Annotated in this window: 53 protein-coding genes, 1 tRNA gene and 2 pseudogenes (1 of these 56 running past the window's edge); 38 read left to right on the top strand and 18 right to left on the bottom strand. The window is 60.8% G+C overall.

The window, feature by feature from the left end; all coding sequences use genetic code 11:
* The 4 genes in view from LPA37_RS11090 to LPA37_RS11075 are tightly spaced (at most 36 nt apart) and all read left to right on the top strand, a layout consistent with a single transcriptional unit that may run on beyond the window.
* Positions 1-22: the end of a carbohydrate ABC transporter permease gene (locus LPA37_RS11090; protein WP_229012563.1), read on the top strand. Its footprint begins 887 nt before the window's first position; 22 of the gene's 909 nt are visible here — the last part of the coding sequence; its start codon lies beyond the left edge, outside the window; the stop codon is at positions 20-22.
* Entirely contained in the window at positions 22-924 is a 903-nt protein-coding gene (locus tag LPA37_RS11085) for a carbohydrate ABC transporter permease (RefSeq protein WP_229012562.1), read from the top strand. Before LPA37_RS11090 ends, LPA37_RS11085 begins: the two co-directional genes overlap by 1 nt.
* A gap of 3 nt (positions 925-927) precedes the next feature.
* Positions 928-2010 (top strand): ABC transporter ATP-binding protein, encoded by a 1083-nt coding sequence (locus LPA37_RS11080; protein ID WP_229012561.1) that lies wholly within the window; start codon positions 928-930, stop codon positions 2008-2010.
* A 36-nt stretch (positions 2011-2046) separates the two neighbouring features.
* Positions 2047-3060: a LacI family DNA-binding transcriptional regulator gene (locus tag LPA37_RS11075; protein WP_229012560.1), complete on the top strand. Its 1014-nt coding sequence runs from the start codon at positions 2047-2049 to the stop codon at positions 3058-3060.
* 29 nt (positions 3061-3089) lie between these two features.
* Here LPA37_RS11075 and LPA37_RS11070 read toward each other — a convergent pair whose 3' ends face one another.
* On the bottom strand, positions 3090-4391 hold the full coding sequence (locus tag LPA37_RS11070; protein WP_228974840.1) for an L-fuconate dehydratase: 1302 nt from the start codon (positions 4389-4391) through the stop codon (positions 3090-3092).
* Between the two features lie 150 nt (positions 4392-4541).
* Here LPA37_RS11070 and LPA37_RS11065 point away from each other — a divergent pair, with 150 nt between their 5' ends.
* The 5 genes from LPA37_RS11065 (at position 4542) to LPA37_RS11045 (ending at position 10214) form a co-directional block, all read left to right on the top strand.
* Positions 4542-5270: a GntR family transcriptional regulator gene (locus LPA37_RS11065; RefSeq protein ID WP_228974838.1), complete on the top strand. Its 729-nt coding sequence runs from the start codon at positions 4542-4544 to the stop codon at positions 5268-5270.
* Positions 5271-5408: 138 nt separating this feature from the next.
* Positions 5409-6890, top strand: coding sequence for an ABC transporter substrate-binding protein (locus LPA37_RS11060; protein ID WP_228974836.1), 1482 nt, complete (start codon positions 5409-5411; stop codon positions 6888-6890).
* Positions 6891-6931: 41 nt separating this feature from the next.
* Positions 6932-8086 carry a carbohydrate ABC transporter permease gene (locus tag LPA37_RS11055; RefSeq protein WP_229012559.1) on the top strand — a complete coding sequence of 385 codons (1155 nt, stop codon included), beginning with the start codon at positions 6932-6934 and terminating at the stop codon, positions 8084-8086.
* Positions 8083-9114 (top strand): carbohydrate ABC transporter permease, encoded by a 1032-nt coding sequence (locus LPA37_RS11050; protein ID WP_228974832.1) that lies wholly within the window; start codon positions 8083-8085, stop codon positions 9112-9114. The genes LPA37_RS11055 and LPA37_RS11050 overlap by 4 nt, the downstream gene beginning before the upstream one ends.
* Positions 9111-10214 carry an ABC transporter ATP-binding protein gene (locus LPA37_RS11045; protein ID WP_228974830.1) on the top strand — a complete coding sequence of 368 codons (1104 nt, stop codon included), beginning with the start codon at positions 9111-9113 and terminating at the stop codon, positions 10212-10214. Before LPA37_RS11050 ends, LPA37_RS11045 begins: the two co-directional genes overlap by 4 nt.
* 47 nt (positions 10215-10261) lie before the next feature.
* Here LPA37_RS11045 and LPA37_RS11040 read toward each other — a convergent pair whose 3' ends face one another.
* Positions 10262-11071 (bottom strand): SDR family oxidoreductase, encoded by an 810-nt coding sequence (locus LPA37_RS11040; protein ID WP_228974828.1) that lies wholly within the window; start codon positions 11069-11071, stop codon positions 10262-10264.
* Positions 11072-11232: 161 nt separating this feature from the next.
* Here LPA37_RS11040 and LPA37_RS11035 point away from each other — a divergent pair, with 161 nt between their 5' ends.
* From LPA37_RS11035 to LPA37_RS11015, 5 genes are all read left to right on the top strand, one after another.
* Complete coding sequence (locus tag LPA37_RS11035) at positions 11233-12282, top strand: LacI family DNA-binding transcriptional regulator (protein ID WP_228974826.1); 1050 nt, start codon at positions 11233-11235, stop codon at positions 12280-12282.
* 297 nt (positions 12283-12579) lie between these two features.
* Positions 12580-13434 (top strand): phytanoyl-CoA dioxygenase family protein, encoded by an 855-nt coding sequence (locus tag LPA37_RS11030; RefSeq protein WP_228974824.1) that lies wholly within the window; start codon positions 12580-12582, stop codon positions 13432-13434.
* 47 nt (positions 13435-13481) lie between these two features.
* Complete coding sequence (locus LPA37_RS27890) at positions 13482-13760, top strand: LuxR C-terminal-related transcriptional regulator (RefSeq protein ID WP_407672511.1); 279 nt, start codon at positions 13482-13484, stop codon at positions 13758-13760.
* A 162-nt stretch (positions 13761-13922) separates the two neighbouring features.
* A complete protein-coding gene (locus LPA37_RS11020; RefSeq protein WP_229012558.1) occupies positions 13923-16103 on the top strand; it encodes a TonB-dependent siderophore receptor in 2181 nt (726 codons plus the stop codon).
* Positions 16104-16278: 175 nt separating this feature from the next.
* Positions 16279-16704, top strand: coding sequence for a hypothetical protein (locus LPA37_RS11015; RefSeq protein ID WP_228974822.1), 426 nt, complete (start codon positions 16279-16281; stop codon positions 16702-16704).
* Positions 16705-16740: 36 nt separating this feature from the next.
* Here LPA37_RS11015 and LPA37_RS11010 read toward each other — a convergent pair whose 3' ends face one another.
* Positions 16741-17541: an IclR family transcriptional regulator gene (locus tag LPA37_RS11010; RefSeq protein ID WP_228974820.1), complete on the bottom strand. Its 801-nt coding sequence runs from the start codon at positions 17539-17541 to the stop codon at positions 16741-16743.
* Positions 17542-17781: 240 nt separating this feature from the next.
* Here LPA37_RS11010 and LPA37_RS11005 point away from each other — a divergent pair, with 240 nt between their 5' ends.
* From LPA37_RS11005 to LPA37_RS10985, 6 genes and pseudogenes are all read left to right on the top strand, one after another.
* Complete coding sequence (locus LPA37_RS11005; RefSeq protein ID WP_228974819.1) at positions 17782-19149, top strand: MFS transporter; 1368 nt, start codon at positions 17782-17784, stop codon at positions 19147-19149.
* Positions 19150-19165: 16 nt separating this feature from the next.
* Positions 19166-19639, top strand: coding sequence for a type II 3-dehydroquinate dehydratase (locus tag LPA37_RS11000; RefSeq protein ID WP_228974817.1), 474 nt, complete (start codon positions 19166-19168; stop codon positions 19637-19639).
* 118 nt (positions 19640-19757) lie between these two features.
* A pseudogene (locus LPA37_RS27805) lies at positions 19758-19931 on the top strand (transcriptional regulator); the annotation flags it as partial.
* 135 nt (positions 19932-20066) lie between these two features.
* The gene (locus LPA37_RS10995) at positions 20067-20453 is read left to right on the top strand and encodes a thioredoxin family protein (protein WP_229012557.1); all 387 of its coding nucleotides are present in this window, start codon (positions 20067-20069) and stop codon (positions 20451-20453) included.
* Positions 20453-21181 (top strand): cytochrome c biogenesis CcdA family protein, encoded by a 729-nt coding sequence (locus LPA37_RS10990; RefSeq protein ID WP_228974812.1) that lies wholly within the window; start codon positions 20453-20455, stop codon positions 21179-21181. Before LPA37_RS10995 ends, LPA37_RS10990 begins: the two co-directional genes overlap by 1 nt.
* 164 nt (positions 21182-21345) lie before the next feature.
* The gene (locus LPA37_RS10985; protein WP_229012556.1) at positions 21346-21810 is read left to right on the top strand and encodes a hypothetical protein; all 465 of its coding nucleotides are present in this window, start codon (positions 21346-21348) and stop codon (positions 21808-21810) included.
* Between the two features lie 108 nt (positions 21811-21918).
* Here the strand turns inward: LPA37_RS10985 and LPA37_RS10980 are convergent, their stop codons facing one another.
* A complete protein-coding gene (locus LPA37_RS10980; RefSeq protein ID WP_228974802.1) occupies positions 21919-22257 on the bottom strand; it encodes a hypothetical protein in 339 nt (112 codons plus the stop codon).
* Positions 22258-22448: 191 nt separating this feature from the next.
* Positions 22449-22703 (bottom strand): annotated as a pseudogene (locus LPA37_RS27885) (glutathione transferase); the annotation flags it as partial.
* Positions 22704-23141: 438 nt separating this feature from the next.
* Here LPA37_RS27885 and LPA37_RS10975 point away from each other — a divergent pair.
* The 6 genes from LPA37_RS10975 to LPA37_RS10950 all read left to right on the top strand — a co-directional run bounded on the left by LPA37_RS10975 (position 23142) and on the right by LPA37_RS10950 (position 28213).
* A complete protein-coding gene (locus tag LPA37_RS10975) occupies positions 23142-23651 on the top strand; it encodes an Rrf2 family transcriptional regulator (RefSeq protein ID WP_228974800.1) in 510 nt (169 codons plus the stop codon).
* Positions 23652-23792: 141 nt separating this feature from the next.
* Positions 23793-24182 carry a SirB2 family protein gene (locus LPA37_RS10970; protein WP_228974798.1) on the top strand — a complete coding sequence of 130 codons (390 nt, stop codon included), beginning with the start codon at positions 23793-23795 and terminating at the stop codon, positions 24180-24182.
* Positions 24183-24608: 426 nt separating this feature from the next.
* Positions 24609-25676, top strand: a complete 1068-nt coding sequence (locus LPA37_RS10965; protein WP_228974795.1) for a fatty acid desaturase — start codon at positions 24609-24611, stop codon at positions 25674-25676.
* 64 nt (positions 25677-25740) lie between these two features.
* Positions 25741-26094, top strand: coding sequence for a non-heme iron oxygenase ferredoxin subunit (locus LPA37_RS10960; RefSeq protein WP_228974794.1), 354 nt, complete (start codon positions 25741-25743; stop codon positions 26092-26094).
* Positions 26091-27344, top strand: a complete 1254-nt coding sequence (locus LPA37_RS10955) for an NAD(P)/FAD-dependent oxidoreductase (protein WP_229012555.1) — start codon at positions 26091-26093, stop codon at positions 27342-27344. Before LPA37_RS10960 ends, LPA37_RS10955 begins: the two co-directional genes overlap by 4 nt.
* Entirely contained in the window at positions 27341-28213 is an 873-nt protein-coding gene (locus LPA37_RS10950; protein ID WP_228974790.1) for a sugar phosphate isomerase/epimerase family protein, read from the top strand. The genes LPA37_RS10955 and LPA37_RS10950 overlap by 4 nt, the downstream gene beginning before the upstream one ends.
* A 24-nt stretch (positions 28214-28237) precedes the next feature.
* Here LPA37_RS10950 and LPA37_RS10945 read toward each other — a convergent pair whose 3' ends face one another.
* Positions 28238-28459, bottom strand: coding sequence for a hypothetical protein (locus LPA37_RS10945; protein WP_228974789.1), 222 nt, complete (start codon positions 28457-28459; stop codon positions 28238-28240).
* A gap of 409 nt (positions 28460-28868) precedes the next feature.
* Here LPA37_RS10945 and LPA37_RS10940 point away from each other — a divergent pair, with 409 nt between their 5' ends.
* The 5 genes from LPA37_RS10940 to LPA37_RS10920 all read left to right on the top strand — a co-directional run bounded on the left by LPA37_RS10940 (position 28869) and on the right by LPA37_RS10920 (position 36797).
* A complete protein-coding gene (locus LPA37_RS10940) occupies positions 28869-31277 on the top strand; it encodes a DNA-binding protein (protein WP_229012554.1) in 2409 nt (802 codons plus the stop codon).
* 8 nt (positions 31278-31285) lie between these two features.
* The gene (locus LPA37_RS10935) at positions 31286-31927 is read left to right on the top strand and encodes a DsbA family oxidoreductase (RefSeq protein WP_228974787.1); all 642 of its coding nucleotides are present in this window, start codon (positions 31286-31288) and stop codon (positions 31925-31927) included.
* 356 nt (positions 31928-32283) lie between these two features.
* On the top strand, positions 32284-33078 hold the full coding sequence (locus tag LPA37_RS10930; RefSeq protein WP_229012553.1) for a substrate-binding periplasmic protein: 795 nt from the start codon (positions 32284-32286) through the stop codon (positions 33076-33078).
* The gene (locus LPA37_RS10925; protein ID WP_229012552.1) at positions 33075-36236 is read left to right on the top strand and encodes a bifunctional diguanylate cyclase/phosphodiesterase; all 3162 of its coding nucleotides are present in this window, start codon (positions 33075-33077) and stop codon (positions 36234-36236) included. The genes LPA37_RS10930 and LPA37_RS10925 overlap by 4 nt, the downstream gene beginning before the upstream one ends.
* Positions 36237-36365: 129 nt before the next feature.
* Positions 36366-36797 (top strand): MarR family winged helix-turn-helix transcriptional regulator, encoded by a 432-nt coding sequence (locus LPA37_RS10920; protein ID WP_228974781.1) that lies wholly within the window; start codon positions 36366-36368, stop codon positions 36795-36797.
* 3 nt (positions 36798-36800) lie between these two features.
* On the opposite strand, the gene LPA37_RS10915 is transcribed toward LPA37_RS10920, so the two are convergent.
* The 4 genes from LPA37_RS10915 to LPA37_RS10900 all read right to left on the bottom strand — a co-directional run bounded on the left by LPA37_RS10915 (position 36801) and on the right by LPA37_RS10900 (position 39884).
* Positions 36801-37205 carry a BspC domain-containing protein gene (locus LPA37_RS10915; RefSeq protein ID WP_228974779.1) on the bottom strand — a complete coding sequence of 135 codons (405 nt, stop codon included), beginning with the start codon at positions 37203-37205 and terminating at the stop codon, positions 36801-36803.
* A gap of 807 nt (positions 37206-38012) precedes the next feature.
* Positions 38013-38342, bottom strand: coding sequence for a DUF1840 domain-containing protein (locus LPA37_RS10910; protein WP_228974776.1), 330 nt, complete (start codon positions 38340-38342; stop codon positions 38013-38015).
* 302 nt (positions 38343-38644) lie between these two features.
* Entirely contained in the window at positions 38645-39265 is a 621-nt protein-coding gene (gene petA / locus LPA37_RS10905; RefSeq protein WP_229012551.1) for a ubiquinol-cytochrome c reductase iron-sulfur subunit, read from the bottom strand.
* A 205-nt stretch (positions 39266-39470) separates the two neighbouring features.
* Entirely contained in the window at positions 39471-39884 is a 414-nt protein-coding gene (locus LPA37_RS10900; RefSeq protein ID WP_229012550.1) for a hypothetical protein, read from the bottom strand.
* 265 nt (positions 39885-40149) lie between these two features.
* Between LPA37_RS10900 and LPA37_RS10895 the strand changes: the two genes are divergently transcribed.
* Positions 40150-41751, top strand: a complete 1602-nt coding sequence (locus LPA37_RS10895) for an APC family permease (protein ID WP_229012549.1) — start codon at positions 40150-40152, stop codon at positions 41749-41751.
* Between the two features lie 211 nt (positions 41752-41962).
* On the opposite strand, the gene pal is transcribed toward LPA37_RS10895, so the two are convergent.
* From pal to trxB, 6 genes are all read right to left on the bottom strand, one after another.
* Positions 41963-42466 carry a peptidoglycan-associated lipoprotein Pal gene (pal, locus tag LPA37_RS10890; RefSeq protein ID WP_228974769.1) on the bottom strand — a complete coding sequence of 168 codons (504 nt, stop codon included), beginning with the start codon at positions 42464-42466 and terminating at the stop codon, positions 41963-41965.
* A gap of 699 nt (positions 42467-43165) precedes the next feature.
* Complete coding sequence (locus LPA37_RS10885; RefSeq protein ID WP_228974767.1) at positions 43166-43513, bottom strand: cupredoxin domain-containing protein; 348 nt, start codon at positions 43511-43513, stop codon at positions 43166-43168.
* A gap of 34 nt (positions 43514-43547) precedes the next feature.
* A complete protein-coding gene (locus tag LPA37_RS10880; protein ID WP_228974764.1) occupies positions 43548-44492 on the bottom strand; it encodes a metallophosphoesterase family protein in 945 nt (314 codons plus the stop codon).
* Between the two features lie 290 nt (positions 44493-44782).
* A complete protein-coding gene (locus LPA37_RS10875) occupies positions 44783-45403 on the bottom strand; it encodes a trimeric intracellular cation channel family protein (RefSeq protein WP_228974762.1) in 621 nt (206 codons plus the stop codon).
* Between the two features lie 13 nt (positions 45404-45416).
* Positions 45417-46202 carry a Smr/MutS family protein gene (locus tag LPA37_RS10870; RefSeq protein ID WP_228974760.1) on the bottom strand — a complete coding sequence of 262 codons (786 nt, stop codon included), beginning with the start codon at positions 46200-46202 and terminating at the stop codon, positions 45417-45419.
* Between the two features lie 155 nt (positions 46203-46357).
* Positions 46358-47359 carry a thioredoxin-disulfide reductase gene (gene trxB, locus LPA37_RS10865; RefSeq protein WP_228974757.1) on the bottom strand — a complete coding sequence of 334 codons (1002 nt, stop codon included), beginning with the start codon at positions 47357-47359 and terminating at the stop codon, positions 46358-46360.
* Positions 47360-47695: 336 nt separating this feature from the next.
* On the opposite strand from trxB, the gene LPA37_RS10860 reads away from it, so the two are divergent.
* Together LPA37_RS10860 and lolA are read left to right on the top strand one after the other, a co-directional pair.
* Positions 47696-50011 (top strand): DNA translocase FtsK, encoded by a 2316-nt coding sequence (locus LPA37_RS10860; RefSeq protein ID WP_229012548.1) that lies wholly within the window; start codon positions 47696-47698, stop codon positions 50009-50011.
* A gap of 129 nt (positions 50012-50140) precedes the next feature.
* On the top strand, positions 50141-50866 hold the full coding sequence (lolA, locus tag LPA37_RS10855) for an outer membrane lipoprotein chaperone LolA (protein WP_228974752.1): 726 nt from the start codon (positions 50141-50143) through the stop codon (positions 50864-50866).
* Here the strand turns inward: lolA and LPA37_RS10850 are convergent.
* Positions 50863-51801 (bottom strand): LysR family transcriptional regulator, encoded by a 939-nt coding sequence (locus LPA37_RS10850; protein ID WP_228974751.1) that lies wholly within the window; start codon positions 51799-51801, stop codon positions 50863-50865. The two genes, lolA and LPA37_RS10850, sit on opposite strands and share 4 nt — an antisense overlap.
* 208 nt (positions 51802-52009) lie before the next feature.
* Here LPA37_RS10850 and speB point away from each other — a divergent pair, with 208 nt between their 5' ends.
* A complete protein-coding gene (speB, locus tag LPA37_RS10845; RefSeq protein ID WP_228974749.1) occupies positions 52010-53008 on the top strand; it encodes an agmatinase in 999 nt (332 codons plus the stop codon).
* A 38-nt stretch (positions 53009-53046) separates the two neighbouring features.
* Here speB and cytX read toward each other — a convergent pair whose 3' ends face one another.
* Entirely contained in the window at positions 53047-54363 is a 1317-nt protein-coding gene (gene cytX, locus LPA37_RS10840; protein ID WP_228974747.1) for a putative hydroxymethylpyrimidine transporter CytX, read from the bottom strand.
* Positions 54364-54606: 243 nt separating this feature from the next.
* Between cytX and LPA37_RS10835 the strand changes: the two genes are divergently transcribed.
* From LPA37_RS10835 to LPA37_RS10825, 3 genes are all read left to right on the top strand, one after another.
* A complete protein-coding gene (locus LPA37_RS10835; RefSeq protein WP_229012547.1) occupies positions 54607-55920 on the top strand; it encodes a replication-associated recombination protein A in 1314 nt (437 codons plus the stop codon).
* Between the two features lie 90 nt (positions 55921-56010).
* Positions 56011-57309, top strand: a complete 1299-nt coding sequence (gene serS / locus LPA37_RS10830) for a serine--tRNA ligase (RefSeq protein ID WP_229012546.1) — start codon at positions 56011-56013, stop codon at positions 57307-57309.
* A 142-nt stretch (positions 57310-57451) separates the two neighbouring features.
* A tRNA-Ser gene (locus LPA37_RS10825) sits at positions 57452-57542 on the top strand.
* Positions 57543-57671 lie beyond the last annotated feature (129 nt).

The raw sequence follows: 57671 nt of genomic DNA, 5'->3' as shown, positions 1-57671 counted from the left end.
CGCCTTGCGCAAGGACGTTTGATGAACGTGTCCCATCCCACGCTTCCTGCTGCTCCCGCTGTCAGGCGGCGCTCACGCTTTACGCCGGCGCGCGTGGGTGTCTACGCGTTCCTGCTGAGCGCCGCGCTGTTTTTCCTGTTGCCGCTTTACGTGATGCTCGTGACGTCGGTCAAGCCGATGTCGGAGATCCGTCTTGGCCACCTGCTCGCCTTGCCGGTTCATTTCACGCTGGAACCGTGGAGCACCGCATGGCAGTCCGCGTGTACGGGTCTCGATTGCAACGGCATCCGGGTCGGTTTCTGGAACTCGGTGCGCATCGTCGTGCCAGGTACGATCCTGTCGATTTTCGTCGGCGCGGTGAACGGATATGCGCTGTCGTTCTGGCGTCCGCGTGGCGCGGGCGTGCTGTTTGCGATCCTGCTGGTCGGCGCGTTCATTCCCGTGCAGGTGATGGTGTATCCACTGGTGCGCGTGCTGGCAAGCGTTCATCTCTTCAGTTCATTGCCGGGCATCGTCCTGATTCATACGATCTTCGGCATGCCCGTGATGACCCTGCTGTTCCGCAACTACTATGCGTCGATTCCGCTCGAGCTCTTCAAGGCGGCGCGCATCGACGGCGGCGGTTTCTGGCGCATCTTCCTGCAACTGATGCTGCCGATGTCGGTGCCGATCATCGTCGTCGCGATCATCATGCAGGTCACCGGCATCTGGAACGACTTCATTCTCGGTCTCGTATTCGCCGGCACGAAGAACCTGCCGATGACCGTGCAGCTGAACAACATCATCAATACGACAACCGGCGAGCGGCTCTACAACGTCAACATGGCCGCGACGATACTCACGTCGATGGTGCCGCTCGCGATTTACTTTATCTCCGGCCGCTGGTTCGTTCGCGGTATTGCTTCCGGTGCAGTCAAGGGCTAACGCATGTCCAACGTATCGAATGTGTCGATCCGCAAACTGAAGATCCAGCTAGGCGCGAATACCGTGATCGAAGCGCTTGATCTGGAGGTCGAGCCGGGTGAATTTCTGGTGTTGCTCGGGCCGTCGGGTTGCGGGAAATCGACGCTGCTGCATAGCATCGCGGGCCTGATCGACGTGACCGGCGGCAGCATCGAAATCGGCGGACAGGACATGACGTGGGCCGATCCGAAAGACCGCCGCATCGCGCTCGTGTTCCAGTCGTACGCGTTGTATCCAACGATGAACGTCGAGCGCAATCTCTCGTTTGCGCTGCGCATCAACGGCACGCCGAAAAACGAAATCGCGCGCCGTGTCGGGCGCGCCGCGGAAATGCTGCAGCTCGGGCCGCTGCTCAAGCGCCGTCCGGCACAGCTTTCGGGTGGGCAGCGCCAGCGCGTTGCAATCGGCCGCGCGATCGTGCGCGAGGCGGACGTGTTTCTGTTTGACGAACCGCTGTCGAATCTCGATGCGAAGCTGCGCACGGAATTGCGGCGTGAGCTGAAACATCTGCACAGGCAGCTCGGCGCGACGATGATCTACGTGACGCACGATCAGGTTGAAGCAATGACGCTCGCGACCCGCATGGCGGTGATGCGCGGCGGCGTGATCCAGCAGATCGGCACACCCGCGCAGATCTACGCGAAACCGGACAACCTGTTTGTCGCGACGTTTCTCGGCTCGCCGCCGATGAACCTGCTAAAGGGTGAGCTTGAGCGCCGCGAGAACGGTGTGTGGTTCCGTCATTCGCATCTGGAACTGGACGTGTCGCACTATCCGTTCAAGGCAATGCCGGAGGCGAATACGCCGTGCGTGCTCGGCATTCGTCCCGAAGACGTGAGGCCAGGGCAAGGCGCGGTGCACGAGGCAAGCGTTTCGCTCGTCGAGCCGATGGGCAATCATCGGGTCGTCTGGCTCGATTATCATGGCAACCAGATCGCTTCCATCGCGCAGGACAAGACATCGTTCGTGGTGGACGAAGCCGCGGGCTTCACGCTCGACGGCGAACATATTTCGCTGTTTGACGAAGCAGGCGGTTCACGTCTATAGCGGGCGCATCAATACATATCGACCAGTGGAGCACGCGTGGCAACCTTGAAAGACGTCGCGATACTAGCCGGGGTCGGCATGTCGACGGCATCGCGGGCAATCTCGGGCAACGGTCCGGTTTCGGCCGATGCGCTCGCACGCGTGCAGGCTGCGATCGAGCAGCTGAATTTCCGGCCTTCATCAATTGGCCGCGCAATGGCGACGCAGTCGCTCGGCATGATCGGACTGTTCGTGCCGACGTTCTTTGGGTCTTACTACGGCACGATTCTGAAGCAGACCGACACCGAACTGCGTGCGGTGCGTCGTCACGTCGTGGTGGCGACAGGGTGCGGCGACTCCTCGCCCCGCGAGCGTGCGATCGAAGCCGTGCAGTTTCTGATCGGGCGCGACTGCGACGGCGTCGTGGTGATCAGCCACGATCTGCACGACGAAGACATCGCGAAGCTGCACAACATGCATCCGCGCATGGTGTTCCTCAATCGCGCATCCGGACAACTGCCGGAAGCGTCGTTCTGCGCCAATCATCATCTGGGTGGCGCGCTTGCGGCACGTACGCTCGTTGAGCACGGACACCGCGATATCGCCGTGATTTCCGGTCCGTTTTCCGCGTCGGACAATCACGCGCGGATCGAAGGTTTCTTCGACGAACTCGCGCGGCACGGCATTGCGCGTTCCTCTGTCGCGCTGGTCGAATCGGACTTTTCGCTGGAAGGCGGTTATGCCGGTGTGCAGACACTGCTCGAATCGAAGCGGCGTTTCACCGCGCTCTTTTGCGCCAACGATACGATGGCTGTCAGCGCCCTGGCCCGCCTTCAGCAGGCGGGCATATCGGTGCCTCATGACGTATCGGTGATTGGCTACGACGACGATTATTCCGCGGCCTATACCGCGCCAGGACTCACATCGGTTCATATCCCCACGCAAGAGCTGACGCAGAATGCGGTGCGCTGGCTCGTCAACGAATGCTACGGCACGTCGTGGGAAATCTTCCGCGACTTTCCAGTGACCGTGACAATGCGCGCTTCGGTTGCACCACCGCGGCGCACCTGAAGTGGTCTATCGGGATCAGGGATCGGGGTTCAGGCACGCCACGCGGCGCCATCGGGAAAGTGATAGTCGTCGAGCGAAGCCGCATGCATCTCGATGCTGTACCCGGGCATACGCGGCGGCATATAGCGTCCGTTGCGAATCACGACCGGCTCGATAAAGTGCTCATGCAGATGGTCGACGTATTCGAGCACGCGATTCTCAAGCGATGCCGACACGCAGATGTAGTCGAACAGCGAAATATGCTGGACGTACTCGCATAATCCGACGCCGCCCGCGTGCGGGCACACGGGTACACCGAATTTCGCCGCCATCAGAAGCACGACGAGCACTTCGTTCAGGCCGCCCAGACGACAGCTGTCGATCTGGCAGAAGTCGATCGCATGCGCCTGCAGCAGTTGCTTGAACATCACCCGGTTGTGACAATGCTCGCCAGTCGCCACGCCGATCGTCGGTGCCAGGCGTTGCCGGATCGCCGCGTGACCCAGAATGTCGTCCGGGCTTGTCGGCTCTTCGATCCACCACGGATCGAACTCCGCCAGACGCCGCATGTTCGCAATGGCTTCGTCGACTTCCCAAACCTGATTGGCGTCCATCATCAGCTTGCGATCGATGCCGATCTCTTCACGCAGGATGCGTGCACGCCGCACGTCTTCGTCAAGATTGCCGCCTACCTTCTGCTTGAAATGCGTCCAGCCCGCGGCTACGCCTTCGCGCGCAAGACGCCGGATCTTGTCGTCGTCGTAGCCAAGCCAGCCTGCCGATGTCGTGTAAGCCGGGTAGCCCTGCGCGAGCATTTCCTTTTCGCGCGCTGCCTTGCCCGCAGCGTTACGACGCAGGATGGCAAGCGCTTCGTATGGCGTGAGCGCATCCGTCACGTAGCGAAAGTCGAGACACTTCACGAGCGCTTCAGGGCTCATATCCACGAGCAGCTTCCATACCGGCTTGCCTTCGGTCTTCGCCCAGAGATCCCACACGGCATTGACGACGGCGGCTGTCGCGAGATGGATCACACCTTTTTCCGGGCCGATCCAGCGGAGCTGGCTATCGGAGGTGATCTCGCGCCAGAAGCCACCCATGTCGGCGGCGATGTCTTCGATCTGCCGGCCGACGACAAGCGACGCCAGCGCATTGACCGCCGCCACGCAGATCTCGTTACCGCGCCCAATCGTAAACGTCAGGCCGTGCCCGGCAAGACGGGCTGGCGAACCGGTTTCGAGGATGACGTATGTGGCGGAATAGTCCGGCGCGGCGTTCATCGCGTCAGAGCCGTCGAGCGAGCGCGACGTGGGAAAGCGGATGTCCCGCACGGACAGATTGGTGATTCTGGTCATTCGGGCACCCTCCCGGCGGCGACGAAATCGAGAGCCCCTGGCCGGCGATCCAGTAACGCTAAAGAAGCGCGACCCAGGCGTTAGCACTCGTTGACAGTGTTAGATCCACCTTCTAGCATGCTAGCATGTTAGTCGTAAAACAGGCGTCCCGTGGGTCTTTTGAACGATGAAGCGAGTGCCGCGCAAGACCCGTATGGTGCATTGCAAAAACTGCAGGGTGCCGAACGGGGCAGCCTTACCGACGCAGTCGAAGCCGCGCTGCGCGAAGCGATCGTCACGCTCGCGCTGGAGCCGGGCATGATGATCGACAAGCTGGCCGTATGCGATCGCATGGGCGTGTCGCGCTTTCCCGTTTCCTCGGCGCTCGCGAGGCTCGCTGGAGCCGGGCTCGTTGAAGTTTTGCCGCAGCGCGGCACGCGTGTGATGCCGATCGTGATTCACGATATTCGTCAGCATCTGTTTATCCGCAGCGCGCTTGAAGTGGAAACCGTGCGTGGCGTTGCCATGCATTGCAGCGAAGGCACGCTCAACGCGCTGGCCGCCAATCTTGAGAAACAGCGCGAGGCCGTTGCTTGCGACCTGCGCCACGAATTCCATCTGCTCGATCTCGGTTTTCACGAGATCCTGCTCGATGCCATTGATTTGCCGCGTGTGAAAGAAATCGTCGCTGTGTCACGCAGCGCGCTCGATCGCGCGCGTCAGCTTCTCGCGAGTCCGGAGCGCCACGTTCATACGCTCGAAGAGCACGAGCGCATTTTCGCGGCCATCGAGGATCGCGATCCGGAAGCGGCGGGGCACGCGATGCACAGCCATCTGGATGAAGTCGTTGCCGAATTGCGGCGATTTGCCAGCGAACGGCCAGACCTGTTCGAGGAGTGACAGGTACAGACACGTTTGCCGGGCCCTCGTCGGAACATTCGAGCCGCCATCAGCGCGGCGTTCCGCATCTGCAGTTCGACGGAGCATGACCCAATGTAGTCAGGGCGCGTAGTCAACTCAGTATGGAGGAGACAGGAAATGAAATTCATAAAAGCCTCAAGCGTGGCCGTCGCTTTCGCCGCCGCGTGGTTCTTTACGGGCGCACAGGCCACTGCCGCTGAAGATTTTCATGGCGTAACGGTCAACGTCATGACGTTCGTCGGTCCCCAGATCGCCGAGCCGTTGCAGCGTCGTGCGCCTGAGTTCGAAAAGCTGACCGGTGCGAAGATCAACATTCTGACGGTGCCGTTCTCCGATCTGTACCAGAAGCTGCTCACCGACTGGGCGTCGGGCACGAACTCCGTCGACGCAGCTGTCTTCGCACCGCAATGGATGGTCGATTACACGAAGGGCGGCTTTCTTGAGGATCTGTCGTCACGTGTCGCGCACGATCCGGCGCTAAAAGAAGACGACGTCATGCCGTTCTTCCGCGATTTCTCGCAGCGCTATAACGGCAAGACCTATCTGGTCGCGCTCGACGGCGACTTCCAGATGGTCTACTACCGTACCGATATCCTGAAGGCGCTTGGCAAGCAGCCGCCAAAAACGTGGGACGACTATCTCGACATCGCCAAAGCCGCAAACGGCAAGACGTTTGGCGGCGACGGCAAGCCGGTAGCGGGTTCGTGCATTTCCAAGAAGCGCAACGCGCAGGCGTACTGGGCGATCATCTCGATCGCCGGCGGCTATCTGCAATCGAAGGGCACGGCACAAGGCGCATTCTTCGATCCGACGAACTTCAAGCCGTTGATCAACAACGACGCGTTCAAGGCCGCGCTCAACGTGCTCAAGGCATCGACGCAGTACGGTCCGCCTAACGAAATCAACCTCGACGTCGGCGATACTCGCAGCGCGTTCATTTCCGGGCACTGCGCGCTGACGCTCGACTGGGGCGATGTCGGCGTGCTGGCGATCGATCCGAAGCAGTCGAAGGTCATCGACAAGGTCGGCGCGGTCATTCTGCCGGGTTCGACGAAAGTGCTGGATCGCGCAACGGGAAAGCTGGTTGCATGCGACAAGAGCCGTTGCCCGTATGCGGTGGATGGCGTGAATCACGCTCCGTTCGCGGCGTTCGGCGGCTGGTCGGGCGGGATCAACGCCAAGGCTAATCCGAAGGTGAAGGATGCGGCTTACGCGTTCCTGTCGTTCATGAGCGAGCCCGCGCAATCGAACGTCGACGTGACCATTGGTGCGACCGGCTTCAATCCGTACCGGCGTTCGCAATTCACGGATATGTCGATCTGGAAGAAGAGCGGGATGAGCGACACAGCGGCCGCGTCGTATCTCGGTGCGATCAAGGCGAGCCTGCAAAGCCCGAACATGATCATCGACCTGCGCATTCCGCAAAACCAGCGCTATGAGCAGGTGGTGCTCGATACCGCCATCGCGCGTTTTCTTGCCGGCGAACTCGATGCGGATGCCACGATGAAAGCCATCGAAACCGGCTGGGATGAAATCACCGACGATCTCGGCAAGGACAAGCAACTGGCTGCGTATCGGGCGTCGATCGGCGCGAAGTAGCGCGGACCTTCGCTCGAGCCGGCGTGACACGAAAAGGGTTTATGCAATCTTCGTCGCACGTTTCGTCATCCGCGTCGTCGCATCACGCGACGCGGAGATCGTCCTTCACCAGCTGGCTCGACCGGCAGGCGCCGTACGTGTTTGTCCTGCCGACCGTGCTGCTGATTCTCGCGTTCTCGATTTTTCCGCTCGTGACGTCGGCGTATCTGTCGTTACTGCGGTTTTCGCTTGGCGAAGGCGGATACGAACTGCAGTTCGTCGGGATGCGCAACTACGTGCGGCTCTTTAGCGGCAGCCAGCAGTTTCATTTCGTCGGCGTGTTTCGACCTGCGGGAATGATCAGCATCGCGGTGATGGCGGTCACCGCCGTGGCGATCGCGTGGTGGCTCGTGCGATACGTCATGAGCACGCGTCGCTCCGTGATCGGCGGCATTGGCCGGCTGATCGCGGCAGCGGCGCTACTCGCCGTCGTCTGGCTCGCGGCGAATACTGTCGGTAACGGCGGCGAGCTCGGCAGCCTGATGGTGACGCTCTTTTACGTCGTGGTGGGCGTCGCGCTGCAGTTCCTGCTGGGCCTGGGGTTAGCCTTTCTTTGCACATTGCCGCTAAGGGGCGGCCGCTTCTTTCGCATTCTGTTCTTTATTCCACTGATGGTGACGCCCGTTGGCATCGCCTACATGTTCCGCATGATGGCCGACACCGCAGTGGGCCCGCTTGCGCCCCTATGGGCGTGGCTCGGTCTTGGCCAGATCGCGTGGGCAGCCAGTTCGTGGCTCGCCCGCTGTGTCGTGATTATCGGCGACACCTGGCAGTGGGTGCCGTTCATGTTTCTCGTGATGCTCGCCGCACTCGAAGGCACGTCGCGCGACCAGATCGAAGCGGCGCAACTCGACGGCGCATCCGGATGGCGGATCTTTCGCGACGTGACGTGGCCGTCGATCGCGCCGGTCGCGGCGAGCGCCGTGCTGATCCGGCTGATCGAAGCGTTCAAGATCGTCGATCTGCCTAACGTGCTGACGAACGGCGGCCCGGGTATCGCAACCGAATCGATGACCCTGCACGCGTTCATCGAATGGCGCACGTTAAATCTCGGCGGTGCTTCCGCGGTAGCCTACATGCTGTTCTTCGTATCGACGATTGCATGCGTGTCGTTCTTTCAGCTCGTCGTGCGACGGGCAAGAGGAGCGCAGACATGATCCGGCGTCTCTTCGTTCATTCGCGGCTTGGCGAGCTTCCCGCCGGTGTGCGCTTCATTGCGTATCTGCTGCTTGGCGCGTGGACTGTTGTCGTGCTGTTCCCGCTTTACTGGATGGCGATCACGTCGTTCAAGTTACCGATCGACGTATCCAACGGCCCCGCGTACCTGCCTTTTGTCGATTTCAAGCCGAGTCTCGATGCGTGGCATTACATCTTTGTCGACCTGGGGCCGGACACGTATCGTCCGTACGTGAATTCGCTCGTGATCGCGACGTGTTCAACGGCGGCTTCGGTGTTCCTGGGCTCGATGGCCGCGTACGCACTGGCCCGTATCGAATACCGGCCGCCTGTCGCGGCGGTCGGCGTTGGCGTGCTCATACTGGCGGTGATCGTGGGCGTCACCGGCTGGGCCGGAGTGGATCTGAGCGTTGCCGTGACAGCGGGCCTCGCGCTTTTCTTCCTGCTGTTGCGCCCGATTATCCGTCGTGCGCGGCGCCGGTTCGGCAATGACGACATCCTGTTCTGGATCATCTCGCAACGTATCCTGCCGCCTGTCGTCACCGTGATCCCGATCTACCTGATGTTCAAGAGCGTCGGTCTGCTCGACACACGGCTCGCGCTGATCATCACCTATGCGACGGCGAACGTGCCGATCGTGGTGTGGCTCATGTTCGATTTCTTCGCCGCGGTGCCGAAGGAAGTCGAGGAGAGCGCGCAGATCGACGGCGCGACGCGCTTTGCGATCCTGTTTGGCATCGTGATGCCGCTGGTCGCGCCGGGTATCGTCGCGACCGCGCTGCTCGTCCTGATCCTGTCGTGGAACGAGTATCTCTTTGCACTTTTTCTCAGCACGGCGAATGCGCAGACCTTGCCGCTTCTGGTCGCGGCACAGAATGCGACGCGCGGGCCGCAGTGGTGGAACATGTCCGTGCTGATCCTGATCATGATCTTCCCGGTGATGGTGCTCACGCTCACGTTACAGCGCTTTATCGTCAAAGGTATTCTCGTGGGAGCGGTTAAAGGATGAACGACGCACACACGGCTACGGACCTCGCGGCGCTCGCCCCACAATCGAAGAGCGTCTCGCTGCGTAACGTCAGCAAGGACTTTGGCGGTACGCGGGTGCTCCATGATCTTTCGCTGGACGTGCGTGCCGGCGAATTTCTCGTGCTGCTCGGTGAATCCGGCTGCGGCAAGACGACGGCGCTGCGCATCATCGCCGGACTGGAATCGGCCACCGAAGGCACGGTGCACGTCGGCGAAAAAGACGTGACCCAGCAGTTGCCGCGCGACCGCGACCTGGCGATGGTGTTTCAGTCATATGCACTGTATCCGCACAAGACGGTGTTCGAGAACATCGCTTACCCGCTGATCGTTCGCAAGCGCGCGAAAGCGGAAGTCGATGCGGCGGTGCGCGAGGTCGCGGCAAGCGTTCATCTCGAGGAATTCCTTCAGCGCTATCCCCGCCAGCTTTCGGGTGGACAGCGTCAGCGGGTGGCGCTGGCGCGGGCCATCGTGCGACGCCCGGCGGCGTTTCTGATGGACGAGCCGTTGTCGAATCTCGACGCCAAGCTGCGCGGACATATGCGCGCGGAACTCAAGCATATGCAGCACGAACTCGATATCACGACGCTATACGTCACGCACGACCAGATCGAAGCGATGACGCTGGCGCATCGCGTCGCGCTGATCGACAAGGGCGTATTGCAGCAACTCGACACGCCCGCGCGTATTTATTCGGATCCCGCCAATCTGTTCGTGGCGGGGTTCATCGGTTCACCGCCAATGAACTTTTTGCGCGGCACGCTGGCGAACCAGCGCTTCGAAACCGACGGACTTGCCGTGCCCGCGAACGTGAATCATCAGGGCGCCGCGACGTTAGGCGTGAGGCCCGAAGAATGCGCACTGGTTGGCCCCGGAGAAGGCGAGGGCCGTGGGCGCATCTATCTGGTCGAACTCATTGGCGATCATTCGCTGGTGACGCTGAACGTCGGCGAGCAACAGGTGGTCGTCAAGGTGTCGAACATGTTTGCCGGTGAAATCGGCACTGAGGTGGGCCTTAAGCTTAATCGCGAGAGAGTGCATTTCTTTGACCAGCAACTGGGGCAGCGGATACGGTCGGGGTAGTTCGCGTGGTCGAACTACCCCATCGGATCACCTGATAACGTGACCTGCTAGAGCGCCTTGACCGGATGGGGCGTGTCGTCAAAGCCGCCCCACACCGACTGGTCGTAGTTCACCATCGAACCCGTCATCAAACCCGACTCCGCACTTGCGAGGAATGCCACTGCGCGCGCGGCTTCGGCAGGATCGATGAGGCGGCCGAAGGGTTGCGCGGCATTGGCTTCGGCGAGCCAGTCATCCGATGCGCCGTGATACGTGCGCTGGATCTGGTCTTCGCCGTCAGTCGCCATCCAGCCGAGATTCAGGCCGTTCACGCGGATATGGTTGCGCAGCAGCGCATACGCCGTGTTCCGCGTGAGCGTGGCAAGTGCGCCTTTCGAAGCGCAGTAAGCCGCGATGAACGGTTGCCCCGCCAGGGCGGACATCGAGCAGATATTCACGATCGTGCCTTCCGTCTTCTCGCGACGCATGATTTTTACGGCTTCCTGCATGAGAAAGAACGGCGCGCGGACGTTGGTCGCGAAGATGCTGTCGAAGCGTTCCGGCGTTGTGTCGAGTATCGTGCCGCGATCGGTCATCGCCGCGGCGTTGACGAGCACGTCGACCCGTCCGAAGTGTCGATCCGCGCTTGCGATCACGGCCTGACAGTCCTCGACGCGTGACAGGTCGGCTTGCACGAAGCGCACTTCCGCGCTGCCCGCCTCGCTGAGTTCGGCGGCCTTTGCCTCGCCCTTTTCCCTCGCGCGCCCGCAGATCACGATGCCTCGCGCGCCACGCTCCACGAACAACGCCGCGATTGCCGCGCCGAGTCCCTGTGATCCGCCAGTGACGACGACCACCTTCGAGTCGAACTGTCCCATCCTGTGTCTCTCCATCAAGGTTTGATCCATGCAGCACCGTCACTTTCCGGACCGGTGTCTGCTCGAGGGTCATGGCTATGCGCGGCTTGATGTGCCGCAGTGGTGATGCGATGATCGCGTCATCGTCGACGACTGATCCTGCCGGGCTTTACGATCCATTCATGACTAACCGCAAGTCCAGCACTACTCGCCGCAAAACGAACATGGCCGATATCGCGAAGGCCGCGGGCGTTAGCGAGGCGACCGTCGATCGCGTGCTGAACGGTCGTGGTGGCGTATCGCGTGAGAAAGAAGCGGTGGTGCTCGAATGGGCGCGCAAGCTCAGAATCGATCGCGCGCTCGATTCCGTTTCGGTACGCTGGCTGCGCATCGCCATTCTTTTGCAGCAGCCGGTCGCGCAGTACTACGTGTCGCTCAAGCAGGGTTTCGAGGTGGCGCAAAAGACGTTCGAGGCGCAACGTGTGATCTGCGCGGTGACGTACTTCGAGAGTCTTGAGCCTGCATGTGTCGTCGAGACGATCCGGCGCGCGACGCAAAAAGCCGATGCACTCGTGATCGTGGCTTACGAGCATCCCGACATCACGACCGCCTTGCGGCAACTGAGCCGCTCGATGCCGGTCGTCACGCTTGCAAGCGATCTGCCTGGCACCGGGCGGCTTGCTTACGTCGGTATCGACAATCGTTGCGCGGGACGCGTGGCCGGCGAACTCATGGGACGCTTTCTTGGCGATGCGGGCGGCAAGGTGCTCGTACTCACGGGCATGCATGATTTCCTCGGCCATGAAGAACGTGAAAGCGGCTTTCGTTCAGTGCTGCGGCGCCGGTTCCCGAACTGCGACATCGTCGAAACGGTAGAGAGCCGCGAGCAATCGGTCGTGACCGAACGATTGACGCGCGACGCCTTCCGGCGTTATCCCGACCTGCGCGGGATCTACAACATTTCCGTCGGCGACGAGGGCGTCGGCGCCGCGCTCCTCGCACTGGATCGTGTCCGCTCGACGATGTTCATCGGCCACGAGCTTAATGAAACGTCACGGCGCCTGCTGATCGAAGGCACGCTGGACGCCGTGCTCGACCAGAATCCCGCAGGCGAAGCGATGCGCTCGATCGAAATCGTCCTGCGGCACTATCACCGTGATCCGGGTGTCGCGTTTCCTCAACAGATTCCCGTGACCGTGCTGCTGCGTGAAAATCTTCCGCCTGGCGACTGACGGCCGGAAGTTGAAGTTTCATTCTGCTTGAGCCTGACGTCGCCAGCGGTGGCTCGGGGCGGCAAGGATGCTCGCCGCGATAACGATAACGATAGTTGAAGCCTCCCAGACCTTCACTCCGAAAAATGATGGCTTGCCATCAAAATGAAAGTCCTGCCGCGCCAGATAAGGCTTTCGAAATGGAAAATAAATTCCATGAAAATATCGTGTGCAATTATTCTTGCAATCTGACCATCTCGTCTCTTATGCTTGTTCATGACGCAGCCGCGAGCGCTGCGCATGGAGAAGGAGACGGTCGTGAACAGTGTCGATAGCGGTGTTGCCACAGCGGATGGGATTGTCGAAGCGTTGATGCATGGCCCGGGCGCGATCCGCATTCGCGGGCTCTTTAGCGAGGCGCAGATTGCCGAGGCGCGGCGTGTGGTGATGGCGCATTCAGAAGATCGTGCGCAGACCGTCACGCACTTTCAGGGGCAGGCGGCAGAGGAGCAGCGCCTGCATCTGCAACGACGCGTATGGAATCTGCTTGCCAAGGGCGACGTGTTTTCGCAGATGTCGGAGCAGCCGCTGATCGTCGATGCGATGCGGCGTTTTCTGGGTTCGGATTTCATCATGGGTTCGATAGCGGCGAATCGAATCCTGCCGGATGGCCCCGGCCAGGAACCGCATATCGACTACCCGTACTGGGATTTCCACGCGCCGGAATCGTTTCCGCTCGCGATTAATACATCGTTTCCGCTTAACGCGCAGGTGACGATTCCGCTCGATCCGTTCACGGCGCAAACAGGCGCGACCGCGTTCGTGCCGCACACGCAGCACGAACTGCGCTATCCGACCGAAGCCGACCGGTTCTTCGAGCGCTGTGAGCGCATGGAAGCGGAGCCGGGCGATGCCATCGTGTTCTTTGGCGCGACGTGGCACTGTGCGATGCCCAATCGTAGCGTGCAGGATCGTAGCGCGGTGTTGATTCAATACCTGCCGAAATTCGTCAAGCCGATGGAAGATCTCAGGGCGATGGCAGGCGAAGCGTTCGTCAAGCATGCCAGTCCGACGATGCGTCAGCTGCTTGGCATGCACTATCCGTATCCGCAGAATCTGGAAGAGATTGCCGTCGCGACCAATGCAGAAGGGCGCAGGAATGCGATGCGGTAGACGGATTGCGACGTCGACCTGCTGCGCGATCGGCGAGGCGCTGGAGCATGCCGCGCAGATGCGCGCAGCGCGGTGTGAATTGCGCACTGAGCCAGCGCCTTGAGCGTCTTACGCCGCGTGAGCGTGAAGTAATGGCGCTGGTCGTAACGGGGTATCTCAACAAGCAGGTCGCAAGCGAACCCGCCACGGTCGAAAAACGGTCAAGACACGTCGCGCACGCGATACACCGCTGGAATTCGTCCAGTCCTTCAGCACAAATCTCCCCACAAGCCGGAATCAGGTGTCAGGGTGATCTCGCGAAACCCCAAAAACCCATCCGAACCTGACAGAAACCTTCTCTGAATATTTAGGTTGTTAATGCGAATCATTTGCATTAACATTCGGCTTTCGTCGATTAACCTTCCGCTTGACTACTCCGTGCCCGAGTGATGCCTTGCCGCGCAAAGTCGCGTCGCACGGGCGTTTCACTCTGCCCGGTCAAAAACAATATGCAGAACCAGACCATCGTTCGCCGTCCTGTGTTGGGGCGTAATTCCAGCCGCAATCCGTCATCGCTTCTCAGTGCCGCGCTGCTGGCCAGCGTGGGCCTGACGCTTTCCACCCTGTCGACGTCCGGGTGGGCGCAGGCTGCCGCAACCGGCGACGCCGCGCTGCCGACGGTGAGCGTGACAGCATCGCGCGACACGACGGTCGCGGCTGCGGACTCCGTCAGCGCGGGCGCGCTGGGTTCGCGCAAGCAGGTCGATACGCCGTTTTCGACGCACGTCGTGACGAGCGAGGAAGCGCAGGATCTGATGGCGAACACGGCTAACGATCTCTTCAAATACGATCCGGCCGTGTCGGCCATATCGGATAACGCGATCAGCGAAAACTCGATGCTCACCGTGCGCGGCCTGCCGATCGATACGCTTAACGGCATCAAGGTCGACGGTCAGAGCTTCCCTTCGTGGGACACCGATCTCGCACTGGATCAGTTCGAGCGCGTGGAACTGCTCAAGGGTCTTTCCGGGTTCATGTACGGCTTCGGCTCGCCGGGCGGTATCGTCAACTACGTGCTCAAGCGTCCGACGGACGATCCGTACCGCAGCTTTTCGGTGGGCTATCAGTCAGCCGGTGTGTTCAGCGAGAAGCTCGATCTGGGCGGCCGCTTTGGTAACGACGACCGCTTCGGTTTTCGCCTGAATCTCGTGAACGAAGACGGCAACACCGCTGAAGCGAACGGTCATCTGCGTCGCAAGATGGCTTCGCTCGCGATGGACTTCCGCATTACGCCGGACCTGACGTGGTCGGCCGACGCGTTCTACCAGAAGCGTAAAACCAATGGCACGCTGTTCGGCCTCATGTTCGGCAGTGGCCTTGGCATTCCCGACGCCAGCACGATCACGCACGATCTGACGCAGCCGCAGAACTTCTACCAGGTCGAGATGGCATCGTTTGGCACGGGCCTCGACTATCGTCTGTCGGAGAACTGGCACGCGAGCGTGAAGTACCGCTTCGCGAAAGAAAACCGCACGAACTCGGACAGCCTGCTGTACGTGTTCAACGACGCCGGTGATTACTCGAACACGCTGTATGCCGCGATGACGCGTTACTTCTATCAGAACGTCGACGCGATGGTGCAGGGCAAATTCAACACCGGCAGCGTGAAGCACGACATCGTGTTCGGCGCCGGCTATCAATCGCAGATGACCGAGTACGACAACAGCGAAGGCTGGAATGACGGCTACCCGCTCGGCACCGGCAGTCTGTACGGCAGCACGTTGCTGACGAACGCCGAAGTCAACATTGGCGAAAACCTGTACCGCCAGTCGCGTACGACGCAAACCGCGCTCTACGCGAGCGATACGGTGGCGTTCACGTCGCGTCTGTCCGCGCTGCTCGGCGTGCGTTATACGCAGTACCGTCAGCACACGTACGACACGGACGGCTCGGCGCTGGCCGAATACAGCGCGAATCCGGTCACACCGACCGTTGCGCTGATGTTCAAGACCGACGCGTACTCGACGCTTTATGCGAGCTATGTCGAGTCGCTTGAGCAGGGTGGTTCGGCTTCGAACACGAACGTCAATTTCCCGGCTACGTATGGCCCGCTTCGCAGCAAGCAGTATGAAGTCGGCTTCAAGACGGATCGCCAGAAGTGGGGTGCCAGTCTTGCGCTGTTCCGCGTCGACCAGGGCTATAACTACACGAACCCGGAAAACATTTTCGTGCAGGACGGCACAAAGCGCTATGAGGGTCTTGACACAAGCGGCTGGCTGCAACTGTCGAGTGACTGGCGCGTGCTGGGCGGCGTGATGTGGCTGAACACGAAGGCAGTCGATATCGACGACGCTACTGTCGAAGGCAAGCGCATCTACGGCGCGCCGCGCTTCACGGCGACGGGCCGCATCGAATACAACCCGTCATATATGCGCCCGTTGACGCTGGCGTTCGGCGCGAAGTACGTGAGCGATATGGCCGTCGACGCTGCGAATACGCAGTTCGTGCCGGCGTACGTCACATACGATCTGAGTGGCAAGTATGAAACGCGGATCGCCGGCAAGGACGTGACGTTCCGCGCGGGGATCAACAACCTGTTGAACCGTCGTTACTGGACGACGGCGTGGGGCTACTACGTGGCCCCGTCGCCGACGCGTACTGCAGTGGCGAGCGCGACGCTGCAGTTCTAGGCGTCTGCAAGGATCGATACGCTGCGAGAAAAGCGGCCACAACGTTTTTGTTGTGGCCGCTTTTTTGCGGGCCGGGTTATCAATGCCGCCTGTACTTCGTGGTGCGCGGCACCGCAAGATCCGGGATCGGATAGCATGACGATTATCTTCAGATACGTTCACAAGCGAGGCACGCATGGCGCAAGCAAGGCAATACCAGCTGAGAATGAAGGTCTCGGCAGAACTTGCGGTGATCTTGCGAGGCGATCCAGCGGCTAACGCGCACGCTGCGCTGCATGATGTGCTGTGTGGATACGACGCAACCTTGAAGTGCCAGTACGACGCGTTCGCTGACTACGTCAGCGAAGCCGAAAAGATGGGCGTGGAGAAATATCCTCTTTACGAGTGGACCCGCGCGACCATTAAAACGCCCGCGAAAAAACCCCGCTATCTGCAATCGTTTACGGTCTACGTCGATGGCGAAGAGATATACGACGGGGATGTCGCCGACGCGCTGCACGAGGCGTTGTCGGCGCTTGCGGGCGCGGACGGTATCGTCAGCGTGATGAAGTTCGACACGAATCCGGCGAATAATCCGCAGCCGCCTGCGCGTGAGCGTTAAGGCCGGGCACGTTGATGTGCCTTTAGCGTGGGCTTTTCAGGTGCGTGACAAGCCCTGAAGCGTTCGGCCGAAAAGCGGCGACGCGAGGCTCGCAGCCGCGAGTTCGTTTGCTGCGGACACGAGCGTCGGTCCCAGTGTCTCCATGCGCTTTTCCGTCAGCCGCACAGCCGGCCCCGCAATGCTGATCACACCGATTGCCGGGTAACCGCGGCGTTGAACGGGCGCGGCCATCGCCGTCATTCCCGGAGCGAACACTTCATTGATCGTTGCATAGCCACGGGTTCGGGCCGCATCGACAAAGGCGAGCAACGCCTTGACCGTGGTCGGCGCTTTAGGCCCGTACTGTTTCGGCTGCCCGAAACCCTGACGCGTCACCAGTTCGAGCGCCCGCTCGTCGCTCATGGTCATCATCCATGCATGGCCGGTCGCGCTGCATGACAGCACGGTATCCATGCCCATGTCCGGGTCGTAGCGCAGGCCCTTTAGCGCGCCCTGCGATTTGGCGACCCACGTCAGCCTGTCGCCGTCGACGATCGCCAGCCGCACCAGCTCTCCCGATGTTTCCGCAAGGCGGTCGAGCATGCTTTGCGCGATGTCGATGATGCCCGACGTCGCGAGATAGCCAAGGCCCAGTCCGACAAGTTTCGTCGTGAGTACATAGTCGCCCTGCTCGCGCAATTGACGTACGTAGCCGCATTGCTTGAGATCGGCAAGCAACCGGTGACAGGCGCTACGCGGAATCTCGAGTTGATCTGAAATCATCGCGAGCGGCGTGCCTTCCATTTGCGTCGCAAGAAATTCAAGTACGGCCAATGTCCTTTCAGTCACGCCCGGCATGACACCTCCCGCGGATTTCTCAAAGCGGCATGATTGCACAATGCGAGATGGGATTCCACCCTGGAATGACGTCCCACTGGCGCTGTTAATCTGCGCAGCATGCAGTCTCGCCCGACGGTTCACCGCCCTGGCGCGATGGGATGCATACCAAAAGACAGGCCCCGCGCCGTCGGCATTAAACGGTTCACCTGGATGTGACGCCGACAGAGGTCTGGAACAGAAACAGGAGACAACCACAACATGGATCAGCAATCTCAACTTTCCGCGCATCAGGCGATGCGTACGCGCGCCGTGACCGCGGCAGCCATCGGAACCGCACTCGAATGGTTTGACTTCACGTTGTATGGCGCGCTGGCCGCCACCGTGTTGCCCAGGCTCTTTTTTCCGTCGATGAATCCGACTTCCGCGTTGCTGGCATCGCTCGCCACGTTTGGTGTTGGACTCGCCGCGCGGCCGCTTGGCGCGATCATCTGCGGTCATCTGGGGGACAAACTCGGGCGGCGCAACCTGATGCTCGGCACGGTCACCGTGATGGGTGTTTCCTCGATGCTAATAGGCTTTTTGCCGACCTACGCGAGCATTGGCGTATGGGCTCCGATGCTGCTGGTGCTCCTGCGTATCCTGCAGGGTTTCGCACTGGGCGGCGAATCGACGGGCGCGCAGTTGATGGCAATCGAGCATGCGAGCCCGGATCGTCGCGGCAAATATTCGGGCCTGCTCGGACTGTGTTCGCCGCTTAGCCAGATCATGGCTAACGGGGTATTGCTGCTGCTTTCATCGACCATGCCCGCACAGGCGTTTGACACGTACGGGTGGCGCATTCCGTTCATCCTGAGCTTTATTCTGGTGATCGTCGGTCTTTACATCCGGCTGCGCGTCAGCGAGACGCCCGCGTTCGTCGCGTTGCGCAAAACGGAAGTGGTCCACGTGGGGAGCCCGCTGCGCGATGTATTGCATCTTCACTGGCGAACCGTGTTGCGCTGGATGCTGTTCTTCTGCGGCCCTGCTGCGATCTTTTATCTGATCGTCGTCTTCTCGTTGAGCTACGTCACCAAGACGCTTGGCGTGCCGAAGCAGACGGGCTTCCTTTTGCTGATGGGAGCGAACGTGTGCGCGATCGTCGGCGCGCTGGCTGGCGGCATGCTGAGCGACCGTATCGGCCGGAGGAAGGCGCTTGCGATCGGCTCGACGGCGACGTTGCTGATGCTGTTCGTGTACTTCCAGATTCTCGATACGAAGAGCTTCGTACCGATGCTGGCGGCCATGGGTTTCTTTCTCGGTTTCACGCAGTTCCAGAGCGGCATCCAGCCAGTGGCCTTCGCCGAAGCATTCCCGACGAACGTGCGCTATTCCGGCTCCGCGCTTGCCTATACCGGCGCCAATCTGGTGGCGGGCGGGCCGATGCCTGTACTTGCGGTCTGGCTGTTCGCGCTATGCAATGGTTCGCCATGGGGCGTCGTCGCGGTGTGCGCAACCTTCAATGTGATTTCGCTGATCGCCATTCTCACCGCGCCTGAAACGCTTGGTATAGACATGAACCGTGTCGACTCCGCCGAAGAAGTGATCGGCGCATCAGGGCAGGCGTCCATGCAATCTCATTCACACTGAAATTCAGGCAACACAGATGAAACCACTTGTTTATGTGCTGAACGGTTCGAACCTGAACATGCTCGGCAAGCGTGAGCCTCACCTGTACGGCTCGACCACGCTTGCCCAGGTGAAGGAACGTACGGAGGCACTCGCGCTGGAACTGGGGCTTGGATGCGAGTTTCGCCAGACCAATCACGAAGGGGTGATGGTCGACTGGCTGCAGGAAGCGTTTGAAAAGGACGCGGCCGTCGTCATCAACCCGGCGGGTTTCTCGTTTGCATCGATACCGGTACTCGATGCTGTCAAGCTGATTCGCCAGCCGGTGATCGAGGTGCACATCACAAACATTCACCAGCGCGACGAGCAATATCGGCATTCGTTGATCTCACTCGCTGCACGCGGCGTGATCTGCGGTCTTGGCGTGGACGGCTATCTGCTTGCCGTGCGCGCCGTCGCGGCGGCGCTGGAGCGTCAGGAGATGCAGGCAGGCGGGAGCCACGGTGGTTAGTGTTCGTACAATGCGTTCTTCAGGCGGGAGCATGGACGCGTGCCAGAAGCGCACCGTTGTGACTGTTCAATTTTCGAAATAACCCGGCCGGTCCAGACCGGCATTCAGCCACGCGGTAGGCAGCCATTGGGTTGGAACGAAATGCCTGCGGTATTCCCTCGCTGGACCGATCACACTCGCGTATTCCGCCTTTGCCGTGGATGGTGACGACGGGTTGAGCATGGTCGTCTTCGCGCCCGTCTCGCTGGACGACGCAAAGGCCGTCGAAGCACTCCTCGCGCTGGCAGTCTGATTGCGGCGGACTGACGGTAACAGCTTCGGTATCAGGTAACGCGACGGTCGTCCGCACGAATTGCGAGCGAGGCATAAGATCACGATATGGCGAGGTCGATCCGGTCTTGCCTTTCATTTTCGTGAGGACACTGCGATGAAAGCACGACGCTTCGTATATGGCATGGCGGCGCTTTTTCTGGCGTTCGCGTCGAGCGCATGGGCGGACCAGAAACCTTACGACAAGACACAGTTCGAGCAGAACGTCGCGGAGGGCAAACCCACGATTGTTTATCTGCACGCCACCTGGTGCCCGACCTGTCGCGTACAGCAGCCAATCGTCGACCGCCTTTCGAAGGATCCGCAGTTAAAGCAGGTGACCATTTTCGTCGCGGATTTCGACAAGGAAACGGCACTCAGGAAGTCGCTCAGGATCAGCGAGCAGTCGACGTTCGTGGTTTTCAAACAGGGCCATGAGGTAGCGCGCTCGACCGGTCAGACCCAGGAACCGGCGATTCGCGAGACGTTCGACAAGGCGCTTTGATGGACTTCGGGGTCGGCACCTATGCGACCGGTTTTGTTGCGGGCGCTGCATCGAGTCTCTCGCCGTGCGTTCTGCCGCTTCTGCCGATCCTGGTTGCATCCGCGCTTTCAACGCATCGCTTTGGCGCCGTGGCGCTCGCAACGGGTTTGAGCCTTTCGTTCGCGGCGGTCGGCATTTTCGTCGCGACGCTCGGCGCATCGATTGGACTCGACCCGGAGACGTTCCGGCGCGTAGCGGCGATTCTCATGATCGTCTTTGGACTGGTGATGTTGTCGGCGCGCTTGCAGGACATGTTCGCGCGCGCGACATCGCGCCTGAGCGGAGCCGGGCAGAGCGCTTTAGGTGGTGTGCGTGGCGACGGATTGATCGGGCAGTTCTGTATTGGCCTGCTGCTTGGCCTCGTGTGGAGTCCTTGCGTGGGCCCAACCCTGGGCGCGGCAACCACGCTTGCTTCGCAGGGGACCGACCTGGGTCATATTGCTTTGCTGATGGCACTGTTCGGACTCGGTGCGGGATTGCCGCTGATGATACTCGGCGGTGTATCAAGGGCATCGTTCGCGCGTGTCCGTGGCGCGTTGTCGTTGTCAGCGAAATTTGCGAAGGTGGGGCTCGGGACAGTTTTCGTCGTGCTTGGCGTGCTGATGTTGACCGGGCTGGACCGGAGCATCGAAGCGGCGGCGCTCGCGGCAAGCCCGATGTGGTTGACCGTGTTTACGACGGCGTTCTGAAATGCCCCCTCGCATCCTCGTTTCTCAAGACGGTTGAGCGTTGTCGACAAACGCAGGCGGCGTCTCACCGATCCGAACTTTACGGGTGCCCCGCAAAATCGTTACGTCAATAAAGACGAGAAAACGGTATATACTGTTTTCATCGATTATAAAGAGGAGGTCGCATGAGCGAACCCACGATCAGGAAGCCGACGAAAAAATCTTTCCATTTTCCCAGGGCGACGAACGGCACCGTCGCGCAAGCAGACAAACAGGCCGACAACGCCGGCACAGTTGTTAAGACCGTCGTTGAAGCCAGGGCTAAGGCAGCGCCAAAAGCACCGCCCAAAGCAACGCGCCAGAAACGCACGGCGACTGTTGAAGCAAAGCCAGTCGCAGCTGCTGTAGAAGAGAAGCCAAAACGCGCAAGGAAGGAAAAGGTTGTGCGCGACAGCTTCACCATGCCCAAATCGGACTATGCGAAGATCGCGATCCTGAAGCAGAAGTGCGTGGACGCGGGCGTTTCCGTGAAAAAGAGCGAGTTGCTGCGGGCCGGATTGCTTCTGCTGGCGTCCGTTCCGGAAAAGCGCTTGCTGGCAGCGGTTTCAGCCGTCGAAACGGTCAAGACGGGACGTCCGGCGAAATCCTGACCGGCCGATGCACGGCAGCACAAGGAGCGGGCATGTCGCGCGCTGCTTGTGCTGCGGCGTATGCTTCGATGGGACGTCTGAACGGCCGGCGAGGACCCGATCCGGGATTTAGGCCGGGGCAAATACCACTGCACCGACATTGTCGATGTGTGTGAAGCTTCGAATAAACCGGTACGTCCGGTCACCTATTGCTATCCGGTTTACGCCTGCCTGGGTACGCTCAAGTATTTCGTCAGCCATTGCCGCTGCAATGGTTCCGTGATCAGTCAGGTTGACATCTTCGCCTGCTGGGTCACCGACATAAACTGAACAGACGTCCGTACCGTGGCGCATCATCACGACGCGCGCCCCCTTGTCGAGCGAGAGTTCGAGAAATTCGGCGAGCGTCAGCAACGATTCCGGCGTGTTGTCCTGCGAGCCGCTTACAAAATCAGAAGAAGTAGTCATACGGTCGCCCCCGTCAAAGACATGTGCCCTGAAGTGGAAGATCACCCACGGTCGACCACGGTTCCACTATAAGCGCTGGCGCGTGAATCCGGAGCAGATCAGGAAGAGTATTTGCCCAATTTCCAGCGCAGAGGGGATATCAATCCGAACGCACCGGCCGCAGTTCTCCCTCAAGGGTGATCACGGCTCATTCAGTGCCGAACCGACGGTCTTTGCCACTGACAGTAAGCATAGTCGATGAGTTTTTCCGGTGCGAGGTCGCCGTGCGTGACAAGGCAATTGAGCCTCATCGTGAGGCCTATATCTGCGATACACCATTCGCCAAAGAGATTTTCGGATTCCGCTGCGAGCAACACCCCGGAGGCTGCAAAGAGTTTCTCTTCAGCGGCGGTTGCCGTGGCTAAAAGCGGTGTCGCCTTGACGCCGTGGAACACGACGTCAGTGGCTTGTTCCGCGCGGCATCAACTGCTTAAGGGAGAGAATTGATGACGGTACTTGACGAATCTTGAGCCATTTACCGGTTGGCGCCGTTCGGACATATCGGGCACCTGAGGTTCACCGCATCCCTTTCCTGTCAAAGGTTGTATTTCGGTTCCGCATGGAACGTCTGTTCCGGGAATGGGTGACACAGGGCAGGTGTGACCTGACCACACTTCGTCATAGCCTGACTTACGACACCGTCAGAATAAGGTGATCACGCAATATAAAATACAGTTACAGTATATGTTATGACGATGATTTCTATCAAATAAGCACTGTCTGGACGTTTTTGTGACATAAAAAATATCAGATATTCGTGCAATTTTCATCCCGGGCGGATGTCATAACGAATGATTGCACGGCCCCAGGCAGGGCGGTCTTTCGGGTTGATGCGAGGAACTTCGATGAAGCTGACGGATTACACGGACTATAGTCTTCGCACATTAATGTATGCAGCGCTGCGGGACGATCAACTGGTGACGATCCAGGAGATTTCAGACGCGTTCAGCATACCGCGCAATCACCTTGTGAAAATCGTTCATGCACTCGGCAAAGCCGGTTATCTGACTACCGTCCGTGGACGGCGAGGCGGCATCCGCCTCGGCCGCGCTGCGTCGAAAATTGTTGTTGGCGATGTGGTTAGAAGCATGGAGCCGGACTTTCACATGGTCGAGTGCTTCGATACCGAACACAATCAATGTGTCATCACGGCCGCATGTGGCTTGCGCGGTGCGCTGAGTACGGCACTCAAGGCATACCTTGATGTACTCGATCACAGGACGCTCGCAGACCTGATCGAAAAACGGCAGACGCTTTCGCGTTTGCTGGAGACGTCGGTGCCCGTGCAGTTCATGCCAATGCCCGCGAACGACGCGCCGCGCAAGACAGCGGCGCAGAATAGACGGGAACGGTAAGCATTGCCTTTTTGCACTGTTGCGCATCGCTAAAGGGCCGGACGCACCGACATCTTGTGAAGTACGGCAAGACGCAAGGAAGAACGGCAACAGCCAGACGCGGGCCCGTCGCGAGTCGCCCGTTTTCCCAGGTTCTGAATCATGAATTCATTCCTTGTTATCCGCTCGATTCATATTACCTGCGTGGCACTCAGCCTGGGTGGCTTCGTCACACGAGGCATACTGCGGGCCTTCAACTCACGCCTGCTGCAAACGCGCTTTGTGCGAGTGATTCCGCACGTCATCGATACATTACTGCTCGTGAGTGGAGTGCGGCTTGCGATGCTGATTGGCTTCGCGGCAAATGCGAACTGGCTGCTCACGAAACTCGGCGCGCTGCTTGTCTACGTGGTACTCGGCAGTGTCGCGCTAAAGCACGGCAGCAGTCGGCTGATCTGCGTCGCAAGCTGGCTGGGCGCGATTGTTATTTTCGCATTCATTGTTTCCGTGGCCCGCACCCATCTTCCGCTCGGATTCTTCGCCAGGAACTGAATCGGTGCATCCGCAGCGTTAGCGTGGCTAGAACCAGGCAAGCCAACCATGACGTTAAAAAACGGGATGCAAAAACGGGGGGCATAGATTTTTCATGGCGAAGCAGGGTGAGCAGTCCAGGCAACTGGCCCTCGCTAAAGCCGACGCGCCTTGCCAGTAATCCGCGGGCAGGACTTTGATGGAAAGCCATCAAATTCCGTCGTGATCGCTGGTTGTCGATCAAGTAGTGTTTGTTCCAGCCGGGCGGCGTTTACCGCCGGTTTATAAGCGCGGCAGCCTCACGCAGCCAGCGAACAGACCGCAACCGCAACAAGTTGCATGGGACCAGAGTAGCGCGCTAAAGCGCTAACTCTGGTCGACCGCAACAAGTTGCATGGGACCAGAGTAGCGCGCTAAAGCGCTAACTCTGGTCGACAGGAGACAGGCATGTCATCGACGCCCCCGCCCGGAATCACGAAACCCGGCCTGACAGACGAGACGTTCGACGATCGCATCAGCGAGCAGTGGTATCAGCCGCGCATTCCGCGCGCTGTCCTCAAGGAACTGATGAAGCGCAGCGACGCGCCGGGTTTGCGCAATTTCGGACTGTGGCTTGTGCTGCTGATCGCATCGGGTGTTGTCGCGGGGTTCAGCTGGGGTAGCTGGTGGGCCGTGCCGGCGTTCTTCGTGTACGGCACGATCTACTCGTCGAGCGACGCGCGCTGGCACGAACTCGCGCACGGCACGCCGTTCAGGACGCGCTGGCTCAACGACGCGTTCTACCATCTGTCGTCGTTCATGACGATCCGCGAGGCGTACTGGTGGCGCTGGAGCCACGCGCGGCATCATACGCATACCTACTTCACCGGGCGCGATCCGGAGATCCAGGTGGCACGCCCGACGAAGGTGCTGCCGATTCTCCTCGATTTCCTTGCGCTCATCGGCGGCACCGCCGAGATTCGCAAGACCATTCGCCACGCGTTCGGCCGCATCGACGCCGCGACCGAAGCGTTCCTGCCCGCCAGCGAGAAACCGAAGATGATCTGGTCGTCGCGGATCTATCTCGCGGTGATCGTCGCGACAATCGTGCTCGCAATCGTGTTCCGTAGCTTCCTGCCGCTGATGTTCGTCTGGACGCCGCGTTTCTACGGCGGCTGGCTGCACCAGTTGCTGGGCCTCACGCAGCACGCCGGACTCGGGGTCAACGTGAAGGATCACCGGCTCAATACACGCACCGTCTACATCAATCCGGTATTTCGTTTCCTGTACCTGAACATGAACTATCACCTCGAGCATCACCTGCTGCCGATGGTGCCGTTTCATGCGCTGCCGCGTCTGCACGATGCCATCAAGGACCAGTTGCCGCCCGCATATCCGAATCTTTACGCAACCTGGCGCGAGATGGTGCCGGCATTGTGGAAGCAACGGCGCGATCCGGCTCATGTGATCGAACGCACGCTACCCGAACCATCAGCGGGCGGCCAGGCGAATTTCACTGCACAGCCGGGTACCTGAAAGAGACTGCTTCGGCTTCTGCATCGCTGTAAATCCATTACTTCTTGCATCCATGGGAGGCATCGTGGCAGTCGATACCGACAACACGAAGTGGGTCGTCGCATGTACCACCCACGACATCGACGAAGAAGATGTACTGCGTTTCGATCATGAAGGCACGAGCTACGCGGTGTACCGGCTGGCGGATGGCTTTCACGCATCGGACGGCTGGTGCACGCACGAACAGGCGCATCTCGCGGAAGGCTTCGTCGTGAACGGCGAGATCGAATGTCCGCTCCATCAAGGCCGTTTCGACATCGTCAGCGGCAAGCCGATGAGTCCGCCCGTCTGCGTGAAACTGAAAACCTGGCCGGTGCGCGTCGAAGGCCACAACGTGCTGATCGGCGTACTTTCTACAGCCGCAAAGGATGCCGTATGAAAACCGCCGAACATGCCGCGATGGTGATCGTGGGCGCGGGACAGTGCGGGGCGCGTACCGCACATGCATTGCGCGACAACGGCTGGGACGGCGAGATCACCCTCCTTGGCAACGAGGGACTCGCACCGTATGACAGGCCGCCGCTCTCCAAGGCCGTGCTGCTCGGGCAAAAGACCACCGGACAGTGCACGCTTTTCGATGAGGCGTTCTATCGCGACAACCGCATCGATCTACGCGTCGATGCACCGGTCAGCGGGATCGATCGCGCGGAGCGCAGGGTGGTGCTCGGCGATGGCCGCACGGTGTCGTACCGCCGGCTGCTGATCGCGACGGGTGCCGAGCCGCGCCGGCTCGCCGTGCCAGGCGCCGCGCTTGCCGGAGTGCATCTGCTGCGCACCGTGCCCGATGCGTTGTCGATTGTCGACGAACTGTCGCCAGGGCGGCGCATCGCGGTGGTCGGTGCGGGTTTTATCGGACTCGAAATCGCGGCGACCGCGATCGCGCGCGGCTGTAAAGTGGTCGTCATCGAAGCGGCCGCGCGTGCGTTGATGCGCGCCGTGCCGGAAATCGTCGCGGGTTATCTGGTCGAGCGGCATCGCCAGATGGGGGTCGATGTTCGCTTCGCCACACAGGTCGAACGTATTCTTGGCGATACACGGGCAACGGGTCTCAAGCTGTCCGACGGCACCACGCTGGAATGCGATGCGGTTGTCGTGGGTGTCGGTGTGACGCCGCGCACCGTGCTCGCGGAAGCAGCCGGTATCGATGTCGCGGACGGCATTGCGGTCGACGATACGCTGCGTACCAACGATCCCTGGATTTTTGCCGCCGGCGATGTGTGCTCATTCCCGCACCGGCTGTTCCGCCGCCGTATCCGGCTCGAGTGCTGGAAGAATGCGGAAGATCATGCGCGGATCGTGGCGCGCAACATGCTCGATTACGGCGAAACCTATTCGGCGGTCCCATGGTTCTGGTCGAATCAGTACGACATGACGATTCAGATCGCCGGCATGCCTGCGTTCGGCACGACGAGTGTGGTACGTGACACCGGATCGGCTTCGCGCGTGTTCTTCGCGCTCGACCGCGAAGGTGTGCTGGTCGGCACAAGCGGTGTTGGCCAGTTGAGCGAGGTCGCACGCGAAGTGCGCGCCGCACAGGAACTGATCGGCCGTCGCGCACGCATCGATCCGGCGGTGCTGGCGGATTGCTCGGTGAAACTGAAGTCGCTGCTGGCGGCGGAGGCGCTATGAGCCAACGCTTGCTGGTCTTCCAGTCGATGTGGGCGATGGAACGGCGTCACGGCGATGGCTTCGAGCGATCGCTCGAAGAGAACCTGCGCATGATTGCCGGGGCCGGTTTCGACGGCATCAGCGCGCACTACGCGGACCGTGCAGAAGTGCGGCGGCTAGCGGCGCTACGCAAGACGTATGGGCTGGACGTGGAGGGTCAATGCTTTCCGCGTACCGTCGACGATCTGCAACCGGTGCTCGAGAACGCAACCGAATCTGGCGTGCATCACATCGACCTGCAGCCCGATGTGCGGCCGCGCGGCACTGCAGAAGCGGTGACGCTGCTCGACGGGTGGTCGCGTCTTGCGGAGCAGGTGGATTTCCCGGTGTACATCGAAACGCACCGCGACCGCATGACCACCGACCTCTATTTCACACTCGACCTGCTCGATGCGCGTCCCGGGACAAAACTGCTCGGCGACATTTCACATTACCTCGTAGGCCGGGAGTTCGCATGGCCGGTATCCGGCGAGAACCATGCGCTGATGCATCGCATTCTCGACAGTTCCTGGGCGTTTCATGGCCGCGTTGCGAGCCGCGAGCAGGTTCAGATCGAGCTGTCATTCGAGCCGCACAGGATGTGGGTGGACCTGTTCCTCGACTGGTGGCGCTACGGTTTCGCGTCGTGGTGCAAACGCGCGGGAGCGGACGACACGCTCGCGTTCACCTGTGAGCTTGGTCCGAAGCCCTACGCGATCATTGGCCGCGACGGCAACGATACGACGGACCGTTGGGCCGAATCATTGCTGTTGCGCGACTGGATTCGTGACGTATGGCGCGACGTGCGGCAGCACCACGCCGCATCCGTGCAAGCGGTGTTTCCTGAGTAACGCATGACGCAGCCGTGGCTTGTCTCAATCTTCACGCGACAGGTCCCCGCGCAGGATGCCTTCGTCGCCGGCGGATAAGTCGCAGATGCCATCTGCCTTGACCGCCGCGCTCCGCAACGCAAGGTGGGTCTGATTCCTGTCATCGAACGCATTGGTATTAACCGGTCCAGCGCGTTGTGATTCAGACGTGCTGGCAACCACACCTTGGTCGTTCAGCATCCGCCCATCATCCACGGCGATCTCCATGCCGACTTATCCGAAGCCAGATACACGATGGCTTTCGCGATCTCCCAAGGTTTGCCGAAGCGTTCCGCGAGAATGGAATCGACGATCTTTTGATTGTCAGACGCGGGATTGGCGGACCGTCGAAGGTGCGCTCCAGTATTCATGGATTTCATCGCGGACGTGTTTGCCGGCATCTCCGCGCTAAACGAAGCGTCTCGCCCGATACCGCCTCGCGCGATACTCTCCGCAAGGGAGCGCAGAAGTCGCAAACAGACATTTGAGCGCGCGTTACCTGCCGGCAAGAACAGGCCCAGCAGGCTTTACCCAGGCGGTACAATCCTTCATTCTGCTTTCAATGGGATTTTGCTGAACGTAGTAACGTATAGAAGAATCTATTTTTAGCACGATCACCCTGGTTATTGAGGCGCTTATGTCCACGGACGCAGACACGATCACCGATGAGCTGGTCGCTGCAATCGCAGATCGCATGGTCGAAGAAGGCAGAAGGGTTTCTCCAGTCACAATCTGGTCAGAGGTTCGCGGCGGTTCGCTGGTTGCGATCGTGGCGGCCCTGCAGCGCTGGCGCGAAGCGCGGCAGCCCGCAACACAGGAATCGCTGGTCCAGGCGGGATTGCCCGAGGGCCTTGTCGAAACGATGATGAGCGCCGCAGGTCGCATCTGGACGGTGTCGCACGCGGAGGCGGAGAAGGCGTTCAGTCAGCGTCTCGTGGAGATGAACGAGCACGTCGCCACCGCTCATGTAGAACGGGACGAGGCGCTTGCCGAGTTTCAGAAGATACTCGAAGAAGTCGACGCGGGGCGTAAGGCGCGTGAGGAACTAACCGCGGTCGTCTCAAGCAAAAGCGAAGAGATTGCGCGAACAAACCAGCAGCTTGACGCAGCGCGGCAGGAGATCGCAACGTTGAGCGACGCCTGTCAGGCGAAGTCGGAAGAGGTGGCGCGCTGGTCGCAGGAAGCGGGCACGGCTTCATCGCGCGCGGAAGCTGCCGAAACGCGTATCGAGGAACTCGTACTGCGTGCATCCGAAGAAGCTGCTGCGCTGGAAGCGACGAAGGCGTCGCTTGAGGAAGCACACAAGGCGCGTGAAGAATTAACCGCGGTCGTTTCAGGCAAAAACGAAGAGATTGCGCGAACGAACCAGCAGCTTGACGCGGCGCGGCAAGAGATCGCAACGTTAAGCGACGCCTGTCAGACGAAATCGGAAGAGGTGACGCACTGGTCGCAAGAGGCAAGCGCGGCTTCATCGCGCGTGGAAGCTGCCGAAACGCGTATCGAGGAACTTGTACAGCGTGCATCTGAAGAAGCAGTTGCGCTGGAAGCCACGAAGACGTCGCTCGAAGAGTCACACAAGGCGCGTGAAGAACTGACTGCGATCGTCGCTAGCAGGAGCGACGAGATCGCTCAGAGGAACCAGCAGCTTGACGCAGCGAGGCAAGAGATCGCGACGTTGAGCGACGCGTGCCACGCAAAGTCGGAAGAAGTGACACGCTGGTCGCAAGAGGCAAGCGCGGCTTCATCGCGCGCTGAAGCTGCTGAAACACGCATTGAGGAACTCGTACAACGTGCGTCGGAGGAAGCAGCGAAACTGGAAGCTGCAAATGTATCGCTTGAAGAGTCACAGAAGGCGCGTGAAGAGCTGACTGCGATCGTCGCTAGCAGGAGCGACGAGATCGCTCAGAAGAACCAGCGACTTGACGAGGCACAGCATGAGATCGCGACCCTGAACGACGTGTGCCAGGTAAAGTCGGAAGAAGTGACACGCCGGTCGCAAGAGGCAAGCGCGGCTTCCTTGCGCGCCGAAGCCGCTGAAACACGCATCGAGGAACTCGTACAGCGTGCGTCAGGGGAAGCAGCGAAACTGGAAGCTGCAAATGCGTCGCTTGAAGAGGCGCATCATGCGCATGAACAGTTGAGCGCAGTCGTCTCAAGCAGGAGTGACGAAATCACGCAGGTTAATCAGCAGCTCGACGCGGCACGGCAGGAGATCGCAACGCTGAGCGACGCCTGTCAGGCGAAGTCGGAAGAAGTGACGCGCCGGTCGCAGGAAGCGGGCACAGCTTCATCGCGCGCTGAAGCGGCGAGAGCAGAGGTGAACGAGTGCGTTGCACGGCTTGCCGCGATGGAGGCTCAACGGGATCAGGCCCGTACAGCGTTTGTGACGGAGCGTAAGGCAGGCGCGGCGCGCAAGGAAGAGGCATTGGCCCAGCTCACCGAACTGCAGCGCATAACCGGGGAACTCGGTGAGGCCCGCGAACGCGAAAGCGTCTTGACTGCCGCGAAGATGGCCGCGAGTGCCGAACTCGCCCGCGTTTCGCAGGAAGCCTCTGCCGCGGAGGACCGCGCGGATGCCGCCGAAAAACATGTCGCGCAACTGGAGCAGCGTCTCGCCGCGCACGAGGCAGCCGACTCGACGGAAAGCCAGCGCGCACGGCAAGTTGCCATGCACGCCAGTGAATCCGCGGGCGCGGAAGACATCGATGCTTTGCAACGTCAGCTGGCGGCACAGGCCAGAGCCCACGAAAAGGCCTTCGACGAGCTTCGTGCCAATGCCGAACAGTGGGCGGCGCATGCCAAAGAGCTTAAACAAAGACTTGGCCAGGCAGGCGAGAAGATATTGTTCATCGACGCGCGCAGCACGGGAGAAGTCGCGCTGTTGCGGCGACTCTCATCCGAGCTGGAGCGGGTCAAGCCGGATCACGAACTGGTATCCCGGGAAATGCAGCAGAAACTGATCGGCGCGACGATGGTTCAGCAACTCGCCCAGAAGGGCTACCGGTATAACCCGGCTACGGCCGTCATGTCCAGGGTGGATAGTTGAGGAACGCGATGACACAACAACTGACAATCGATTTTGTTTCCGATATCGCATGCCCGTGGTGTGCGATCGGCCTGTCTTCACTTCAGCTTGCATTATCGCGACTTGGCGAAGCGGTCGACGCCCGGATCGTCGTGCATCCCTTTGAGCTGAATCCGGAGATGGGAACTGGCGGCGAGGCTATCGTCGACTATCTCGGCAAGAAATACGGACGCACACCGGAACAGATCGCCGAAACACAAGCCATGATCCGTGAGCGGGGCGAGAGTGTGGGCTTTGCGTTCGGCCCGCGTACGCGTGTCTATAACACCTTCGACGCGCATCGCCTGATGCATTGGGCCGGTATCGAAGGCAGGCAGTTGCCGCTCAAAATGGCACTGCTGCGGGCTTACCATTCCGGGGGCAAGGACCCGAGTGACCACGAAGTCCTGGTCGAAGCGGCCCGGTCCGTGGGACTCGACGCCGCGGAGGCAGGCGATGTGCTGCAAAGCGATCGCTATGCAGACGACGTTCGCGCCGAAGAACAGAAATACCAGGCGATGGGCATCCACTCGGTGCCGGCGATCATCTTCAACCAGCGCTATCTGGTGTCCGGCGGGCAACCCGTGGAAACCTTCGAGCAGGCCATCCAGCAGATTCTGTCCGAAACGTAACGTTCAGGCCGGGCGGGACGATGGGCGAGGCAAGCCGGCGAAATTGCATCAATCCGGCGATGGCGATTTCAAACGCTGGTTTCGCAGATGGGCGATCATCTACCCGGTCGGGCTCTGAACATCCGGTCAGAAAAAATCGCCTGCACCGCTCAAGAATCGCGAACTATTGCCGATAATGCGTGCGGAGGATTTGTTTACCCGATTCCTGGGCGTTCATCGCCGGACGCACCGCACCAGGAAGGGCACACGAAGACCTGAACAGGCTGGAATTTGCAAGGCACGGCCGGTGGGTCGCCCCGTCGGGTCGGGGTTGCGGACAACAATTCAACGATGCGACGTTCCGCTGCGGAGGCACTGTGATTCGAAACTGGCTTGGTGGTGTGCTACTGGCGGTATGTTGCACAGGCAATGCCTTTGCGGCTGGACCGGATTGTTCCCGACCCTTCACACTCGGTTTGCACGACCATGGCCTGCTTTATTCGCTCGATACGGATAGCGGCATCGACAAGGATTTCGCGGAAGAACTGATTCGCCGCAGCGGCTGCCAGATCAAGGTCAGCCTGATGTCGCGCGCGCGGATCTGGAAGCTGATCGAATCCGGCGCGCTCGACTTCAGCCTTTCAGGTATCGCCAACGACGAGCGTAACCAGTACGCGTCATTCGCGTGGTACTTCAGCAACAAATATTATTTGCTCGTTCGCAACGACGCTGGCATTCATAACGTCGCGGACTTCGAGAACGACAAACACGCGCAGCTCGGCGTGATTCGCAGTTTCCGCTATAGCGATTCGGCGAACGCGCTGGTCGACAAGCTCGCGTCGGAGAACCGTGTCAGCCAGGGTGGCGGCCTGGAGCCGCTGTATCAGGCGCTCATTCTGCACCGCATCCAGGGCATGATTATCGAGCCCTTCGATTATCCCGCGATCGACGAGAAGAAGATTCGCGACGTGACGACCATCATCGAATTCAACGATCCGTCGGTGCCGCACGGTCTGATCATGTCGAACAAGGCGCTCCCGGCCGCGGAACGGGCGAAATGGCGTGCGCTCGTGGACGAGATGCGCGCTGACGGCACGGTGCGCCGGATTTTCGACAAATACTTCAAGCCGGACCTCGCTAATTCCATGGTCAACTTTCAGGCGACACCGTGAGCAGGGCGCGTTCCGTCCTGTTGCCGCTGCTCGTCCTGTCGACGTCGCTTTGCGTGACGTGGAGCGTCTGGAATCACGAGCGGCAAGCCACCCGCAACGAACTGCGCACCCAGTTCGAATATTCGGTGGGCGATGCGGTCAGCCGCATCGAACAGCGGATGGCGACGTATGAACTCATGCTGCGCGGCGTGCAGAGCCTGTTTGCCACGAGCGGCATGATCGATCGTGCGAAGTTCCGCAGCTATGTCAACGCGCTTAATCTCGACGTGAACTTTACCGGGGTTCACGCCGTGGGTGTCGTCGAATGGGTGCCGGCGGCGCGCAAGGACGCACACGTCGCGAAAATGCGCGAGGAAGGCGTCACCGGATACGCGATTCAGCCTCCGGGAAGTCGCGAGGATTACGCGCCGGTCATTCAGCGTGAGCCCTATGTGGGTCCCGCGCGCAGCTCGCCCGGCTTCGACGCCTGGGACGATCCGGTGCGCCGGCTCGCGCTCGAAAAGGCGCGTGATTCCGGCATGGCGACGCTTTCGGGCAAGGTGAGTCTGTCAGCCGATATGGGTGCTGACCGCAGGCCGGGTTTCATCATGTACCTGCCGGTCTACGCACCCGGCGAGACGCAGGACAACGTCGCGCAGCGTCGTGCGCACATTACCGGCTGGGTCTACGCATCGTTTCGCATGCGCGACGTGATCGCCAGTCTCTACGGCGAGCAGCCCAACGGGCTCGCGTTCGCGATCTACGACGGCGTGGCGCCATCGAAGGCAACGCTGCTCTATCGAACGTCGGATGCCGGCAACCGGCACACGACGCCACTGATTTCCACCAATGAATATCTGGTCGTCAACGGACACGACTGGATGCTCTCCGTCAGCGCGTTCGACGAATTCCGCTCGCGCCTCGGGCGTAACGCTGAAGTGTTGATCGCCTGCGCCGGTACGGGCTTAAGCCTGCTATTGACACTCCTCAGCTGGCTCATGATGACAGGGCGCGGGCGTGCGATGCGTCTGGCGTCGAAAATGACGCAGGAACTGCGCGAAAACGAAGAGAAATTCCGCGCGATCGCAGACTGCACCGTGAATCTGGAGATCTGGTGGGGACAGGACGGCAAGCCGCGCTGGATCAACCCGTCAGTCGAGCACTACACGGGTTATACGGTAGAGGAATGCATGGCGATGCCCGACTTCTCCCGCACGCTGATTCACCCGGACGACATTCCGCGCGTGGCGCCGGAATTCCAGAAAGGTCTGCAGGGGTATCGCGGCGACGATCTCGAGTTTCGTTGTGTGCGCAAGGATGGCTCGCACGTGTGGCTTTCGGTTTCGTGGGTGCCGATCAGCAATGCACGAGGTGGCTTCATCGGTTTTCGTACAAGCGGTCGCGACATCACCGAGCGCAAGCAGATCGAGGCGGAACTGCGTATTGCCGCCGTGGCGTTCGATTCGCAGGAAGCCATGATGGTCACTGACGTCGAGAGCACGATACTTCGCGTGAACTCGGCGTTCACCGAATGCACTGGATACGCCGCCGAGGAAGTCGTCGGGCGCACGCCGCGGCTGCTCAAGTCGGACCTTCACGATGCCGCGTTCTACAAGGAGATGTGGCAAACCATTCGCCGCGTCGGCGGATGGCAGGGTGAAATCTGGGGTCGCCGGAAGAACGGCGAGATCTATCCCAAGTGGCTGACGATTTCAGCGGTGACCGGCGAAGGCGGCGCGGTGACACATTACGTCGGCACGCACCACGACATCACGCAGCGCAAGAAGTCGGAAGAGAAAATCCGTGAACTCGCGTTCTATGACACGCTCACGCGCCTGCCTAACCGCGCTCTGCTGCTTGAACGGCTGAGGCAGTCGATGGCGAGCAGCCACCGGGACAAGGTCTGCGGTGCGTTGATGTTCATCGACCTGGATCACTTCAAGACGCTGAACGATACGCTCGGTCATGACAAGGGCGACATGCTCCTGCGGCAGGTTGCCTACCGTCTGTCGAGCAGCGTGAGCGAGGGCGACACAGTCGCCCGGGTAGGCGGCGACGAGTTCGTTGTCGTGCTGGGGAACCTGAGCTTCGACAAGGCGACGGCGACTGCGCAGACCGAGGCGGTGGGCGAGCGGATTCTCGCCGTACTGGGCAGCACCTATCAGTTGAGCGGCGTCCAGTTCCGCAGCACCGCAAGCATTGGCGTGGCGGTATTCGATGGAGAGCAAACCTCCACCGACGAGCTTTTCAAGCAGGCCGATCTCGCGATGTACAAGTCCAAGGAGCGCGGCCGCAACGCGATGTGCTTCTTCGACCCTGCCATGCAGACCGTCGTGCTGAAGCGGGCGGAGCTGGAGGTGGGTCTGCGCAACGCGATTGAAGAGAACCAGTTTGTGCTTCACTACCAGGCGCAGGTCATCGACGGCGGTCATATAACCGGCGCCGAAGCGCTCGTGCGATGGGTGCATCCGGTGCGCGGGCTGATCCCGCCAGGCGAATTCATTCCGCTCGCGGAAGAGACCGGCTTGATCCTCGAGATTGGACAGATGGTCCTTGCGTCCGCGTGCAGCCAGCTGGCCGGGTGGGCGACGCGCCCATCGATGGCGCATCTGTCGATTGCGGTGAACGTCAGCGCGCGCCAGTTTCGGGAGCCTGACTTCGTGGAGGGCGTGCTGACGGTCATCCAGCGAACGGGTGCGAGGGCGGACCGGCTGAAGCTGGAACTGACCGAAAGCGTGCTTGTCGAGAATGTCGAGGACATCATCGAAAAAATGAGGGCGCTTCGGGCGTACGGTGTGACGTTCTCGCTGGATGACTTCGGCATTGGTTATTCGTCGCTCTCTTACCTGAAGCGTTTGCCTCTCGATCAACTGAAGATCGACCGGTCGTTCGTGCGCGATATCCTGGACGACCCCAACGACGCCGACATTGCGAGAACCATCGTGGCGCTCGCGCGAAGCTTCGACCTGGGTGTGATCGCCGAGGGCGTCGAGAACGAAGCACAAAGGGATTTTCTTGCCATGGCAGGCTGCCATGCCTATCAAGGCTTCCTCTTTTGCAAACCGCTGCCGATCGAAGGCTTCGAGCAGTTCGCAAGCAGCTTCGGCGCCGCGGATCAGGCAACGGATCAGGTGGAAGGAAACGATGAACGAAGCGTCGATTCAGGCACGCTGAACTGATCCGTTCTTCATCAAAGGGGCAACTGGTGCCACGCGCACGTGCGATACGTGTGCGTGCATGCATGCGCTGGAAGATCGTGAGTATGATGTCGGTTCAACCAGTCCATTTCGAGCACGGGAACCAACAGCATGACGACGCGCAGGAAACCTGCAGTTTCGGCGGGCGTGCCGACCAAGGACGATATCGAAGCGATGTCGCTTTTTCGCTATCAGCTGCGTCGGTTTCTTCGCTTCTCGGAGGAGGTGACGCATACCGAAGGCATCACGTCCCTGCAGTATCAGTTGATGTTGCACGTCCGCGGCTTCGCGGGGCGTGACTGGGCAACGGTCGGCGAACTGGCGGAGCGGCTTCAGGCGGCGCCGCACGGCACCGTCGCGCTGGTGTCGCGCTGCGAGGCGAACGGACTTGTCTTGCGTCGTGCGAGCAGGGCAGACGGGCGTCAGGTCGAAGTGCACCTGACAGTCAAAGGGGAGCGGTGTCTTGCGCGACTCGCGTCGAAACACAAGCTGGAAATCGAGGCCTTCGGATGGGCGTTCAACCGGACACCTCCGCAAGAATGACGGTCAGTGAATATTCACAGGTTGTGCGGAAAGACCGATCACGTGCCCATGCCACAAATTGCACGTCGCCTTGACGGGCATCCACACATACTTGCCACGGACCTTGGCAAAAGCAGATGTCTTCACCACTGTGTCGACCGGCAGCGGAGTCGTGTCGCGGGAAATCCGCTTGCCCTTCAGGATGGTGGCCTTCAGCGCATGGCGTTCTGAAATCACGAACAGGTCATAGCGCGGTGTGGTTCTTACCCAGCGGTCGAACGCGGCCACGCAATTCACGACTACGCCAGGAACATGCATGCGCCTGAGATAGGCGTAGTCGTCCGGAGAACTGTCTTGCGGCTGTGCGTCCGCGTAGTGGCAGGCCAGGCTAAAGGCCAGGAGCAGAAAAAACGCGGAGATGATCTTCATGGAACAGGATGACCGCTGAAAGCGGGGAACCTCATGGCAGCAAAATAGCCGACGAGTATACATGCGGTATCTGCACGAATGGTGAGGATCGTTGCACTGCGATGCTTTGCCCCCGATTGGATCGTGATTGAATGTATGGCGGAAGCCTTAAGCCGGACTTAAACACAGCATCCATCCAGTGCATCTGGCAAACCGGAGGGCACGTGGGCTGCACGGTTATCCGGGATGTGAAATTGATCATCGCGACGTGTCGGGTGCCACGGCGGCGCAGGATAAAAAATGGACCCGGCGGTGTGCGCGGGTCCTGAATGCCAGCCACGCTACAGGGAAGCAGGCTGGCAGGCCACCCCGTAAAACCGAATTGCCAGAACACTGCATGACTGCGCTTTGATGGTTCAATCCGAACCGGGTCGCAAGCACGAATCCGTTACCGATATAAGCATCAAGGCACGCAGACCCCTCGAAGATACGACCAGACGACGAAGTCGATAATTCGTTGAGGCCCGGTCGACTTTATTGTGAAGGGCTTAAACGAAACTTAAGGCCGACATTGGGAAAAACCCGGGAGATCATTCGGAGTGCCGGACGACACAGAATCAAGAAGTTGTCTGCAGGCAGAAAGTCTCGATGACCGGCAAATAACGGGTGAGTCGAGCGTATTCATGATGCGGCGTCAGACCCTGCGGAATCGCAGGTTTGGTGTGAAGGCAAACTGTCCCGTGAAGCCGCATTCGTCGAAATGTACTGGCGGCGCGGGCTACCTGATGCGCCTGAGCCGCTTACCGCACGGCATCCGGCTCAGATTCCCTATAGACCCCAGATAATATCGGCATTCCGTTTTTGGGCCTCGCGCATCATGTCGAGCAGCGGCCACGCACGGTGTGCAACCCCACCACGATCTTCATTCACGTCGTAGTGATGCCCACCCCAGACGGTATAGAGCGCTTCGAGCGCAGTTTCGGCGTCGGTCTCCCCGGAAATGGCCGCCTCCAGACGGGCAATCACGTGAGGCAATTCGTCGTGCGCGATTACCCCGCGCGTGTCCAGGCGCTTGCCAATCAGGCCAAGGAGGTATTGAGCGAGGTTCCTGAGCATGACGACGTCAGGCGCGGCAGTGGATTGAAACGTAACCAGCATGATGAGACCTCCTTGCGTAGAGGTCTTCCGCATGGCGGAGTCCTGTTTATTGGACCTGGAGCGTGTCCTCCCTGTGGCGCGCGCAGGCTCCGCACTCGGTTTCCTGTTCCGGTATCGGCCCTTGCAGCGCCAGATATGGTCATGAGAAGACCTGTCTTAATTTTATATCACAACGTGATAAATTTAAAGGAGCTGCTCGGGCAGCCATGCAAGGGCTTCGGATTCAGGTGAACAGGGTTTCGATGTTTTAATCAGAAGGAGACGTGCCCGGATCTGCGAAAGGGGCTGTACGCTGCGTTCGTTCATGCCTCTCCGCGTTCATCCTGCCCCACCACCACACTCGTCGTGGACGCAAACATATAGCGCGGTACATCCAGGTTTTGCGGTGCCGGTTTGTCCTTGAATACTCGCCCAGCGAGATCGTACGTGGAGCCATGGCAGGGACACAGGAAGCCCCCAGGCCAGTTGTCCGGCAGGTTAGCCTGTGCGCCTTCCTGAAACCGGGGGCGCGGCGTGCAGCCGAGATGCGTGCAGACGCCTACGACGACGAGAATGTTCCGATGATCCCCGCGAGACCGGTACGTGTTCCTGCAATATTCCGGCAGCGGCATGGAAAACGGATGTTTTGTCGTGGGATCGACCACCATTGGGTCTGCAGTCACGACGTCAGCCAGCATTTTCTCCGTCCGGTTGACGAGAAACACTGGCAGGCCGCGCCACGCAATAGTCATCATGTCGCCGGGCTGCAACCTGCTGATGTCCGCCATGACAGGCGCGCCAGCTGCCCTGGCCTTTGCCGACGGAGCGAACGAGTCGACAAATGGCACCAGCGCGGCAACCCCTCCAGCGCCTCCAGCAATCGATGTTGCGATCAGCCATTTGCGGCGATCGATATTCAGGCCTTCGTGCAGATACTCGCTCATTTCGCACTCCATCCATTCGAGCGCCTATATGCGTTTGAGTGTCATTGCGTCGATGCGTTCGGGGTAGATCCGAAATGTCAAAGACTTTACGAAGTGCCTGCTTTTTAACCGCGATGCCCGAAAAGACGGGTCTCGCGTAGATGGAGTCTGGGTGGGAGAGCGATACCGTCGACAACGAACCGACGCTGTGGGTCACGTTAAACGATCATTTCGTGTTTCCGTGCAACTGCCATTCAAACCTGTCACCGTGCAAACGGGCGCGCCAGCCGCCATTGTAGTTTTCATTGTTTCGCAATGCGGGGGAGATCACCGGTCCGTTATTCGATCGTGCGGGCGTATAGGTGATACGCGCCAGATCAGCTTTCCAGGGCGCGACGTGGTTGGCCATATGCGGTGAATCCGGATCCACGGTAACCATCGCGACGTCGATGCGACGCTCCATGGGCGTACCCGAAAACGTGCTCGCCATCGACGAGGGCAAGACCGTGAATAACGCGATCAGAAAATACTTCACGCTTCGATTTCCGCAACGCATGCCGGCCGGGTTTTTCTTGCACATACCGGACCACCATTCTTTCTTTTCTGAAAGAAAACAGGAAAATAGCAGTAGAAAAACCATGATAGGTCATAACGTGACATATTTCCAATGCTGGCCGAAACTGGAGCGGACAGGACCCGGAGCGCGAGGAAACGGCTGAAGGGTGACCGCAAGGCGGTTCAAGTTTCGTCGTTGGCTGTTTCAGGGATTTTCTTGCATCAGGTTCTGTCCAACCATACATGAAGTCACGCCCCTTCCGTGCCGGACAACGTGAAGAGCGCGACGGTCTCAGCCGCAAAGAAAAAAGAAAATATACGCTGGCGAATCGAGGGACGGGGAGGTCAACATGAGTACTATCTCAAGCCTGACGTTATCGGGAAAACTACGGCGCGATGCCGGAGTCGTAGGACTTCTGCTTGCCAGCACGACGAGCATTATCGGTTCGGGCTGGCTATTCGGCGCGTACCATGCAGCGAAAATCGCCGGACCGTTAAGTATCGGAAGCTGGGTTCTCGGCGCAGTCATCATCATGCTGATCGCGCTATGTTTCGCGGAACTGGCCGCGCTGTTTCCGCGTAGCGGCGCGCTGGTGCACATGAGCCATGCGAGTCATGGCGAGGGTCTCGGCCGCATCTGGTGCTGGCTGCTCTTCCTCGCGTACGTGCCGGTGCCGGCGGTCGAGACCGAAGCGATCGTGACCTATGCGAACAACTACTTGCCGTACTTCATTCGCCCCGGGAGCGAAGGTCTGCTGACCACGACCGGCTTCGTCGCGTGCGCCGCGCTTCTCGGGATCATGGCGTTGCTGAACCTGATGGTTGTCCGATGGCTACTCAACGTCAATTCGACCATTACATGTTGGAAAATTCTGGTGCCTGTACTCACCATCATTGGGTTGATGATGGCAAGTACGCACTGGTCGGTGATGAGTGCGGCACCTGATACCTACAAGCTCTCAGGTATGTTTACGGCTCTCCCGGCAGCCGGGATCGTCTTCAGCTATCTGGGCTTTCGCACGGCCATCGACCTCGGCGGAGAAACGGCGAATCCTCACCGCAATATTCCACTCGCCGTCATCGGCGCGGTACTGATCGCAGCCGCGATCTACATCATGCTTCAGGTCGCGTTCATCTGGGCGTTGTCGCCGGCCGACCTGGCGCATGGCTGGGCCAATCTGAGCTTCAAGGGCGAGATGGGGCCGTTTGCAGGCCTCGCGGCATCCCTGGGACTTGGCTGGATGGCGACGTTGCTATACATCGATGCATACATCTCCCCGGGCGGTACAGGGCTGATGTATGTCACCGGCGGTTCGCGCATCCTGTTCGCGGCCGGCGAAATGGATGCAGGGCCTCAGTGGCTCATAAAGCTGAATCGCAACAAGGTGCCGTGGTTGTCGGTGCTCGTGATGTGGGTGGTCGGCGCAATTTTCCTGCTGCCGTTTCCCGCATGGCAGCAGATGGTGAATTACATCACGTCCATTACGGTTCTGACCTACGGGCTGGGCCCGATTGCGTTACTTGTGTTGCGCCGCAATCTGCCCGAACTCAAGCGGCCGTTTCGCATGACGGGAGCATCCGTGATCGCACCGCTCGCGTTCATCTGCAGCAACCTTGTGATCTACTGGACGGGACTCAAAACCAATAGCTTTCTCTTTTCGATGGTCGCGATCGGGTTCGTGCTGTACGCCATTTACTACCACTTTGTCATGCGAAAGCCAGCGGCCGCGTTCGGCTGGAAGAACATTTCGTGGCTGCTGCCCTGGTTCGGCGGAATCTGGCTACTGTCGTGGCTCGGCGGCATCGGCGGTGGACGCGGCGTGATCGGCTTTGGCTGGGACATTCTGCTGGTGTCGATCTGGAGCGTGATCGTGATGGCGCTCGCGATGCGCTGCGCGCTGGGCGCGAATGAAACATCGGCCATGATGGAGCGGATGGACCGGACGAGCTAGACGATCACTCCGCGCGTGAAGATGCCGGTGAACCGGTAGCGTTGGGCTGGCTATGTTTGCTCGCGTTTGTCGCGGGCATCGACACGGGGCTCAAGGCGGTCGTATTTCACCGGCTTTTGAGTCGAGCCCGGGAGATACTGAATCCGGACCCGGACGTACTCGCGATCGACCTTGCTAGCGGACGATCGCGCTTTTTCCCAAACACGCGAGCTTACTGATAGGCCAGATCTGCTCGCCGGTTCTGCGCCCACGATGCCTCGTCGTGACCCAGGGCGATCGGCTTTTCCTTCCCGAAGCTCACCGCTTCCAGTTGCGAGTCGGGTACGCCAAGGGTTTCGAGATCGTGGAGTACTGCTTCCGAGCGCTTTTCACCCAGCGCAAGATTGTATTCACTTGTTCCGCGTTCGTCGGTGTTGCCCTGAATCCGCACATGACGATTCGGGTGAGCTCTAAGATACTTCGCATGGGCTTCAAGCAGCGGCTGATAGTCGCTCTTCACCGTATAGCTGTCGAAATCGAAGTAGATGCTTCGCTTTGCAAGCGGCCCATTCGGATTGTCAAGTTCGTCGACTACGGTGGGTCCGACATTTGCCGGTTGACTGCTTGCGGAGTTGCCCTGAGTGGCGCCTCCTTGCTGGTTTAGCTTTACACCCGAATGACACCCGGCGAGAACGCTCGCCATGAGTATGGCTGCGCAGAATCCAATCCTGGTCATGGCAGGTCTCCTCTGACCGAAGGCGCAATCGCGCCTCCACAGGACTACTGTTACCGCTCGAGAGCGGGGATAGGTTGACGTCGCGAACGACGATATCCAGTTGATACGCAAGACAGGGATGCAGGTTTCGGCCTTCTATACTCAACGACATGGAGTAAGCAATTTTTAATCTGGCCTGGTCGCTATGCTTCATCGCACTCTTTGGCACGGATTAAAGACTCGCTGACGATTCGGTAAACATCTGCGGATGCGGATTTGATGTTCCGTCAGCTATCTATAACAGGTCTCGTGTTATCTGTCATTTCGACATGAATAATGCCACCTGGGTTCACGCCCGGCGAGTCTTGTTGAACCGGAATGAGTAATGAAAGGGTTTTGAAAAATTCTCACCGTGAGAGCAGGCCAGGGTCAACGAATCCCCTTGCTTAAGCCTCGTTTAAGGAAGGCGAAATAGATTAGCTAAAGGTTGCCTGCCAGAGGCAGCAGGCGAAACGTCCGGACGTCCCCTTGGTTTTGTGTTGGGGACGATCTTTTGGGATCCGGTGTCCTCAGCCGGATCCGTTTTTTCACGTGTGCCGCGTGGCGTTTCGCGTGTTGCCTGACCGAACGATCAGCTTTCTCCGGACGGCAATAATTCTGCTTCCACACGAGTCCGTATTTCCCGCTTGCCCGGTGGACCCGCGCCGGCGCCGCCTTCCCCTACTGCACCGTAATGGTTTCCTTCATATTCGGGTGTATCCCGCAGAACACCTTATAAACCCCCGGCTTGTCAAATCTGAACTGATACGTATCGTTCTGATCGAGTGCTGCCGAACGAAAAATACCGGCGTCGTTCACAACCGTATGCGGTTCGCCGTCGAGGTTTTTCCACGTCACGGTCGATCCCGTCTTGACCGTCAGCGACATCGGTGAAAACATGAAGTTCTTGATCACGACAGCATTGGCCTCTTGCGCCTGCGCGGCAGTGATCCCGGAAACCAGCATCGACATCAGTATTCCGCCTCCGAGGCAAACAGCGAAGGCGCGACGAAAAATAGCGGATTGCATGAGCTGAATCCTCACAGTTGAGCGATGCCTGGCGTCAGGCGAGCGTCGTGTCGGCAAGCGTTGCCTTGAGCGGGTGCTGCGAGACGGTGATGGTGGTCACGCCAAGCATCCCCGGAAGCTGGCCGCTCGATACAGTGAGCGGCATCGGTCCCGGTCCATTGCCGGCAGCCGGTTGCGGATAGGCGGTCGAGCGTGCGGTATGGAAGGTGATATTGCCTTCCACCTTCGAAACGATCTGATGGATATGGCCGTTCAGAACGGTGACCGAACCAAAGCGTTTCAAATAGCTCATCGCCTGGCCGGCATCGCCGGTGCCCCAGCCCCACGGCTCGTAAATCGTCCACATCGGCATGTGTGCAAAGACGACGATCGGTGTGCTGGACGAACGACTCTTCAGATCGTTTCCCAGCCAGGCAAGCTGGTCGTCGCCAAGGCCACCGAGACCATTCGGCTTGAAATGCATCACGTTGACGAGCCCGATGAAGTGCACGCCATTGTGGTCGAAGCTGTAATAACCCCTGTTGTTCGAGGCCTTGCCGAAGCGGCTGAAGTACCCGGTTCCGGGCCCGTCTGTCACATCATGTTCACCGGGCACGGTATGCAACTCAGTGATCTTCAGCTCCGACAGCAACTGGGCCGCGAGATCGAACTCGGCGGCTCTGGAAAGATGGGTGATATCGCCCGTATGAATCGTCAGGGCCGGTTTGGCCGGCATTGCATTGACGAACTCGATCGTCTGCCTGAGCGTGCCCGCGACATCCGGATTGGCTTCCTTGTTAAAGCCAATATGCGAGTCGCTGATCTGCAGGAACAGCGGAACGCCCGACATCGCCGACGTGTCTTTCGGACTGGCGGCGAGGGCGAGCGCCGTTGGTGTGAGGACACCACCGGCAAGCACAAACAGGGTGCCTGTACCGCCGAAAGCGAGACACTTCAACGCGCTGCGGCGCGACGGTTGGGAAGGAAGATCTGACGACATGGTTTCCTCTCGATCAGGGTTCCGGAGGAGGTCATCCGCCAGCTCATCCAGCGGGCCGTCCTGGCCGGTCTGGATGTGAAGACCGTCGCGACGTCCGTTTTATTCCACCCTCTGGAGTCGCATCGCCGGCGCCTGATATGTCGTCTTGTCAACGCGGCGCGTTATACGCCGCGTGAGGGGGAGGTCGCCTTGCCGGTTGCCCCAGGCAAAGGAGAGGGATGTGCGTAGCGGTCGGGAACGAAGGCGTTCTGACGTTTCCCGTCAATCGATGATGCTTCGTCTGGCGCGATTCAATGCGGCAACCGCACGTTCAGCCTGAACGTTACAAGCCGCGCGACGAGGATGAACGCAGTGCTGATCAGCACGCTATAAACCGTATCGACGTTCATGTAATCGAGCAGAACATAAATCCAGCACCCGGCGAACGCACACGTGGCGTATGGTCTCGAATCGCGCAGGATCAACGGAACCTCGTTACACAGCACGTCGCGGATCACGCCGCCAAAAACGCCGGTCAAAACCCCCATCATCACCGACGTGAACCACGGCATCTGTGCGTCGAGCGCAAGCGACGTCCCCGAGACGCTGAAGAGTCCCAGTCCGATCGCGTCCGCCACCAGCAGCACGCGCTCGGAAATCACCCGCGAGATTGCCCGGAACGTCATCGGCGCAAATAGCGACATCACGAAAATCACCAGCACGTAGTTCTGGTGCTGGACCCAGTAAAACGGGCGTCTTTCAAGCAGCACGTCCCGCACCGTCCCGCCGCCGAACGCCGTCGCCAGCGCGACCAGAAACGTGCCGACCGCGTCGAGACGACGCGTCCTCGCCTCGATAAATCCGGAAATGGAATACGCCATGATCGCAATCGCCTCCATGACGGCGAATGCGAGCGTGAGCCTCGGATGCATCAATGACGCTCCATTACGGTTTGAGCTGGTCGGGATGATAGTGATGGGCGGCCACGGCGGCCGGCTGCAGCAGCACGAGCACCGCGCCCGCACCGCCATCGTGCGGACGGGCCTGACAGAACGCGATCACTTCCGATTTCTGGACGAGCCACGCGCGCACCTTGCCCTTCAGCACCGGCTCCTTGCCGATCGAGCCCAGGCCCTTGCCGTGAATCACACGCAGACAGCGCAACCCGCGCTTCACCGATTCGCGGATGAATTCAGCGAGCGCCTCGCGTGCTTCGTCCCGGCGCATGCCGTGCAGGTCGAGTTGCGCCTGCACGATCCACGCGCCGCGCCGCAGCTTGCGCACCACTTCCTGGCTGACGCCCGGCCGGCAGTACGACAGCGTCTCGTCGGTCTCCAGCAGCACCTCGGGATCGTATTCGTCGGAGATTGCTTCGTGCAGGACGGCTTCCTCGTCGAGCTTCGTCTGCACGGGCAGTGGAGATGGCGGGTTGCGCGGCGGTGTCGCACGCGGCGGCACGGCTAGCGGTGCCACGGAGCCGATCTCGCGGCGGAACAGATCGGCGTCGGCGGAAGCCTCACGCTTTGCCTGCACGGCTTCGGCACGTGCTCGCTCGCGTTTTTGCGTGTCGACCTTCAACGCGTCGCGCAATGCACCGAGGCCCGCCAGTCCGGCAGCAGGGTCGAGCAACGGCTTTCTGGGCGCGCCCGGCGCCTGCTCTGCACGCGATGCGGCAGCAGGGGTGGAACGTGGACGTTTCGGTTCGTTCGGATGGGGCAGATTTTTCGGCATGACGATGAGTCGCGCGGCAGGTGCGGAGAATGCGTTTGAACGGGAAAACGTGGATACGGGCACGAACACCGCACCGGACATAAAAAATGCAAAAAGGGCCGCGTGCCTCGCGGCCGCGGCCCTTGATCTGCGTCGGGTGGCGCCCTGACGCTATTTTACCGGTCTGCTTCGGCGCTCATCACATGTTCGCCAAGCGCTTCGTCATGGAGCGTTTCCAGATAACGCTGCGCATCCAGTGCGGCCATGCAGCCCGTGCCGGCGCTGGTGATGGCCTGACGGTACACGTGATCCTGCACGTCGCCGGCCGCGAACACGCCCGGCACGCTCGTGCCGGTGGCATTGCCGGAGAGACCGCCGTTCGTGATGATGTAGCCGTTCTTCATCTCGAGCTGGCCTGCGAAGATGTCCGTATTCGGCTTGTGACCGATCGCGACGAAAAGACCCTGCAGATCGAGATCGGTCGTTTCGCCTGTCTTCGCGTTCTTGATGCGCAGGCCGTTCACGCCGCCTTCGTTGCCCTTCACTTCGTCGAGCACGTGGTTCCACTTGATGTCGACGATGCCTTCCTTCTGCTTTTCCAGCAGGCGGTCGATCAGGATCGGCTCAGCGCGGAACTTGTCGCGACGGTGGATGACGGTGACCTTCTTCGCGATGCCGGCCAGATACAGCGCTTCTTCAACGGCCGTATTGCCGCCGCCGACGACGGCAACGTGCTGCTGCTTGTAGAAGAAGCCGTCGCACGTGGCGCAGGCGGACACACCGCGGCCCATGTACAGCTCTTCGGACGGCAGGCCGAGATACTGTGCCGATGCGCCCGTCGCGATGATCAGCGAATCGCACGTGTATTCGCCCGAATCGCCGATCAGGCGAATCGGCTTTTCGTCGAGCTTTGCCGTATGAATGTGATCGAAGATGATTTCGGTGTTGAAGCGCTCCGCGTGCTCCAGGAAGCGCTGCATCAATTCTGGACCCTGCACGCCGTTGCCGTCGGCGGGCCAGTTTTCGACATCGGTCGTGGTCATCAGCTGGCCGCCCTGGGCCAGACCCGTGACGAGCACCGGCGAAAGATTGGCGCGCGCGGCGTAGACAGCGGCGGTGTAACCGGCAGGGCCGGAACCGAGAATCAGAACCTTGGCGTGTTTCGTGGGTGCGGGCATGATCGAAATCCGTAAAAAGCGTCTGGCTCGCCTGTGCGATGCCGGATGACTTGTGTCGAAACAGTAGATGGGTGTTCGTCCGGCATTATAAAGGGCGAGGCCTCTCGCTGCTTCATGAAGCTTTGTGATCGGTTCGATAGCGTTCCGGACGTTTTTGCCGGTTTCTGGCGATCCCGGGCGATTTTCCGGCCGTTGCGGCGGGTGAACAGCCGTGGGCGGCAGTTACCGTCATTTACAGCCGTGGGCGTAACAGTGCGTTTACAATAGGCCGCATCGAATGAACGGCGGCCGGGCGTCTCCGGCAACCCGTTCCGGGCCGCACACGCTACAGGATCAATGGCAAAAGCTACCTATTCCGCGAACGCGCAGGCATTGCCGCATCGCATGTCGCGCCTCTTCACCGAAATCCGCTGGATCTTGCAGGTCGCGCTCGGCGTTTTCCTGCTCATGGCGCTCGTCAGCTATACCCGGCGCGATCCTAGCTGGACCCACGCCGCGCAGGTCGACCACATCGCGAACTGGGCCGGCCGCGTCGGCGCCTGGACGTCCGATATCCTGCTGCTCCTCTTTGGCTTGTCCGCGTACTGGTGGGTCGTCCTGCTCGCGCGGCGCATTTCCGCCAACTATCGCCGCATCACCCGGCACGAAGCCATCGACGAAGACGCGCCGCGCGACCACAGCTGGCTCGCCGAAGCGTGCGCGTTCGTGCTCGTGCTGCTCGCCTGTGACGGCATCGAGGCGCTGCGCATGTGGTCGCTGAAGGTGCCGTTGCCGCGCGCGCCGGGCGGCGTGATCGGCGAAGCGGTCGCGCATGGCGTGTCGCACGCGCTCGGCTTCACGGGCGGCACGCTCGCGCTCCTGATCGTGCTGGCGATCGGCCTCTCGCTGTATTTCCGCTTTTCGTGGCTGTCGGTGTGCGAGCGCGTTGGCGAATCGATCATTTCGGCGGTGACGTTCGCGAAGCTGCGCCGCGAAGCGGGCCGCGACCGCAAGCTCGGCGAAGCGGCGGCCGTCAAACGTGAAGGCAAGGTCGAGCAGGGCCGCGTGCGCATCGAGGAACACGAGCCGGTGATGATCGTGCCGCCGGTGGTCAAGCCCGAGAAATCGGAGCGCGTCGAGAAGGAACGCCAGGTGCCGCTTTTCACCGACCTGCCTGGCGATTCCACGCTGCCGCCGATCTCGCTGCTCGATCCGGCGCCCGCCATGCAGGAAACCATTTCCGCCGACACGCTCGAATTCACGTCGCGTCTGATCGAAAAGAAGCTGAAGGATTTCGGCGTCGATGTGAGCGTGGTCGCGGCGTATCCGGGTCCGGTCGTCACGCGTTACGAAATCGAGCCGGCCACGGGCGTGAAGGGCAGCCAGATCGTCGGTCTCGCGAAGGATCTGGCGCGTTCGCTGTCGCTCGTGTCGATCCGGGTGGTCGAGACGATTCCGGGCAAGAATTTCATGGCGCTGGAATTGCCGAACCAGCGCCGCCAGACGGTGACGCTGTCCGAAATTCTCGGCTCCGCCGTCTACGCGGACGCGGCCTCGCCGCTCACGATGGGCCTCGGCAAGGACATCGGCGGCAAGCCGGTGTGCGCCGACCTCGCGAAAATGCCTCACCTGCTGGTGGCCGGCACGACCGGTTCCGGCAAGTCGGTCGGGATCAACGCGATGATCCTGTCGCTGCTGTACAAGGCGAGCGCGGAGCAGGTCCGCATGATCCTGATCGATCCGAAGATGCTCGAAATGAGCGTCTACGAAGGCATTCCGCATCTGCTGTGTCCGGTGGTCACGGATATGCGTCAGGCCGGGCACGCGCTGAACTGGGCGGTCGCCGAAATGGAGCGCCGCTACAAGCTGATGAGCAAGCTCGGCGTGCGCAATCTCGCCGGCTACAACAACAAGATCGACGAAGCGACGAAGCACGAGGAAAAGATCCCGAATCCGTTCAGCCTCACGCCGGACGACGCGGAACCGCTGGCGCGCCTGCCGAACATCGTCGTCGTGATCGACGAACTCGCCGACCTGATGATGGTGGTCGGCAAGAAGGTCGAGGAACTGATCGCGCGGATCGCGCAGAAGGCACGCGCGGCCGGGATTCACCTGATTCTCGCGACGCAGCGTCCTTCGGTCGATGTGATCACGGGCCTCATCAAGGCCAACGTGCCGACGCGGATGGCATTCCAGGTGTCGTCGAAGATCGATTCGCGCACGATTCTCGACCAGCAGGGCGCCGAGTCGCTGCTCGGCATGGGCGACATGCTGTATCTGCCGCCGGGAAGCGGCTTGCCGGTGCGCGTGCACGGCGCGTTCGTATCGGACGAAGAGGTGCATCGTGTCGTCGACAAGCTCAAGGAGCAGGGCGAGCCGAACTACATCGAAGGCATCCTTGAAGGCGGCGTGCTGGGCGAGGGCGACGAAGGTTCCGCGGGCGCCGCGGGAACCGGAGCGGCCGGCGGCGAGTCGGACCCTCTTTACGATCAGGCTGTTGAGATCGTCACCAAAAACCGTCGCGCGTCGATTTCGCTGGTGCAGCGGCATCTGCGCATCGGCTACAACCGCGCCGCGCGGCTCCTCGAACAGATGGAGCAGTCGGGCATCGTCTCGGCGATGTCGTCGAACGGCAATCGCGAGATTCTCGTGCCAGTGCGCGAGGCCGATTGAGCCGGTTCGATTGCCGGTATCTGACTGCAACGATCAATACGCGGCGGCGGCATGAAGCGCGTCATGCCACCGCCGCCATTCCGGAAACGGCTGCGGTCGCGGCTACGGATTCCTTCCATGGAGAAAGACATGCAGCAACAAATCGGGCTGAATGCCCGTGTTTCCCGTTTCGCGTTCCTTCAGGTGACGCGTTCGCTGGTTCGCGTCGTGGGTAGCGTCGCGGTGGGCGCATCGATGCTGTTCGCGTCGCAGGCCTTCGCGAGCGGAACGGAGCAACTGAAGGCGTTTGTGTCGCAGGTGCATGCGGCGCGTGGCACGTTCGTGCAGCGCGAAATAAAGGCGCCGAGTGCCGCGCAGGGCGCGAGCGGCGCGCTGTCGACGATGCCGAAGTCGGGCGGCACATCGAGCGGCACGTTCCTGTTCGCGCGGCCCGGCAAATTTATCTGGTCGTATGAGAAGCCGTATGAACAGGTGTTGCAGGCCGACGGCGACAAGCTTTACGTCTACGACAAAGACCTGAACCAGGTCACGGTGCGCACGCTGGGCGGCGCGCTCGGCGCGAGTCCGGCAGCGATCCTGTTCGGCAGCAACGATCTCGACAAGAACTTCACGCTGCGCGACGCGGGCGTGAAGGATGGCATCGACTGGCTCGAACTCACGCCGAAATCGAAGGACACGCAGTTTCAGCGCGTCGGTATCGGCTTTCGTGACGGCAATCTGGAGGCGATGGAATTGCACGACGTGTTCGGTAACGTCACGCTGCTGACGTTCTCGAACATCCAGAAGAATCCGCCGCTCACGCCGAACCAGTTCAAGTTCACCGTGCCGAAGGGCGCGGATGTGATCAACGGCTAGGCGTTTCCGCCCGTTTCGTTTGCGGCGATTGCTTCGCCCGGCGGATGGGCGGCCTTCATGTCGTCGATGAATGCTTCGACGATATCCGTGCGATGCTGCCGCGCACGCGTGACCATCTGGAACGCGACGCGGTAGCGCATCGCCTGCGGATTCAGCGCGGCGAGCAAACCCGCCTTCAGATACGGCGCGGCGTAGTGCTCCGGCAGATAGCCGAGATGGCAGCCGGAGAGCACGAGCATCGCAACCGCCTCCATGTTGTCGGCCACGGCCGTCACGTTCTGCGTTGCCGTTGAACTTCCGGCTTCGGGCAGCGGATAGCTGCGCCATGCCCATGCGTGCTGCGCGGCTTCGGCCGGGTCGATGCCGCCGGCCCGCGCGAACAGCGGGTGATCCTTAGCGCAATACGCGAACTGGTCTTCGGCGAAAATTTCCGTGTATTCCAGCGACGGCACCCGGTGCCAGAAGTAGCCGATTCCCACCTGAATGCGCTCGCTCAGCAGCAGTTCTTCCAGCTCGCCCGGCGAGCGCACGAGGATCGAGAAACGCACGGATTCGTCGCGCGCGCGAAAGCGGCGGATCGCCTCGCTGATCCGCGCGCTTGCCGACACCGGCGTGTGTCCGATCATGCCGATCCCCAGTGTGCCCACCAGCTTTCTTCCGACGTTGCGAGCCTGCATTCCGAACGTATTCATCGCCGAGAGCAGGGTGCGCGCGGCGTCGACGAACTGCGCGCCGCGCGCGGTCAGCGCGAAACCGCCGCGTCCGCGTTCGCACAGCCGGTAACCCAGGCGCGTTTCGAGCGTGGCGAGCTGGGTGCTGATCGTCGACTGGCCGATGTTGAGCGTCGCCTGCGCGGCCGTGACGCCGCCGGCGTCGACGATTGCCAGAAACACGCGGATCAGCCGTAGATCGAGGTCGGTGAGCTGGGAGAACATGGCGTTGTGCGGTGTGGCGCGGCATGGCGCGATGAGCCGGCATGGAAACATCGATGCCGATGAATGTGAAGTTTATTCTGTTCGCATTTTACATTCGCGAAAAGTGCACAAGAATGAGAATTCGACCGGGTTCTGGATTGATCGGGATTACCCCATGTAAGCCAGACCTCCTTCGCACGATTTACATCTCTTTCATGGGCGAGCCACGATGAAACCTTCAGCCTTCGTTTTCCCCGACGCCAACGTGGAGCATCCGCAACCGCTTTCAGGCAACCAGATGGCTCGCTGCGGCGGCATCACGACGATGATGCGGCTGCCGTACGTCGAATCGGCTGAGGGACTGGACGCGTGCTTCGTCGGCGTGCCGTTCGACCTCGGGACGTCGAACCGGACGGGCGCGCGTTTCGGCCCGCGCCAGATCCGCTCGGAATCGGTCCTGCTTCGCCCGTACAACATGGCGACGCGCGCGGCGCCGTTCGATTCGCTGCGCGTCGCGGATATCGGCGACGTGGCGATCAACCCGTACAACCTGCTCGATTCGATCGCGCGCATCGAGACCGCCTACGACGAGATTCTTCAGCACGGTGCGAAGCCGGTCACGCTGGGCGGCGATCACACGATCGCGCTGCCGATCCTGCGCGCGATTCACCGCAAGCACGGCAAGGTCGGTCTGATTCACGTCGACGCCCACGCGGACGTCAACGACACGATGATGGGCGAGAAGATCGCCCACGGCACGCCGTTCCGCCGAGCGGTGGAAGAGGGGCTGCTGGATACCTCGCGCGTCGTGCAGATCGGCCTGCGGGGTACCGGCTACGCGGCGGAGGATTTCGACTGGTGCCGCGATCAGGGCTTCGAAGTCGTGCAGGCCGAAGCGTGCTGGAACCAGTCGCTGGCGCCGTTGATGTCGCGCGTGCGTGAGCGCATGGGCGACGACCCGGTGTACATCACGTTCGATATCGACGGTATCGATCCGGCGTTCGCGCCGGGCACGGGCACGCCGGAAATCGCAGGGCTGACGGTGCCGCAGGCGCTCGAGATCATCCGCGGCTCGCATGGGCTGAATATCGTCGGCTGCGATCTGGTTGAAGTCGCGCCACCCTACGATCCGTTCGGCACGACCGCGCTGCTCGGGGCGAATCTTGCGTATGAGCTGCTGTGTGTGCTGCCGGGCGTCGAGTATCGGCCGGCAACACGCCAGGCGTAAAAACCGGATGGCCCGCGATGTGAGCGGGCCATTTGCATTTACGCGTACGCTGCGCGCCGCGTGGACACGAAGGCGAGATAACACAGGGCGCCGATCGCAAGCGCCGGCAGTGTTGCGCCGAGATTCGGCAGCCATTGATTGATCGCCTGATAGGCCGCGATGCCGATCGCCCACGCGATGAACGCGCTGACGTGCCAGCCACCCGAGAAACCATAGCGCCCGCGCACGTCGCCGATTACCGCCGCATCGATACGACGCTTGCGGACGATGAAGTGATCCACCAGCACCACGCCGAAGAGCGGTGCGAACACCGAGCCGATCAGCAGCAGGAAGTTCTGGTACTTCGCCATCGGCACAGCGAGAGCGATTACCGTACAGACCGCGCCGAACGAAGCCGAAAGCAGCGGCACACCCATACGGGTCCAGAACGTGCCGGTCGACACGGCAGCCGAGTGAATATCGGCGAACGCGTTGTCGATTTCGTCGATCAGGATCAGCAGCAGCGCGAGACCGCCGCCGGCCTGCGCGAGCGCCGCGGTCAGCAAGGTATCGCCGCCGCCGGCCGCGAGGCCATAGATCGCGCCGAGCGCATAGAACCAGATGTTCGCGATGCCGTAGCCGAGCAGCGTGCCGCGAAACGTCTCGCCCGCGCGACGGCCAAAGCGCGTGTAATCCGCGATCAGCGGCAGCCACGAAAGCGGCATTGCAACGACCAGATCGATTGCGCCGCCGAACGGCATTTCGCCCGTGCCTGGACGCTGCATCAGCGCGGCGAGATCGTGTTTCGCGAGCAGGTTCCACGTGAGCCACACCGCGCCCGCCAGCAGGAGCCAGATGCCCCAGGTGCGCAGGAAACGCCGCACGAACGAGAGCGGCCCGCTGATCGCGAGCAGCGTGGCCAGTACGCCGAAGATCACCGTCCAGGCGAGTGGCATCGAAAGACCGAACGACTGTCTGGCAAGCGCATCGGCGGAATCGCGCATCACGATGATTTCGAACGAGCCCCAGCCGACGAGCTGCACCGCGTTGAGTACCGCCGGTACCGAGGCGCCGCGCACGCCCAGCGTGGGCCGCAGCGACGACATGGCCGCGAGCCCCGTATCGGTGCCGATCACGCCCGCCAGCGCCAGCAACACGACGCCGATCACGCTGCCGATCACGATCGCAGCCAGCGCATGCGGCAGCGACAGGCCGGGCACGAGCAGCGCGCCCGCCTGCGCGACCAGCAGGCCGATGCCGAGCGAGAACCACAGGGCGAATGCGTCGCCGGTGCGGAACGCGCGCCGCGAATCCGGCACCGGTGTAAGCGGAGCGTAAGTAGAACCGGCTTCGCCGGAGACTGGATCGTTTGCCATCAAAAGGTGTCCCTGTGTGTTGCTGATTTATCTCGATGCGACTGGTCAACGCGCGCGCCCCGCTTCGGACACCACGACCGCATTGTGCCGCGCGCGTGGCGCGCCGTGACCCTGGCCGGATGGCTAACGTCGCGTGCGCGCATCTCGCCCCGGTCCGCCGGCTGTCATAATGCAGGACCGTGCAGGCGTGCCGCCCGTGCACGCGCCTTGCCGTACCGAATGCGAGATTATCCACAAAACGCCATGTTTGAAGAAATCCGTGCCAACGTGCCACTCGCCGAGCGGCTACGCCCTCGCACTGTCGACGAAGTGATCGGACAGAAGCACCTGCTGGGTTCGAACAAGCCGCTGCGCGTCGCGTTCGAATCGGGCGAGGCGCATTCGATGATCCTCTGGGGTCCGCCCGGCGTCGGCAAGACCACGCTCGCACGTCTCATGGCCGCCGCGTTTCATGCGGAGTTCATCGCGCTGTCGGCGGTGCTGTCGGGCGTGAAGGACATCCGCGAGGCCGTCGAGACCGCGCAGGTGCATCGTGCGCACGGCCATCAGACGCTCGTGTTCGTCGACGAGGTTCACCGCTTCAACAAGAGCCAGCAGGATGCGTTCCTTCCGCACGTCGAGTCGGGGCTGTTCGTGTTCGTCGGCGCGACCACCGAGAACCCGTCGTTCGAGGTGAACAGCGCATTGCTGTCCCGGGCCGCTGTCTATGTGCTGAAAAGTCTGGACGACGACGAGCAGCGCGAACTGCTCGATCGCGCGCAGAAGGAACTCGGCGGCCTCACGTTCACGGACGAAGCGCGCGACGCGCTGATCGGCTCCGCCGACGGAGACGGCCGCAAGCTGCTGAACAACCTGGAAATCGTCGCGCGGGCCGCGGCCCAGCAGAAGACGACGGAAATCGATGGCGCGTTGCTGGGTAGCGCGCTCACCGAAAACCTGCGCCGTTTCGACAAGGGCGGCGACGCGTTTTACGACCAGATCAGCGCGCTGCACAAATCCGTGCGCGGCAGCAATCCGGACGGCGCGCTGTACTGGTTCTGCCGCATGCTCGACGGCGGCGCGGACGCGCGTTATCTCGCGCGGCGCATCGTGCGCATGGCGTGGGAGGACATCGGTCTGGCCGATCCGCGCGCCGCGCGCATCGCGCTCGACGCTGCCGAAACCTACGAGCGTCTCGGCACGCCCGAAGGCGAGCTCGCGCTCGCGCAGGCGATCATCTATCTTGCGGTCGCGCCGAAGTCGAACGCGGGCTATATGGCGTACAACGAGGCACGCCGGTTCGTCGGCAAGGACCAGTCGCGCGGCGTGCCCGTCCACCTGCGTAACGCGCCGACGAAGCTGATGAAAGAGCTCGGCTACGGTCACGACTATCGCTACGCGCACGATGAGCCCGACGCGTACGCGGCGGGCGAAACCTATCTGCCCGATGGCGTGCGCGAGCCGCACTGGTATGAACCGACGCCGCGCGGTCTTGAAGGCAAGATCGCCGACAAGATGAACCGCCTGCGTGAACTCGATGCGCAATGGCGCAGCGAGAACAGGCAGAAGAAAGATTGATGCCGCGCACAACGCCGTGCCGCGCGGCTGATCCGCCGGCCGGTTGCGCTAAAATCGCACCTTCACACAACGAATACCCGCCCCAATCCCATGCTCGACATCCAGCTGCTGCGTAAAGACCTCGACGGCGTCGCGAAACGCCTCGCCGACCGCGGCTACATCCTCGACGTGGCCGCGTTCTCCGCACTCGAAGCCGAACGCCGCGCCATCCAGACCCGTACCGAAGAGCTGCAGGCCCGTCGCAACAGCCTGTCGAAGCAGATCGGCGGCATGAAGGGGCGTGGCGAGGATACGTCGGCCGTGATGGCCGAAGTGGGCGGTCTGGGCGATGAAATGAAGGCATCAGCGGCGCAGCTGGAAGATATCCAGAAGCGTCTGTCGGATCTGCTGCTGGGCGTGCCGAACCTGCCGCACGAAAGCGTGCCGGCCGGTCGCGACGAAACGGACAACGTCGAAGTGCGCCGCTGGGGCACGCCGCGCCAGTTCGATTTCGAGGTGAAGGATCACGTCGATGTCGGCACGCCGCTCGGCCTCGATTTCGAAACGGGCGCGAAGCTCTCGGGCGCGCGCTTCACGCTGCTGCGCGGGCAGATCGCGCGTCTGCATCGTGCGCTCGCGCAGTTCATGATCGACACGCACACGCAGCATCACGGCTATACCGAGGTGTACACGCCGTACATCGTCAATCCGGAAATCCTGTACGGCACCGGCCAGCTGCCGAAATTCGCCGACGACATGTTCCGCGTCGAGAAGGGCGGCGGTGAGAACACGGTCACGCAGTACCTGATTTCGACGTCTGAGATTTCGCTGACGAACACGGTGCGCGACAGCATTCTCGATGAGAACGCGCTGCCCGTTAAGCTCACCGCGCATTCACCGTGTTTCCGCTCGGAAGCGGGATCGTACGGCCGCGACACGCGTGGCCTGATCCGCCAGCATCAGTTCGACAAGGTCGAGATGGTGCAGATCGTCGCGCCGGAAACGTCGTATGACGCGCTGGAGCAAATGGTCGTGCACGCTGAAACAATCCTGCAGAAGCTCGAGCTGCCGTATCGCGTGATCACGCTGTGCACGGGCGACATGGGTTTCTCCGCGACCAAGACCTACGATCTCGAGGTGTGGGTGCCCGCGCAGAACACGTACCGGGAGATTTCGAGCTGTTCGAACACCGAAGCGTTCCAGGCGCGTCGCATGCAGGCGCGTTATCGCAACGCGCAGGGCAAGCCGGAACTCGTGCACACGCTGAACGGCTCGGGCCTCGCGGTGGGCCGCACGCTGGTCGCGGTGCTCGAAAACTATCAGAACGCGGATGGCTCGGTGACGGTGCCGATGGCACTGCGTCCGTATCTGGGCGGAATCGAACGTCTGGTAGCGCCTGAGGTCGCCTGAGCGCATCGCGCCGGGTCTTCACGAGTTTTTGCAAAAAGGGACTTGGAAAGCGGTTTCAACTGTTCTATAATCTTCGCTTCCCCGAGCAGCGACCCGCTTGAGGATTGGCGCAGAAGCGAACAGGCAGAGCGTCAACAATGCCGGAAAGGTGGCAGAGTGGTCGAATGCGCCGGACTCGAAATCCGGTGTACAGTTTTGCTGTACCGTGGGTTCGAATCCCACCCTTTCCGCCAGAATCCAGAAAACCCCGCACGACGAAAGTCGTGCGGGGTTTTTGATTTGTGCGCCCAGCATGGGCGCACTCTTGTGGGTGCAAGTCCCACCGTAAGTTGATCACAGCGAGCGAAGCGAAGCGCAACTGC

The organism is Paraburkholderia gardini, from assembly GCF_907164545.1.
Lineage (GTDB): Bacteria > Pseudomonadota > Gammaproteobacteria > Burkholderiales > Burkholderiaceae > Paraburkholderia > Paraburkholderia gardini.
Note: the sequence above shows the minus strand (reverse complement) of the source record. Positions and strands in the feature narration are given on the sequence as shown.

Bases quoted from the DNA above. Each gene is read 5' to 3' on its own strand.
- LPA37_RS11055 (WP_229012559.1), top strand. From the start codon at position 6,932: ATGCAATCTTCGTCGCACGTTTCGTCATCCGCGTCGTCGCATCACGCG.
- LPA37_RS11040 (WP_228974828.1), bottom strand. From the start codon at position 11,071: ATGGGACAGTTCGACTCGAAGGTGGTCGTCGTCACTGGCGGATCACAG.
- LPA37_RS10850 (WP_228974751.1), bottom strand. From the start codon at position 51,801: ATGTTCTCCCAGCTCACCGACCTCGATCTACGGCTGATCCGCGTGTTT.
- LPA37_RS11020 (WP_229012558.1), top strand. From the start codon at position 13,923: ATGCAGAACCAGACCATCGTTCGCCGTCCTGTGTTGGGGCGTAATTCC.
- LPA37_RS11085 (WP_229012562.1), top strand. From the start codon at position 22: ATGAACGTGTCCCATCCCACGCTTCCTGCTGCTCCCGCTGTCAGGCGG.
- LPA37_RS10900 (WP_229012550.1), bottom strand. From the start codon at position 39,884: ATGGTTTTTCTACTGCTATTTTCCTGTTTTCTTTCAGAAAAGAAAGAA.
- lolA (WP_228974752.1), top strand. From the start codon at position 50,141: ATGCAGCAACAAATCGGGCTGAATGCCCGTGTTTCCCGTTTCGCGTTC.
- LPA37_RS11005 (WP_228974819.1), top strand. From the start codon at position 17,782: ATGGATCAGCAATCTCAACTTTCCGCGCATCAGGCGATGCGTACGCGC.
- LPA37_RS10990 (WP_228974812.1), top strand. From the start codon at position 20,453: ATGGACTTCGGGGTCGGCACCTATGCGACCGGTTTTGTTGCGGGCGCT.
- LPA37_RS11015 (WP_228974822.1), top strand. From the start codon at position 16,279: ATGGCGCAAGCAAGGCAATACCAGCTGAGAATGAAGGTCTCGGCAGAA.
- LPA37_RS10965 (WP_228974795.1), top strand. From the start codon at position 24,609: ATGTCATCGACGCCCCCGCCCGGAATCACGAAACCCGGCCTGACAGAC.
- LPA37_RS11010 (WP_228974820.1), bottom strand. From the start codon at position 17,541: ATGCCGGGCGTGACTGAAAGGACATTGGCCGTACTTGAATTTCTTGCG.
- serS (WP_229012546.1), top strand. From the start codon at position 56,011: ATGCTCGACATCCAGCTGCTGCGTAAAGACCTCGACGGCGTCGCGAAA.
- LPA37_RS11070 (WP_228974840.1), bottom strand. From the start codon at position 4,391: ATGACCAGAATCACCAATCTGTCCGTGCGGGACATCCGCTTTCCCACG.
- speB (WP_228974749.1), top strand. From the start codon at position 52,010: ATGAAACCTTCAGCCTTCGTTTTCCCCGACGCCAACGTGGAGCATCCG.
- cytX (WP_228974747.1), bottom strand. From the start codon at position 54,363: ATGGCAAACGATCCAGTCTCCGGCGAAGCCGGTTCTACTTACGCTCCG.
- LPA37_RS11045 (WP_228974830.1), top strand. From the start codon at position 9,111: ATGAACGACGCACACACGGCTACGGACCTCGCGGCGCTCGCCCCACAA.
- LPA37_RS10980 (WP_228974802.1), bottom strand. From the start codon at position 22,257: ATGACTACTTCTTCTGATTTTGTAAGCGGCTCGCAGGACAACACGCCG.
- LPA37_RS10985 (WP_229012556.1), top strand. From the start codon at position 21,346: ATGAGCGAACCCACGATCAGGAAGCCGACGAAAAAATCTTTCCATTTT.
- LPA37_RS10955 (WP_229012555.1), top strand. From the start codon at position 26,091: ATGAAAACCGCCGAACATGCCGCGATGGTGATCGTGGGCGCGGGACAG.
- LPA37_RS11050 (WP_228974832.1), top strand. From the start codon at position 8,083: ATGATCCGGCGTCTCTTCGTTCATTCGCGGCTTGGCGAGCTTCCCGCC.
- LPA37_RS11080 (WP_229012561.1), top strand. From the start codon at position 928: ATGTCCAACGTATCGAATGTGTCGATCCGCAAACTGAAGATCCAGCTA.
- LPA37_RS10975 (WP_228974800.1), top strand. From the start codon at position 23,142: ATGAAGCTGACGGATTACACGGACTATAGTCTTCGCACATTAATGTAT.
- LPA37_RS10910 (WP_228974776.1), bottom strand. From the start codon at position 38,342: ATGCTGGTTACGTTTCAATCCACTGCCGCGCCTGACGTCGTCATGCTC.
- LPA37_RS10915 (WP_228974779.1), bottom strand. From the start codon at position 37,205: ATGAAGATCATCTCCGCGTTTTTTCTGCTCCTGGCCTTTAGCCTGGCC.
- LPA37_RS10920 (WP_228974781.1), top strand. From the start codon at position 36,366: ATGACGACGCGCAGGAAACCTGCAGTTTCGGCGGGCGTGCCGACCAAG.
- LPA37_RS10970 (WP_228974798.1), top strand. From the start codon at position 23,793: ATGAATTCATTCCTTGTTATCCGCTCGATTCATATTACCTGCGTGGCA.
- LPA37_RS10860 (WP_229012548.1), top strand. From the start codon at position 47,696: ATGGCAAAAGCTACCTATTCCGCGAACGCGCAGGCATTGCCGCATCGC.
- LPA37_RS10935 (WP_228974787.1), top strand. From the start codon at position 31,286: ATGACACAACAACTGACAATCGATTTTGTTTCCGATATCGCATGCCCG.
- LPA37_RS10950 (WP_228974790.1), top strand. From the start codon at position 27,341: ATGAGCCAACGCTTGCTGGTCTTCCAGTCGATGTGGGCGATGGAACGG.
- LPA37_RS10880 (WP_228974764.1), bottom strand. From the start codon at position 44,492: ATGTCGTCAGATCTTCCTTCCCAACCGTCGCGCCGCAGCGCGTTGAAG.
- LPA37_RS27890 (WP_407672511.1), top strand. From the start codon at position 13,482: ATGCCGCGCAGATGCGCGCAGCGCGGTGTGAATTGCGCACTGAGCCAG.
- LPA37_RS10895 (WP_229012549.1), top strand. From the start codon at position 40,150: ATGAGTACTATCTCAAGCCTGACGTTATCGGGAAAACTACGGCGCGAT.
- LPA37_RS10875 (WP_228974762.1), bottom strand. From the start codon at position 45,403: ATGCATCCGAGGCTCACGCTCGCATTCGCCGTCATGGAGGCGATTGCG.
- LPA37_RS10945 (WP_228974789.1), bottom strand. From the start codon at position 28,459: ATGGAGATCGCCGTGGATGATGGGCGGATGCTGAACGACCAAGGTGTG.
- LPA37_RS10940 (WP_229012554.1), top strand. From the start codon at position 28,869: ATGTCCACGGACGCAGACACGATCACCGATGAGCTGGTCGCTGCAATC.
- LPA37_RS10995 (WP_229012557.1), top strand. From the start codon at position 20,067: ATGAAAGCACGACGCTTCGTATATGGCATGGCGGCGCTTTTTCTGGCG.
- LPA37_RS10885 (WP_228974767.1), bottom strand. From the start codon at position 43,513: ATGCAATCCGCTATTTTTCGTCGCGCCTTCGCTGTTTGCCTCGGAGGC.
- LPA37_RS11000 (WP_228974817.1), top strand. From the start codon at position 19,166: ATGAAACCACTTGTTTATGTGCTGAACGGTTCGAACCTGAACATGCTC.
- LPA37_RS11035 (WP_228974826.1), top strand. From the start codon at position 11,233: ATGACTAACCGCAAGTCCAGCACTACTCGCCGCAAAACGAACATGGCC.
- LPA37_RS10835 (WP_229012547.1), top strand. From the start codon at position 54,607: ATGTTTGAAGAAATCCGTGCCAACGTGCCACTCGCCGAGCGGCTACGC.
- pal (WP_228974769.1), bottom strand. From the start codon at position 42,466: ATGACCAGGATTGGATTCTGCGCAGCCATACTCATGGCGAGCGTTCTC.
- LPA37_RS11060 (WP_228974836.1), top strand. From the start codon at position 5,409: ATGAAATTCATAAAAGCCTCAAGCGTGGCCGTCGCTTTCGCCGCCGCG.
- LPA37_RS10870 (WP_228974760.1), bottom strand. From the start codon at position 46,202: ATGCCGAAAAATCTGCCCCATCCGAACGAACCGAAACGTCCACGTTCC.
- trxB (WP_228974757.1), bottom strand. From the start codon at position 47,359: ATGCCCGCACCCACGAAACACGCCAAGGTTCTGATTCTCGGTTCCGGC.
- petA (WP_229012551.1), bottom strand. From the start codon at position 39,265: ATGAGCGAGTATCTGCACGAAGGCCTGAATATCGATCGCCGCAAATGG.